The 55,463-nt window shown below is 64.0% G+C and carries 55 protein-coding genes and 3 tRNA genes (1 of these 58 only partly in view); 19 read left to right on the top strand and 39 right to left on the bottom strand.

All coding sequences use genetic code 11. The features are described 5' to 3' along the window. From IE100_RS01955 to phaR, 5 genes are all read right to left on the bottom strand, one after another. Positions 1-940, bottom strand: partial view of an EAL domain-containing protein gene (locus IE100_RS01955; protein ID WP_189372469.1) — the start only. Its footprint begins 1,553 nt before the window's first position; the window shows 940 of its 2,493 coding nt (coding positions 1-940); its start codon is at positions 938-940; its stop codon lies beyond the left edge, outside the window. A 175-nt stretch (positions 941-1,115) separates the two neighbouring features. Further along, positions 1,116-1,979 carry a pirin family protein gene (locus IE100_RS01950; protein WP_189372468.1) on the bottom strand — a complete coding sequence of 288 codons (864 nt, stop codon included), beginning with the start codon at positions 1,977-1,979 and terminating at the stop codon, positions 1,116-1,118. 78 nt (positions 1,980-2,057) lie between these two features. Beyond that, positions 2,058-2,906 (bottom strand): pirin family protein, encoded by an 849-nt coding sequence (locus IE100_RS01945; protein WP_189372467.1) that lies wholly within the window; start codon positions 2,904-2,906, stop codon positions 2,058-2,060. A gap of 160 nt (positions 2,907-3,066) precedes the next feature. Next, positions 3,067-4,386, bottom strand: a complete 1,320-nt coding sequence (gene rimO, locus IE100_RS01940; RefSeq protein WP_189372466.1) for a 30S ribosomal protein S12 methylthiotransferase RimO — start codon at positions 4,384-4,386, stop codon at positions 3,067-3,069. A 99-nt stretch (positions 4,387-4,485) separates the two neighbouring features. After that, the gene (gene phaR / locus IE100_RS01935) at positions 4,486-5,055 is read right to left on the bottom strand and encodes a polyhydroxyalkanoate synthesis repressor PhaR (protein WP_189372465.1); all 570 of its coding nucleotides are present in this window, start codon (positions 5,053-5,055) and stop codon (positions 4,486-4,488) included. Between the two features lie 221 nt (positions 5,056-5,276). On the opposite strand from phaR, the gene IE100_RS01930 reads away from it, so the two are divergent. Together IE100_RS01930 and IE100_RS01925 are read left to right on the top strand one after the other, a co-directional pair. Next, positions 5,277-5,831 carry a phasin family protein gene (locus IE100_RS01930; protein WP_047967433.1) on the top strand — a complete coding sequence of 185 codons (555 nt, stop codon included), beginning with the start codon at positions 5,277-5,279 and terminating at the stop codon, positions 5,829-5,831. Positions 5,832-5,984: 153 nt separating this feature from the next. Continuing rightward, positions 5,985-7,112, top strand: coding sequence for a M14 family metallopeptidase (locus tag IE100_RS01925; protein WP_189372464.1), 1,128 nt, complete (start codon positions 5,985-5,987; stop codon positions 7,110-7,112). A 67-nt stretch (positions 7,113-7,179) separates the two neighbouring features. On the opposite strand, the gene IE100_RS01920 is transcribed toward IE100_RS01925, so the two are convergent. The 3 genes from IE100_RS01920 to ygfZ all read right to left on the bottom strand — a co-directional run bounded on the left by IE100_RS01920 (position 7,180) and on the right by ygfZ (position 10,416). Continuing rightward, on the bottom strand, positions 7,180-8,856 hold the full coding sequence (locus IE100_RS01920) for a cyclic-di-GMP receptor FimW-related protein (protein WP_189372463.1): 1,677 nt from the start codon (positions 8,854-8,856) through the stop codon (positions 7,180-7,182). Between the two features lie 143 nt (positions 8,857-8,999). Next, positions 9,000-9,317 carry an H-NS histone family protein gene (locus IE100_RS01915; RefSeq protein ID WP_047967430.1) on the bottom strand — a complete coding sequence of 106 codons (318 nt, stop codon included), beginning with the start codon at positions 9,315-9,317 and terminating at the stop codon, positions 9,000-9,002. A 91-nt stretch (positions 9,318-9,408) separates the two neighbouring features. After that, complete coding sequence (ygfZ, locus tag IE100_RS01910) at positions 9,409-10,416, bottom strand: CAF17-like 4Fe-4S cluster assembly/insertion protein YgfZ (RefSeq protein ID WP_189372462.1); 1,008 nt, start codon at positions 10,414-10,416, stop codon at positions 9,409-9,411. A 94-nt stretch (positions 10,417-10,510) separates the two neighbouring features. Here ygfZ and IE100_RS01905 point away from each other — a divergent pair, with 94 nt between their 5' ends. Further along, positions 10,511-11,344 carry a DMT family transporter gene (locus IE100_RS01905; protein WP_189372461.1) on the top strand — a complete coding sequence of 278 codons (834 nt, stop codon included), beginning with the start codon at positions 10,511-10,513 and terminating at the stop codon, positions 11,342-11,344. Between the two features lie 140 nt (positions 11,345-11,484). On the opposite strand, the gene IE100_RS01900 is transcribed toward IE100_RS01905, so the two are convergent. Both IE100_RS01900 and IE100_RS01895 read right to left on the bottom strand, forming a co-directional pair. Beyond that, complete coding sequence (locus IE100_RS01900) at positions 11,485-11,961, bottom strand: hypothetical protein (RefSeq protein WP_189372460.1); 477 nt, start codon at positions 11,959-11,961, stop codon at positions 11,485-11,487. 30 nt (positions 11,962-11,991) lie between these two features. Beyond that, entirely contained in the window at positions 11,992-12,888 is an 897-nt protein-coding gene (locus IE100_RS01895; protein WP_189372459.1) for a LysR family transcriptional regulator, read from the bottom strand. A gap of 319 nt (positions 12,889-13,207) precedes the next feature. Between IE100_RS01895 and IE100_RS01890 the strand changes: the two genes are divergently transcribed. From IE100_RS01890 to mnmC, 4 genes are all read left to right on the top strand, one after another. After that, the gene (locus IE100_RS01890; RefSeq protein WP_047967425.1) at positions 13,208-13,516 is read left to right on the top strand and encodes a DUF485 domain-containing protein; all 309 of its coding nucleotides are present in this window, start codon (positions 13,208-13,210) and stop codon (positions 13,514-13,516) included. Between the two features lie 8 nt (positions 13,517-13,524). Next, complete coding sequence (locus tag IE100_RS01885; RefSeq protein ID WP_229800181.1) at positions 13,525-15,192, top strand: cation acetate symporter; 1,668 nt, start codon at positions 13,525-13,527, stop codon at positions 15,190-15,192. 79 nt (positions 15,193-15,271) lie between these two features. Then, positions 15,272-17,242 (top strand): acetate--CoA ligase, encoded by a 1,971-nt coding sequence (gene acs / locus IE100_RS01880; protein ID WP_189372457.1) that lies wholly within the window; start codon positions 15,272-15,274, stop codon positions 17,240-17,242. Positions 17,243-17,447: 205 nt separating this feature from the next. Further along, entirely contained in the window at positions 17,448-19,436 is a 1,989-nt protein-coding gene (gene mnmC / locus IE100_RS01875; RefSeq protein WP_189372456.1) for a bifunctional tRNA (5-methylaminomethyl-2-thiouridine)(34)-methyltransferase MnmC2/FAD-dependent 5-carboxymethylaminomethyl-2-thiouridine(34) oxidoreductase MnmC1, read from the top strand. 1 nt (position 19,437) lies between these two features. On the opposite strand, the gene IE100_RS01870 is transcribed toward mnmC, so the two are convergent. Then, positions 19,438-20,223, bottom strand: a complete 786-nt coding sequence (locus IE100_RS01870) for an alpha/beta fold hydrolase (protein WP_189372455.1) — start codon at positions 20,221-20,223, stop codon at positions 19,438-19,440. Between the two features lie 129 nt (positions 20,224-20,352). Here IE100_RS01870 and dsbD point away from each other — a divergent pair, with 129 nt between their 5' ends. Beyond that, positions 20,353-22,113 carry a protein-disulfide reductase DsbD gene (gene dsbD / locus IE100_RS01865; RefSeq protein WP_189372454.1) on the top strand — a complete coding sequence of 587 codons (1,761 nt, stop codon included), beginning with the start codon at positions 20,353-20,355 and terminating at the stop codon, positions 22,111-22,113. Between the two features lie 125 nt (positions 22,114-22,238). On the opposite strand, the gene rlmD is transcribed toward dsbD, so the two are convergent. After that, positions 22,239-23,777: a 23S rRNA (uracil(1939)-C(5))-methyltransferase RlmD gene (rlmD, locus tag IE100_RS01860; protein WP_189372453.1), complete on the bottom strand. Its 1,539-nt coding sequence runs from the start codon at positions 23,775-23,777 to the stop codon at positions 22,239-22,241. 150 nt (positions 23,778-23,927) lie between these two features. Between rlmD and IE100_RS01855 the strand changes: the two genes are divergently transcribed. From IE100_RS01855 to IE100_RS01840, 4 genes are all read left to right on the top strand, one after another. Further along, complete coding sequence (locus tag IE100_RS01855; protein ID WP_189372452.1) at positions 23,928-24,809, top strand: L,D-transpeptidase; 882 nt, start codon at positions 23,928-23,930, stop codon at positions 24,807-24,809. 67 nt (positions 24,810-24,876) lie between these two features. Next, a tRNA-Ala gene (locus tag IE100_RS01850) sits at positions 24,877-24,952 on the top strand. A 6-nt stretch (positions 24,953-24,958) separates the two neighbouring features. After that, a tRNA-Glu gene (locus IE100_RS01845) sits at positions 24,959-25,034 on the top strand. A gap of 7 nt (positions 25,035-25,041) precedes the next feature. Beyond that, a tRNA-Ala gene (locus tag IE100_RS01840) sits at positions 25,042-25,117 on the top strand. A gap of 69 nt (positions 25,118-25,186) precedes the next feature. On the opposite strand, the gene IE100_RS01835 is transcribed toward IE100_RS01840, so the two are convergent. The 3 genes from IE100_RS01835 to IE100_RS01825 all read right to left on the bottom strand — a co-directional run bounded on the left by IE100_RS01835 (position 25,187) and on the right by IE100_RS01825 (position 27,132). Beyond that, complete coding sequence (locus tag IE100_RS01835) at positions 25,187-25,699, bottom strand: hypothetical protein (RefSeq protein WP_189372451.1); 513 nt, start codon at positions 25,697-25,699, stop codon at positions 25,187-25,189. Positions 25,700-25,763: 64 nt separating this feature from the next. Next, positions 25,764-26,396: a GTP cyclohydrolase II gene (ribA, locus tag IE100_RS01830; protein WP_229800180.1), complete on the bottom strand. Its 633-nt coding sequence runs from the start codon at positions 26,394-26,396 to the stop codon at positions 25,764-25,766. Between the two features lie 31 nt (positions 26,397-26,427). Beyond that, on the bottom strand, positions 26,428-27,132 hold the full coding sequence (locus tag IE100_RS01825) for a GAF domain-containing protein (RefSeq protein ID WP_189372450.1): 705 nt from the start codon (positions 27,130-27,132) through the stop codon (positions 26,428-26,430). Positions 27,133-27,306: 174 nt separating this feature from the next. Here IE100_RS01825 and arfB point away from each other — a divergent pair, with 174 nt between their 5' ends. The 3 genes from arfB (at position 27,307) to IE100_RS01810 (ending at position 29,543) form a co-directional block, all read left to right on the top strand. After that, positions 27,307-27,708 carry an alternative ribosome rescue aminoacyl-tRNA hydrolase ArfB gene (arfB, locus tag IE100_RS01820; protein WP_189372449.1) on the top strand — a complete coding sequence of 134 codons (402 nt, stop codon included), beginning with the start codon at positions 27,307-27,309 and terminating at the stop codon, positions 27,706-27,708. 129 nt (positions 27,709-27,837) lie between these two features. Next, entirely contained in the window at positions 27,838-28,494 is a 657-nt protein-coding gene (locus tag IE100_RS01815; RefSeq protein WP_189372448.1) for an HD domain-containing protein, read from the top strand. Between the two features lie 134 nt (positions 28,495-28,628). Then, positions 28,629-29,543 (top strand): glutaminase, encoded by a 915-nt coding sequence (locus IE100_RS01810; protein WP_189372447.1) that lies wholly within the window; start codon positions 28,629-28,631, stop codon positions 29,541-29,543. A gap of 98 nt (positions 29,544-29,641) precedes the next feature. On the opposite strand, the gene IE100_RS01805 is transcribed toward IE100_RS01810, so the two are convergent. From IE100_RS01805 to uvrB, 19 genes are all read right to left on the bottom strand, one after another. Continuing rightward, complete coding sequence (locus IE100_RS01805; RefSeq protein WP_189372446.1) at positions 29,642-30,367, bottom strand: YebC/PmpR family DNA-binding transcriptional regulator; 726 nt, start codon at positions 30,365-30,367, stop codon at positions 29,642-29,644. Between the two features lie 91 nt (positions 30,368-30,458). After that, positions 30,459-31,235 carry a flagellar biosynthetic protein FliR gene (gene fliR, locus IE100_RS01800; protein ID WP_189372445.1) on the bottom strand — a complete coding sequence of 259 codons (777 nt, stop codon included), beginning with the start codon at positions 31,233-31,235 and terminating at the stop codon, positions 30,459-30,461. 1 nt (position 31,236) lies between these two features. Continuing rightward, entirely contained in the window at positions 31,237-31,506 is a 270-nt protein-coding gene (fliQ, locus tag IE100_RS01795; RefSeq protein ID WP_047967410.1) for a flagellar biosynthesis protein FliQ, read from the bottom strand. A gap of 3 nt (positions 31,507-31,509) precedes the next feature. Beyond that, on the bottom strand, positions 31,510-32,256 hold the full coding sequence (gene fliP, locus IE100_RS01790) for a flagellar type III secretion system pore protein FliP (RefSeq protein ID WP_189372444.1): 747 nt from the start codon (positions 32,254-32,256) through the stop codon (positions 31,510-31,512). Further along, positions 32,253-32,693, bottom strand: a complete 441-nt coding sequence (gene fliO / locus IE100_RS01785; protein ID WP_189372443.1) for a flagellar biosynthetic protein FliO — start codon at positions 32,691-32,693, stop codon at positions 32,253-32,255. Before fliO ends, fliP begins: the two co-directional genes overlap by 4 nt. Next, entirely contained in the window at positions 32,690-33,136 is a 447-nt protein-coding gene (fliN, locus tag IE100_RS01780; RefSeq protein ID WP_189372442.1) for a flagellar motor switch protein FliN, read from the bottom strand. The genes fliO and fliN overlap by 4 nt, the downstream gene beginning before the upstream one ends. Continuing rightward, positions 33,129-34,142 carry a flagellar motor switch protein FliM gene (gene fliM / locus IE100_RS01775; RefSeq protein ID WP_189372441.1) on the bottom strand — a complete coding sequence of 338 codons (1,014 nt, stop codon included), beginning with the start codon at positions 34,140-34,142 and terminating at the stop codon, positions 33,129-33,131. The genes fliN and fliM overlap by 8 nt, the downstream gene beginning before the upstream one ends. A gap of 2 nt (positions 34,143-34,144) precedes the next feature. After that, on the bottom strand, positions 34,145-34,678 hold the full coding sequence (locus tag IE100_RS01770; protein WP_189372440.1) for a flagellar basal body-associated FliL family protein: 534 nt from the start codon (positions 34,676-34,678) through the stop codon (positions 34,145-34,147). A gap of 154 nt (positions 34,679-34,832) precedes the next feature. Continuing rightward, positions 34,833-35,948, bottom strand: a complete 1,116-nt coding sequence (locus tag IE100_RS01765; protein WP_189372439.1) for a flagellar hook-length control protein FliK — start codon at positions 35,946-35,948, stop codon at positions 34,833-34,835. A gap of 64 nt (positions 35,949-36,012) precedes the next feature. Further along, positions 36,013-36,450 carry a flagellar export protein FliJ gene (gene fliJ, locus IE100_RS01760; RefSeq protein WP_189372438.1) on the bottom strand — a complete coding sequence of 146 codons (438 nt, stop codon included), beginning with the start codon at positions 36,448-36,450 and terminating at the stop codon, positions 36,013-36,015. A gap of 9 nt (positions 36,451-36,459) precedes the next feature. Beyond that, positions 36,460-37,854: a flagellar protein export ATPase FliI gene (fliI, locus tag IE100_RS01755; RefSeq protein ID WP_189372437.1), complete on the bottom strand. Its 1,395-nt coding sequence runs from the start codon at positions 37,852-37,854 to the stop codon at positions 36,460-36,462. Further along, positions 37,838-38,638 carry a FliH/SctL family protein gene (locus IE100_RS01750; protein WP_189372436.1) on the bottom strand — a complete coding sequence of 267 codons (801 nt, stop codon included), beginning with the start codon at positions 38,636-38,638 and terminating at the stop codon, positions 37,838-37,840. Before IE100_RS01750 ends, fliI begins: the two co-directional genes overlap by 17 nt. Beyond that, the gene (gene fliG, locus IE100_RS01745) at positions 38,628-39,626 is read right to left on the bottom strand and encodes a flagellar motor switch protein FliG (protein WP_047967401.1); all 999 of its coding nucleotides are present in this window, start codon (positions 39,624-39,626) and stop codon (positions 38,628-38,630) included. The genes IE100_RS01750 and fliG overlap by 11 nt, the downstream gene beginning before the upstream one ends. Then, positions 39,619-41,283 (bottom strand): flagellar basal-body MS-ring/collar protein FliF, encoded by a 1,665-nt coding sequence (gene fliF / locus IE100_RS01740; RefSeq protein ID WP_229800179.1) that lies wholly within the window; start codon positions 41,281-41,283, stop codon positions 39,619-39,621. Before fliF ends, fliG begins: the two co-directional genes overlap by 8 nt. A gap of 114 nt (positions 41,284-41,397) precedes the next feature. After that, positions 41,398-41,718, bottom strand: a complete 321-nt coding sequence (gene fliE / locus IE100_RS01735; RefSeq protein WP_189372434.1) for a flagellar hook-basal body complex protein FliE — start codon at positions 41,716-41,718, stop codon at positions 41,398-41,400. Between the two features lie 29 nt (positions 41,719-41,747). Further along, a complete protein-coding gene (locus IE100_RS01730) occupies positions 41,748-43,076 on the bottom strand; it encodes a sigma-54-dependent transcriptional regulator (protein ID WP_189372433.1) in 1,329 nt (442 codons plus the stop codon). Positions 43,077-43,127: 51 nt separating this feature from the next. Continuing rightward, positions 43,128-43,823, bottom strand: a complete 696-nt coding sequence (locus IE100_RS01725; protein ID WP_189372432.1) for a chemotaxis protein CheB — start codon at positions 43,821-43,823, stop codon at positions 43,128-43,130. A 43-nt stretch (positions 43,824-43,866) separates the two neighbouring features. Further along, the gene (locus IE100_RS01720) at positions 43,867-44,355 is read right to left on the bottom strand and encodes a low molecular weight protein-tyrosine-phosphatase (RefSeq protein WP_189372431.1); all 489 of its coding nucleotides are present in this window, start codon (positions 44,353-44,355) and stop codon (positions 43,867-43,869) included. Between the two features lie 2 nt (positions 44,356-44,357). Beyond that, entirely contained in the window at positions 44,358-46,370 is a 2,013-nt protein-coding gene (gene uvrB, locus IE100_RS01715; RefSeq protein ID WP_189372430.1) for an excinuclease ABC subunit UvrB, read from the bottom strand. A 150-nt stretch (positions 46,371-46,520) separates the two neighbouring features. On the opposite strand from uvrB, the gene IE100_RS01710 reads away from it, so the two are divergent. Beyond that, positions 46,521-47,375, top strand: a complete 855-nt coding sequence (locus IE100_RS01710) for a serine hydrolase (protein ID WP_189372429.1) — start codon at positions 46,521-46,523, stop codon at positions 47,373-47,375. Positions 47,376-47,438: 63 nt separating this feature from the next. Here the strand turns inward: IE100_RS01710 and IE100_RS01705 are convergent, their stop codons facing one another. From IE100_RS01705 to IE100_RS01685, 5 genes are all read right to left on the bottom strand, one after another. Beyond that, positions 47,439-48,482 carry an ABC transporter ATP-binding protein gene (locus IE100_RS01705; protein WP_189372428.1) on the bottom strand — a complete coding sequence of 348 codons (1,044 nt, stop codon included), beginning with the start codon at positions 48,480-48,482 and terminating at the stop codon, positions 47,439-47,441. Further along, positions 48,482-50,092 carry an ABC transporter permease gene (locus tag IE100_RS01700; protein ID WP_189372427.1) on the bottom strand — a complete coding sequence of 537 codons (1,611 nt, stop codon included), beginning with the start codon at positions 50,090-50,092 and terminating at the stop codon, positions 48,482-48,484. Before IE100_RS01700 ends, IE100_RS01705 begins: the two co-directional genes overlap by 1 nt. A gap of 127 nt (positions 50,093-50,219) precedes the next feature. Then, positions 50,220-51,212 (bottom strand): Fe(3+) ABC transporter substrate-binding protein, encoded by a 993-nt coding sequence (locus tag IE100_RS01695; RefSeq protein ID WP_189372425.1) that lies wholly within the window; start codon positions 51,210-51,212, stop codon positions 50,220-50,222. A gap of 198 nt (positions 51,213-51,410) precedes the next feature. Then, positions 51,411-52,697, bottom strand: coding sequence for a flagellar assembly protein T N-terminal domain-containing protein (locus tag IE100_RS01690; protein ID WP_189372424.1), 1,287 nt, complete (start codon positions 52,695-52,697; stop codon positions 51,411-51,413). A gap of 8 nt (positions 52,698-52,705) precedes the next feature. Continuing rightward, positions 52,706-53,404, bottom strand: a complete 699-nt coding sequence (locus IE100_RS01685) for an LPP20 family lipoprotein (RefSeq protein ID WP_189372422.1) — start codon at positions 53,402-53,404, stop codon at positions 52,706-52,708. Positions 53,405-53,569: 165 nt separating this feature from the next. On the opposite strand from IE100_RS01685, the gene IE100_RS01680 reads away from it, so the two are divergent. From IE100_RS01680 to IE100_RS01670, 3 genes are read left to right on the top strand one after another with little or no spacing between them, the layout of a single operon-like run. Further along, the gene (locus tag IE100_RS01680; protein WP_189372420.1) at positions 53,570-54,133 is read left to right on the top strand and encodes a peptidylprolyl isomerase; all 564 of its coding nucleotides are present in this window, start codon (positions 53,570-53,572) and stop codon (positions 54,131-54,133) included. A gap of 18 nt (positions 54,134-54,151) precedes the next feature. Beyond that, entirely contained in the window at positions 54,152-54,652 is a 501-nt protein-coding gene (locus IE100_RS01675; protein WP_189372418.1) for a peptidylprolyl isomerase, read from the top strand. Between the two features lie 58 nt (positions 54,653-54,710). Then, positions 54,711-55,433, top strand: a complete 723-nt coding sequence (locus IE100_RS01670) for a UDP-2,3-diacylglucosamine diphosphatase (protein ID WP_189372417.1) — start codon at positions 54,711-54,713, stop codon at positions 55,431-55,433. The last annotated feature ends 30 nt before the right edge of the window (positions 55,434-55,463 follow it).

The following is a 55,463-nucleotide window of genomic DNA, read 5'->3' as shown; positions in this document are numbered from 1 at the left end:
TGATGCGGGAAAACGCCGGGTTGACCGACTGGATCAGCCCCTTGCTGTCGGTGATGACGATGCCCTCCATCGTCGACTCGAACACCTTGTCCGCCATCAGCAGGCTCTGCCGCGAGCGCAGCAGCGCCTCGTCGCGCTCGCGCAGCGCGTGGTGCAGCTCGGCGAGGAATTCCTGCTCTATGGTGGCGAGGATGTCGGACATGCCGATGATGGTCAGCAGCTGGCCGCTGCCGTCGGTGACGCCGAGATGGCGCAGCTGGTGCTCCAGCAGCACCTTGCGCGCCGCCAGCAGCGTCATGTGCACCGGCACCGTGCGCAGCGGATGGCTGGCTAGATCGGCCACCGTCAGGCCGCCGCGCGGCTGCGCCAGGTGCTGCAGCATGTCGCGCTGGGTGAGAATGCCCCAGCTGCCGTCGGCGTAGGTCACGCCCAGCGCCTCGGCCTTGTGCTCGCGCATCAGCCGGGTGGCCGCCCCGATATCGGCGCTGGCGGCGATGGTGGCCAGCGGCACGTGCACCATCGCGTCCAGTCGTTTCAGGCGCAGGAAGAACTCGGCCTCCTGGTTGATGACGATGTCGGTGGTCGACACCACGCCCATCACGCGGTCGCAGCCCGGCTCGGTCACCACCAGATGGCGCATGCGCTGCTTGTGCAGCAGCGCGGTGACTTCCTGGATGGTGGCATTGGCGGCAATGGTGCGTACCGGCGACGACATCACCGCCGCCACCGGCGTCGCGGCCACGTCAGGCTGCAGCAGGTCCAGTCGCACCGCGTCGCTCTCGGTCCACACCCCGATCGGCTGCCCGCCCTCGTCCATCACGATGATGGCGCCGCAGCGCTCGCGACACATGGCAAAAGCCGCCTCGCTCACCGTGGCGGTGGGCAGGCAGCTCAGCACCTGGCGTGACAGGATGGACTCGACGGATCGGGAAAACGACACGCAATCAGCTCCAGACTTTCGTTAGACGGTGCAGCAGCTGTTTATACTGAACGCCGTCATTTGATAATGATTAATAGTAAATAATCTTACCACAAGCAGGGTTATTCCTTCACGCAAAACCCGCCAGTTCATGACAAAAGCCTGATCCGCCGCTCACCGTCACCACACCCGCCGCTCACGCCGGCAGCGGGATGAACTCGCTCTCGCCCGGCACCATGGCAAAGCGGCCGGCCTGCCAGTCGTCCCGCGCCACCGCCAGCAGGGACTTGTCGCTGGCGACGAAGTTCCAGTCCAGATAGCGCGGCCCGTCCAGCGGCGCGCCGCCGAAGATCACTCCCTGCACGCAGGCGCTGGCGCGCAATTCGCGCGCGCTGTCGGACAATACCACCAGTTCGCCGGCACGGATCACTTCACCGTCGACCAGTACCTCGCCCTCGATCAGGTACAGCGCGCGCTCGGCCACGTCCTGCGGCAGCGACAGCACGCCGCCGCCCTGCAACTGCCAGGCGGCGTACAGCGTCGGGGCAAAGGTTTTCACCGGCGACACCATGCCGAAGGCGGCGCCAATCAGCAGCTGCACGCTGCCGCGCTCGAAGTCGCGCTGCGGCAGCGCGGCGGCCGGATAGTGATAGAACGCCGGCGCGCAGCGCTCCTGCGCCTGCGGCAACGCCAGCCACATCTGCAAGCCCTCCACCGCCACGCCGGCGGCACGGATGTCGGCCGGAATGCGCTCGGAATGGACGATACCGCGTCCGGCCACCATCAGATTGATGGCGCCCGGCTCGATGCGCTGCACCGTGCCCAGGCTGTCGCGGTGCATCATCGCGCCCTGGCTGAGGTAGGTGACGGTGGCAAGTCCGATGTGCGGGTGCGGGCGCACGTCGCCGCTGGTGCCGGCGGCAACGAAATACGCCGGCCCCATGTGGTCGAGAAACACGAACGGTCCGACGCTGCGCATACCGCGCACCGGCAACAGGCGCCGCACGACAAAGCCGATGTCCTGCTGGCGCGGTTCAATACGCTGGCTGATGGCACTCATGGGGAAAACTCCACGTCAATCGAATGGGAAAAGTTGCAAAAGGTTGGCCGCAACGCCTGCGGCCAACCTTGTGCTGCATCAAGCCAGACGGCCCTGCTGGTAGTCGGCAAACGCCTGCTCCAGCTCGGCGCGCGTGTTCATCACGAACGGGCCGTACTGGGCGATCGGCTCCCGCAGCGGCTGTCCGGACAGCACCAGCACGCTGGCACCGTCGTCGCTGTGCAGGCGCACGCCGTCGCCGCTGTTGCCGAGTATCGCCATGCGTTGCTGCGGCACGCTGACGCCCTCGATGCTGACGCTGCCGTGGTAGACGTAGACAAAGGCGTTGTGGCCGGCGGCGATGTCGATGTCGCGCGTGCCGCCCGCCGGCAGTTGCAGGTCGAGGTACAGCGGCTCGGTATCCGGCTGCCGGATCGCGCCCGCCTGCTCACGGTACTGGCCGGCGATCACCTTCACCGCCACGCCGTCCGCCTCCTGCAGCAGCGGAATCTCCGCCGCAGGGATGTCGCGATAGGCGGCCGGGATCATCTTGCGCGCCGCCGGCAGGTTGATCCACAGCTGGAAGCCGTGCATCAGCCCGTCCTCCTGCTCCGGCATCTCGGAGTGGATCACGCCGCGGCCGGCGGTCATCCACTGCACGCCGCCCGGCCCGAGCAGGCCCTCGTTGTTGCCGCTGTCACGGTGGCGCATGCGCCCGGCCAGCATGTAGGTCACCGTCTCGAAACCGCGGTGCGGATGCGACGGGAAGCCGGCGATGTAGTCGCCCGGATTGTCCGAGCGGAACTCGTCCAGCATCAGGAACGGGTCCAGCCGCCGCTGCAGGTTTTGCGTCAGTACGCGCGTCAGCTTGACGCCGGCACCGTCCGAAGTCGGCATGCCGACCACTTGCTGTTCGACGGTTCGTGATTGCCATTGCAGTTCGGTCATGGAGAGGCTCCTGGTCAGGGGTTGATGGAAACACTATACAAACCGGCCATTCGATAAAAAAGCACAAAAATCTGCAGCCCATGTTCAAAAAAACTGAGCAGGCATGAAAAACGGCGCAAGGTCTGCACCTTGCGCCGCGTTGGCTTCCATCGGGTGGCGTTTACACGCGCTCGCCCCACAGGTCGTGCTCGCTGGCATCGACGATCTCGACCTCGACGAAATCACCGACCGCCAGGCCGGCCGCGTCCTCAACGAACACCAGGCCGTCGATCTCCGGCGCATCGGCGTAGCTGCGGCACACCGCGGTGCCCTCCTCGTCGATCTCGTCGACCAGTACCTGCAGGTGCTGGCCGATGCGTGCGGCCAACCTTGCGGCGCTGATCTCGGCCTGTACCGCCATGAAGCGCTCCTTGCGCGCCTCCTTCACCTCGTCCGGCACCGGGTCCGGCAGCTCGTTGGCGGCCGCGCCCTCTACCGGCGAGTAGGTGAAACAGCCGACGCGATCCAGCTGCGCCTCGCGGATGAAGGCCAGCAGCTCCTCGAAGTCTTCTTCGGTCTCGCCGGGGAAGCCGACGATGAAGGTGGAACGGATCACCAGCTGCGGGCAGATCTCGCGCCACTTCTTGATGCGGCCGAGCACGTTGTCGCTGTTGGCCGGACGCTTCATCAGCTTCAGGATTTTCTGGCTGGCGTGCTGGAACGGGATGTCCAGGTAGGGCAGGATCTTGCCGTCGCGCATCAGCGGAATCACTTCGTCGACGTGCGGGTACGGGTAGACGTAGTGCAGGCGCACCCAGATGCCGTGCTTGCCCAGTTCCTCGCACAGCTCGGTCATCCGCGTCTTCACCGGACGGCCGTTGTGGAAGCCCAGCTTGTACTTGACGTCCACGCCGTAGGCGGAGGTGTCCTGCGAGATGATCAGCAGCTCCTTGACACCGGCCTTCGCCAGGTTCTCGGCTTCCGCCAGCACGTTCTGGATCGGGCGGCTGTCGAGGTCGCCGCGCATCGACGGGATGATGCAGAAGGTGCAGCGATGGTTGCAGCCTTCGGAAATCTTCAGGTAGGCGTAGTGTTTCGGCGTCAGGCGCACGCCGATGTCCGGCACCAGGTCGACGAACGGGTCGTGCGGCTTCGGCAGGTGATTGTGCACGTGCCCCATCACCTCGTCGGTGGCGTGCGGGCCGGTGACGGCCAGCACCGACGGGTGGTTGTCGCGGATCACGTCGCCCTTGGCGCCGAGACAGCCGGTGACGATCACCTTGCCGTTTTCGGTCAGCGCCTCGCCGATGGCATCCAGCGATTCCTGCACCGCCGCGTCGATGAAGCCACAGGTGTTGACCACCACCAGGTCGGCACCGTCATAGGTACCGGAGATCTCGTAACCTTCGGCGCGCAGGCGGGTGAGGATCTGCTCGGAATCGCTGGCCGCCTTCGGACAGCCCAGACTGATAAACCCTACTTTTGGTGCAACGTGCGACATGGGACACAACCTTGAAGAAATTCAATACAGAAAGCCGGACGTTGCATCAACGTCCGGCTGTGAACTGCACATTATAGAAAAAACCGCGCGGGAAAAAAACTACTTCGGCGGGTTCTTGTCGTCGTCGCGGCTGGGCGGGTAGGCCGGGAAGCCGAAACCGCTGAACATGGTGCGCGCCTGCTCCTGCATGCGGTTCTGCATGTCGAGGAACATATTGGTGCTCTGGTCCAGGTAGCTGGTCATCATGTTCTGCATCGCCGGGCCCTGGAAGTTCAGGAAGTCTCCCCACATCTTGGCGTTCACCATCGGGTTGTCGCCGTAGATGGTCTTGGCCTGCTCCTGCATGCGCGACTGCAGCTGGGTGAACAGCTGCAGGTTTTTCTCCAGGAACGGCCCCATCATGCCCTGCATCGCCTGACCGTAGAAACGGATGAACTGGGTCAGCACTTCGTAGCTGAACATCGGCGAGCCGCCACTCTCCTCTTCCAGGATGATCTGCAACAGCACGCCGCGCGTGATGTCGTCGTGACTCTTGGCGTCAACAACCTGGATATCCACATTGTCCAGCACCAGCTGCTTCACATCGCCCAGTGTGATGTAGGAACTGGTGGCGGTATCGTACAAACGGCGATTGGGGTACTTCTTGATGACCCGCTTTTCAACACTCATGTAACACTCCCAGCCTATTTTATCTGTTGTGTGGCGCCACATTATCATAAATGCAACACGGTAGAGCAAAACTTCTAGGCGCCGATTTCGAAGTTACGCTACCATCGTGTTGTCATTGTGCAGCGCAACAGGCCGGTATGATGCGACAAAAAAAGTACAACAACAATGACAACACACCGGACCAAACCGAGTTACATCAACAGCGAGTGAGGGTATCCCAAATGATCAATCCAACCGAACAACTGAGCAAACTGTCCCTGAATGGTTTCGAGGCACTGTTCCGCGCCGCACAAATCTCCCTGGACAGCACCGAACGCCTGGTCAAGCTCAATTTCGAGCTGTCCAAGCAGTCGCTGGAAGAAAACGTCAAGCTGACCCGCGAACTGAGCAGCCTGAAAACCCCACAGGAAGCCCTGACCCGCCTGAACAAGCTGGCCACCCAGAATCTGGAACAGGCTGTCGCCAACTCGCGCAGCGTGTACGACATCGTGTCCGAAACCCAGGCCGAACTGGGCAAGATTGCGGAAAGCAACTTCAACGAGCTGAACAAGTCGGTGATCAGCAACATCGACCTGCTGAGCAAGAACGCACCAGCCGGCTCCGAAACCGCCGTCAACGCGCTGAAATCCGGCATCGCCGCCGGTGCCGCCGCCATCAACTCGATGACCAAGGCCGCGCAGCAAGTGGCCGAGTTCGCCGACTCCAGCGTCAAGGCCGCCAACAGCGCCACCGTGGACGCCGTGAAAACTGCCGCCAAGCGCTCGTCCGCAGCCTGATATACGCCATTGCGACGCAATGGCCAGCACAACCTGCCACCGCTAGCCCGTGGCAGGTTTTTTTATGGTGCAGCACGGCCGCGGCAAGCGTGCCGCCGGCAGCACAACACGCTACAATAAGCGGCTAACAGTAACAGACGGACATACCGCAGCATGAAAATCAGCAGCAATTTCGACGCCGGCAGTATCGAGGTTATCGCGCTCAATAGCTTTGAAGACATCCAGCTTCGCATCCGCAAAGATAATGCCTCCGATTTTGCCCAATGGTTTTACTTCCGGCTGCAGGGCGCCGCCTACGAGCCGTGCAAGCTGCGCTTCCTCAACATCAAGGACACCGCCTACCCCAAGGGTTGGGAAGACTACCAGGCGGTGGCGTCCTACGATCGCGTCAACTGGTTCCGCGTGCCGACCTACCTGGACGGCGACGAGCTGGTGATCGAGCACGTGCCGCTGGCCGGCAGCATCTACTACGCCTACTTCGAGCCGTACTCGCACGAGCAGCACCTGAACCTGATCGGCATGGCGCAAAGCTCCGGCCTGAGCCAGGTGTCCGACCTCGGTTCGACGGTGCAGCAGCGCGACATCAACCTGCTGACCATCGGCCACGAGGTCGAGTCCGACCTCAAGATCTGGGTCATCGCCCGCCAGCACCCCGGCGAAACGATGGCGGAATGGTTTGTCGAAGGCCTGCTCACCCGCCTGCTCGACACCCAGGATCCGACTTCGCGCGCGCTGCTGGACCGGGCCACCTTCTACGTGGTGCCGAACATGAATCCGGACGGCGCCATTCTCGGCAACCTGCGCACCAACGCCGCCGGCGCCAACCTGAACCGCGAGTGGCTGAACCCGAGCCCGGAAACCAGCCCGGAAGTGTTTCATGTCCGCAACAAGATGCTGGAAACCGGCGTCGACCTGTTCCTCGACATCCACGGCGACGAGGCGATTCCGTACGTGTTTGTCGCCGGCACCGAAGGCGTGCCCAATTACAACGAGCGCATCGCGGCGCTGGAAACCGCGTTCAAGCAGCAGCTGCGCGTGGCATCGCCCGACTTCCAGGACGAGCACGGCTACGACAAGGACGCCCCGGGTGCGGCCAACCTTGCGATGGCAACCGCCTGGGTCGGCAACCAGTTCAACTGCCTGGCCTACACCCTGGAAATGCCGTTCAAGGACAACGACAACCTGCCGGACGACGACTTCGGTTGGAACGGTCAGCGCAGCCTGCGTCTGGGCGAAGCCAGCCTGAGCGCCATCTATGGCGTGCTTAAGGACCTGCGCTGAAACGGCACGATCCAGAATGAAAAAAGCCACGATCCGCATCGTGGCTTTTTTTACGTGGCGGCGACCGCTACAGCTGCCGGACCAGCTCGATCTCCACCTGGCACCAGTCGGCGCCCTTTTCCAGCACCCGTCCCAGCGACACCAGGAAGCCCTTGTTTTTGGCAAACATCTGCAGCTTCTTGCCGTGCGCGTAGCTGAACAGCGGGATCAGCAGCGTGTTGCACTTCACGCCGCCCTTCATCGCCGAGGCAAACAGCGCGATCTCGCCCTGATTCCACACCATGCCGGCCGGCAGGGTCGGGTCGGCATTGCGGCCGTTCTCCGCCTTGGTGTACGCTGCCACCGGCCGCGAGCTCAGCAGCTGCAAACCGAGGTATATGCGCTCCTGGTCGTCGCGCTTGATGCGGCGCACGATGCTCAGGTTCCACGCCAGCTGCCCGGCCTCCCGCGTCGCCAGCAGCGCCCCCAGCGACAGCCACTCCGCGCCCGCCGCCCGCAAGGACACCCCCAGACCGCTATCGCTCCGGTTCTCGATATCCCACAGCTGCAGCTCGGTGCCGGTGGCGATCTTGACCACCTCGTCCTGGGCCACGCTTTTTTCACGACGGCGACCGGTCAGGAAACCGTAGATGCGGATTTCGGCCACCGCCTCGACGCTGACCGGCTGACTTTCCTGACGATCGCCCTGCGCCAGGAATTCCTCGTACTCGCGTACCAGCCGGTGCACCCCGCTCAGCGTGCGGCCAACCTCCAGCTGCTTGCTGACCACCGGCACCCGCTCCGCGCGCTCGAAGCGGAACGGCTTGACCGCCCACTCCCGCACCAGGAAGCGCAGCAGGCCCGGATCAACGCCCCGACTGAACCGCTCGCGCAACGCCTGCGGCGTGCTGCCGCCGTCATACACCGCCAGCCAGGCATTGATCTGGTCCACCAGCTCCGTGGTGGACCAGACGCGTATGCCCTGCAGTTGCGGCACATTGTGCGCACGGCTAGGCGGCGCCGCATGCTGGATATTGACGATAAAACTGCTCTCCCCGGACAGGTCGCGGGACAGCGTCATGCGGTTGGACAGCATCAGCGCCAGTTGATAGGCGAGGTGGATCTGGCGGGAAGTCAGGTTGCCGCTGTTCAGCAGCGAGGTCATCAGGAATGCCAGATACAGGTCATGAATGGTCGTGCTTGCCTCGCCGGGAAACAGCTGCAACGGTACCGCATCGATGGCCTGCTCTTCGGCATAACGGAACAGCTGGTTGACGTTGCTCCACATCACCTCGTCCAGCGAGGCGTGGCGGTAGTAATGCCAGAGCGCATTCTCGGTGAGGTAGAACAGCATCTTGCCGATCACCAGCGGCAACAGCAAGCGGATCTGCGGTGCTTCCTCGCCCTCGGGATCGAAGCTCATGAAGCGCTGGAAGGCGGCCACCAACTGACGGCCATAGGACAGGATCTGCGCCCGCCGCTGCGACTCGATGGCCGGCAGCAATTTGGAACTCAGATACTGTGCACACAATTGCTGGTGCGGGATGTGCCCCAGCCGGTCCAGCTCGATGATGGCCTCCAGCGTGGAAACAGTCGGGCTGTCGATATCCTGATTGAACTGCGACAACAGCGTGGTGATCTGGTCATGACTGCCGGCAGCAGACTCGCGCAGGGTCTTGGCGTACCACTCGGTTACCGACTTGACGTCATCAAGGGGATGGGATTTGCGTTTGTCGCCGAACGAAAAAAAATCCAGTTTTGCCATGACCTAAGCCGAAGTTAAGCACTCACACAATCAAGCAGACTCTCATTACCAGCGCATTCTATAATGAATCGTGAATGTTCCGCTGCAAAAGAAAACGCCGTGTTTGCACACGGCGTTTTGCCATTCACAAGCGGTCAGCTCATTTACACGCGCAGGCTATCCAGATCAATACCGGAATCCAGCAGTGCAACAACCCACAACGGCTTGCGACCGCGACCGGTCCAGGTCAGCGATTCATCGTTAGGATGACGGTATTTGACTTCTACCGGTTTGCGGCCACTGGCCGTTGGTGCCACTTTGCCGCCGAGCACATCTTCAACGCTGAAACCATAAGCCTTGGCAATCTCAAGAATCTGCTTCTTGGCTTTGGCTTTTTCTTCCACTTCGCGACGGCGAACTTCAACATCAACGTCATTTTTCAGCTGCAGCAATTCGGCAAAATCGAGTGTGCTCAAATCCATTTAAAACCCCCTTCAATAAACAAAGCCAGCCAGAATATACCGAAAATAGATTACCAGCCGCCCTGCGTCAAGCACTATATTAAATTCGGAATTAACCCTCCTGCAAATCAGGGATTAAATATGGCGTATCCAGCCGCGACAATCGCGAGTTCGGCAGCGCGGCAAGATAAGGCTGCCCTTCCCAGGCCGAGATTTGCATCACCACCAGTGCCAGATATTTTCCTGCCGCCAATGGCACACTTAACATCACCTTGCCGATAGCCTGCTCACCAGTCGCCACAACCTGCACATCCATACCGGCAACGCAATGGTCGGCGTTTACTTCCACCACGAACATGCGGCGTTTTACTTTGCCGAGATACTGGGTGCGCGCCACAATTTCCTGTCCCGGATAACACCCTTTGCGGAAACTGATACCGCCGATCAGATCCAGATTCGCCATCTGCGGCACGAAGGCCTCATAGGTTGCCTGCGACACCCAGGGAATGCCGGCACGGATAAAGAAGGCGTCAAACAGGCGACTGGCCAGCAACTTGCCGGCAAATACCGGCAGCGTGGCCACTTCTTCCGCCCCCAGACAGTTAATACGGATCTGCTCGCCGATCGACACCACCATCCGTTCGGCCGTCCCCGACAGGGCCGGCTCAAAAGCCGGGCGCCCCGTTTCCGCTGCGGCCAGGTATTCACCGACAATCACGCTGTCGGCCACTTCGACCTTCACCTTGGCCCGCAGGACAAACATGGAAAGTCGGCGGCGGAAAGCTTCGGCAATATCTTTTCGCACCAGCAGGAAGAATGCCTGTTCAATACGCCACAACAGGAAACTGGCCTGCATTCGCCCCTTGGCATTGGAATAACTGCTCCATTGCGCCACGCTACCATCCAGCAGTTTTACATCGGAAGAAAACTGCCCCTGCAGGAACGATTCAGCATCGTCGCCATGAACTTTCAACAAAACAAACTGGGTGAGCACGGCATGCGCATCCTGCTCGAATGACAGCACTTGCTGGTTCTCGCCACCGGCCAATACCACATCACCATCGGCATCGAGCATGGCACCATGCTGACTCAAATAAGCCAATACCTGCGACTGGTTCATTAACTGTTCCTTTCTGAATTACGGGCATCGTCACACCCCGTAAATGCCCGTCGGCCGGCTATTCATTCCACGCCGGCCACGTTATGATTTGCGGATGAAAAAATTCACTTTACTGCCAGCATTACTCGCTATTTTACTGTGGTCTTCCCTGGCCGCGTTAGGTGCATTTACCCAGCGCCTGCCGCCATTCCTGGTTACTGGCGTGGCACTTTTCATCGGCAGCCTGCTCGCCATTCACCGCATCCGCGATTGGAAAGTGGCACCGCGCACCCTGCTGATCGGCGTCGCCGGCATTTTCGGCTACCACTGCCTGCTGTTTACCGCTTTTCGCAATGCCCCGGCTCTGGAGGCCAATCTGCTGAATTACTTATGGCCGTTGCTGATAGTCGTGCTGAGCCCGTTGTTCGGATTGGGCAAATTGACCGGCCGCCACATTCTGGCAGCAGTGGTCGGTTTTTGCGGCGCGGTATTGATCGTCAGCAAGGGTCAGTTCGACTTTGCCGACCACCTGCCGATCGGCTACCTGTTCGCGATCGCCGCAGCCTTCACCTGGTCCAGCTACAGTCTGGCGACACGCAAGCTGCCGCCGTTTCCCAACGCGGCGGTCGGCGGCTTCTGCCTGCTGTCCAGCCTGCTTGCCGCACTCTGCCACTGGCTGTTCGAGCCGGCAATCGTTCCCAACGACGAGGAATGGCTGGCGCTGCTGCTGATGGGAGTCGGGCCGCTGGGCGCATCGTTCTTCCTGTGGGACAAGGCGATGAAGGAAGGCGACCCGAAACAGATCGGCGCGCTGTCCTACCTCACCCCCTTGCTCTCCACCCTGATCCTGGCGGTCAGCGGACTGGGAGAACTGAATACCATCACCTGGATTGCCGGCGCCCTGATCCTGATCGGCGCCACCATCGGCTCGCTCAGTCGCGGACGCTGACACTGAGGCCAAGCGACCGCACCATCACGCGGCACCTTTACAGGCTGGGAACGACAGACCGGGAAAGCCGACTCGGGCGAGAGCGGATGCGGCCAACGTCAACGGCACACCGGAAGGACGGGTGGCGACCGCCCCCCATTCTAGAGGGTTGGCCGCGGATAAAACACCGAGGGGGTAACAGGGTTATTGCGGCACTTGCGATACGCATGATGGGCGCCGCGTACCGCGGACAGCGTGGCATAGGAAAAACGGGTGGATGCAAAATGCTGGATCTGGCGGCTGGCGCGCGAGGCAATCAGATAGCCGGAGAAACCGAGATCCAGCGGCAGCGCACAGGGCGCAATCGATAGCAGCGGCGACTGCCGCAACCAGGTTTTCTGCTGCTGGCCAAACCAGCGCTCCAGTACCAGCAGCAGGTCATGCTGCGCGTCGGCAGAGGCCTGCAACACCGAGGCACTCGACATCATCGGCGCATCCAGCTCCCCTATCAGCCCCGGCGCACCGGTGGCCGGCAGAGAAACCTGGCACCAGCTGCGCCAGCAATCGGCCTGTGCGGCCAACATGCGCTGCTGATTGGTCTGCACCGCGTCGAGATACTGCTGGAAAACCGTTGCCATGGCATGCCTCCGGATAAGGTAAGTCGATACTCAGACAGCAGCGTTGCTGCCCAGGCCCCACACCGGCTGCAAGCCGGCAATCAGCGTCCGCAGAATCGGGTCATCGGCACGGTCGGCCGGATAGACGAACTGCAGCTCCGCCATCTTCACGATCTCCGGCACCAGGTCGACCACACCGCGCTCGGCGGCGAGAAGCGCCTCCTCCTCACGCAGCAAGGCAAGGCCGACACCGGCTTGCACCAGCTCGGCAGCGGTGAACAGGTTGTCGCACTCCGACACCTTTTTCGGGGCGATGTTCAGCTCCCGCCACAACTCGGACACGATCTTCGACAGGCTGGAAAACTGGGAAATGCCAACCCACGGCAAGCGCCCCAGCTCCTTGGGGTTGGCCACGTTGATCCGCGCCAGCCAGCCCTTGGGCATCACGATGCGCAGACGCAGCTGCGTCAACAGCAGGGTGTGCACGTTGACGTAGGGGTTTTTGCCGAGATAAAAGCCGGCGTCCAGCTCTTTCTTGCGCACCGCATTGAGCACGTCGCCGGTGACGCCCTGGTGCAGGCACACCTCCAGCAAGGGAAAGCGCTCGACCAGCCCGGCCACCCAGGGGCCGACCCGCAGCACGTCCGGCGTCAGCGCGATGCCGATCTGCACCTTGCCGGTCAACGGCCCCTTCAGGCTGCGGGCATGATCAAGCAGCTGCCGCGCCGACATCAGGATGTCCTGCGCGCGCGGCAGCAGCTCCTGCCCTGCCAGCGTCAGCACCACGCCACCCGCCGTGCGCTCGAACAAGGACATGCCGACTTCTTCTTCAATGGCCTTGATCTGCGCCGTCACCGCCGGCTGCGACAAGTGAAGCAGCTCGGCGGCCTGAGTCAGGTGGCCCTGCTGAGCCACCGTAACAAAGGTGCGCAGTTGGTAGATTTCCATGCTGGACAACTCTCCTGATCGGGTAGGCGCGCGCTACTTTTGCATCGCATAGACGGGGGTGCCGGCCATTTTGTACAAGTTCCCCGCCCGCCCACAAGACATGCACACAAAAAGCTGGATAACGATTGCTGATCCATGCCATCAATAAAGCAAATGCTCGACTGCAAGTCACTAATAAAAAAGAAGAAAAACAAAAACAAACGGTGAAGTTAATTCCTGATATCAGAAAAAACGATTAGCCACATCGACAAGTCGACTTTTAGATTGCAAGCACACGCCAACCGCACTTGCGGCCGGCGAGAAATGGGAGGAGACAACGATGAATGAAGATATCCTTACACGGGTACAAAGCAACCCCAAATTCAAAGAGCTTGTTCACAAGCGGACCCGCCTTGGCTGGCAGCTGAGTATCCTGATGCTGGCTATCTACTACGGCTTTATCCTGGTGCTGGCCTTCGCACCCAATGTGCTTGGTGCATCGCTGTCGGGCGGAACCACTACGGTCGGCATTCCGGTTGGCATTTTCATCATCATCTCGGCATTCGTCCTGACCGGCATCTACGTCCGCAAGGCCAATACCGAGTTTGACCAACTGAACCAACAAATCGTCGAGGATGCCAAACAATGAAAAGCTGGATGAAAACCCTCTGCGCCACCGCGCTGACCGGCCTGCCGGCCCTGGCGCTGGCCGCCGGCGCCTTTGAAGGCGACGTCACCAAGCAGGCGACCAACTGGCACGCCATCATCATGTTCTTCCTGTTTGTTGCGTTCACCATGGGTATTACCTACTGGGCATCGCGACGCACCCGCTCCGCCAGTGACTTCTACACTGCCGGCGGCGGCATTACCGGTTTCCAGAACGGCCTGGCGATTGCCGGCGACTACATGTCTGCCGCCTCCTTCCTCGGTATCTCGGCAATGGTGTTCGACAAGGGCTACGATGGCCTGATCTACTCCATCGGCTTCCTGGTCGGCTGGCCGGTGATCCTGTTCCTGGTGGCAGAACGCCTGCGCAACCTCGGCAAGTTCACCTTTGCCGACGTGGCCTCCTACCGCCTGCAACAGACGCCGGTGCGCACCTTTGCCGCAACCGGCACCCTGGTGGTGGTGGCGCTGTACCTGATCGCGCAGATGGTTGGTGCCGGCAAGCTGATCCAGCTGCTGTTCGGCATGAGCTACTCCTCCGCGGTGATCCTGGTCGGCGTGCTGATGGTGATGTACGTGACCTTCGGCGGCATGCTGGCCACCACCTGGGTACAGATCATCAAGGCCATCATCCTGCTTGGCGGCGCCAGCTTCATGGCCTTCATGGTACTGGCCACCGTTGGCTTCAGCCCGGAAATGATGTTCCAGAAAGCGGTCGCCATCCACGCCAAGGGCGCTGAAATCATGGCTCCGGGCAAGGCAGATCCGATCGACTCGATCTCGCTGGGCCTGGCACTGATGTTCGGTACCGCCGGTCTGCCACACATCCTGATGCGCTTCTTCACCGTGTCCGACGCCAAGGAAGCCCGCAAATCGGTGTTCTACGCGACCGGCTTCATCGGCTACTTCTACATCCTGACCTTCATCATCGGTTTCGGCGCGATCATGCTGCTGCTGGAACAGCCATCGATGATGGAAACCGTGGTCAAGAACGGCAAGGAAGTGACCCAGCTGATCGGTGGCAGCAACATGGCGGCGATCCATCTGGCCAACGCGGTTGGTGGTGACCTGTTCCTCGGCTTCATCTCGGCGGTGGCCTTCGCCACCATCCTGGCGGTGGTTGCCGGTCTGGCCCTGTCGGGTGCCTCGGCGGTATCGCACGACCTGTACGCCTCCGTGATCAAGAAGGGCAAGGCCAACGAAGCCGACGAAATCCGCGTTTCGAAAATCACCACTGTCGTGCTGGGTGTGGTTGCGATCCTGCTGGGCCTGCTGTTCGAAAAGCAGAACATCGCCTTCATGGTCGGCCTGGCCTTCTCGATCGCCGCTTCCGCCAACTTCCCGGTCCTGTTCCTGTCCATGTTCTGGAAAGGGCTGACCACCCGCGGCGCGGTAGTCGGCGGCTTCATCGGCCTGATCTCCGCGGTTGCCCTGATCGTGATGGGCCCGGCGGTATGGGTGGACGTGCTGAAAAACGAAACCGCACTGTTCCCGTACAAGAACCCGGCGATCTTCTCGATCACCCTGGCCTTCGTCTTCACCTGGCTGATCTCGGTTCTGGACAAGTCCAAGTCCGCGGTTGAAGAAAAAGCCAAGTTCGAAGCACAGTTCGTACGCTCGATGACCGGTATTGGTGCCGCAGGTGCCTCCAAACACTAAGCGAGTCGTGTAAAAATGGCCGCACCCGAACGGGTGCGGCCAGTTGCTGTCCGCGAATCATGTTTGCAAGGAACGCTTTATGTCTACTCTTGACTCCATCCTGCGCGAAACCCGCAGCTTTGACCCGGCAGAAGACTTCCGCCGCAAGGCCACGGTTTCCGGGCCGGACGCCTACTACGCGCTGTGCGAACAGGCCGACGATCACTACCTGTCCTTCTGGGGGGATCTGGCGCGAGAGCTGATCAGCTGGAAAAAGCCGTTCTCGCGCGTGCTGGACGACAGCAAAGCGCCGTTCTTCAAATGGTTCGACGATGGCGTGCTCAACGTTTCCTACAACTGCCTGGACCGTCATCTGGCCGTCAACGCCAACAAGATTGCCCTCATTTTCGAAGCGGATGACGGCGACGTCACCCGCGTCACCTATTCCGAACTGCACCGCCGCGTCTGCCAGTTCGCCAACGGCCTGAAGTCGCTGGGCGTCGGCAAAGGCGACCGCGTGGTGATCTACATGCCGATGGTGATCGAGGCCATCGTCGCGATGCAGGCCTGCGCCCGTATCGGCGCCATCCACTCGGTGGTCTTCGGCGGCTTCTCCGCCGGCGCGGTACACGACCGCATCCAGGATGCCGGCGCCAAAGTCGTCATCACCGCCAACGAAGGCCTGCGCGGCGGCAAGATCGTGCCGCTGAAGGCGATGGTCGACGAGGCACTGGCGATGCCCGGCTGCGAGACGGTAACCGCCACCGTGGTCTACCAGCGTACCAATAGCGGCGCCAGCACCTGGCACGACGGCCGCGACATCTGGTGGCACAAGCTGATCGACGGCCAGCCGGAATCCTGCGAACCGGAATGGATGCAGGCCGACGACCCGCTGTTCATCCTGTACACCTCCGGTTCCACCGGGCGCCCGAAAGGCATCCAGCACAGCAGCGCCGGCTACCTGCTCGGCGCCCTCAACAGTTTCCGCTGGGTATTCGACTACAAGCCCAGCGACGTGTTCTGGTGCACCGCCGACGTCGGCTGGATCACCGGTCACTCCTACGTCTGCTACGGCCCGCTGGGCATGGGCGCCACCCAGGTCATTTTCGAAGGCGTGCCGACCTACCCGGACGCCGGCCGCTTCTGGCGCATGATCGAACAGCACAAGGTCACCACCTTCTACACCGCGCCGACCGCGATCCGCACCCTGATTAAGCTCGGCGCCGAACTGCCCAAGCAGTACGACCTGTCCAGCCTGCGCCTGCTCGGCACCGTCGGCGAGCCGATCAACCCCGAGGCGTGGATGTGGTACTACGAGATGGTCGGCGACGAGCGCTGCCCGATCGTCGACACCTGGTGGCAGACCGAAACCGGCTCCGCGATGATCGCGCCGCTGCCCGGCGCCATCGCCACCAAGCCCGGCTCCTGCACCCTGCCGCTGCCCGGCATCATGGCCGACATCGTCGACGAGTCCGGCGCCCCGGTCGAGCCGGGCAAGGGCGGTTTCCTGGTCATCAAGCGGCCGTTCCCGTCGCTGGTGCGCACCATCTGGAACGACCCGGAACGCTTCAAGAGCACCTACTTCCCGGAAGAATTCAACGGCCAGTACTACCTCGCCGGCGACTCCGCCAACCGCGACGAAAGCGGCTACTTCTGGATCATGGGCCGCATCGACGACGTGCTGAACGTGTCCGGCCATCGCCTCGGCACCATGGAGATCGAGTCGGCACTGGTAGCCAACCCGCTGGTGGCAGAAGCCGCGGTGGTCGGCAAGCCGCACGAGGTCAAGGGTGAGGCCGTGGTCGCCTTCGTAGTGCTGAAAGGCCCGCGCCCGACCGGCGAGGAGGCCAAGCGCCTGACCGCGGAGCTGAAGAACTGGGTGGCGCACGAGATCGGCAAGCTGGCACAACCGGACGACATCCGCTTCGGCGACAACCTGCCGAAGACCCGCTCCGGCAAGATCATGCGCCGCCTGTTGCGCTCCATCGCCCGCGGCGAGGAAATCGCCCAGGACGTGTCGACGCTGGAAAATCCGCAGATCCTCAGCCAATTGCAGGAGAGCGCCAGCTGAGCGCCCCTCCCCCGAGCTGTCCTTGTAAACCGCACGCGTGCTGCCATCACCGTGCGGTTCTTTTTGTTTGCGGCAACACAAGGTTGGCCGCAATCCGCCTGCGGCCAACCTTGCGGCGTCCGCCCGGCTGCCGGACAATAGCGCCCAGCCATTTACAGACCCAGCCCGGTTGCACACCGGCCACTCGCGAAGTCAGCACCCCATCATGAGCCAAGCTTTTCCGCCCGCCCGTCTCGACTGGAGCTCCGGTCAACCCGTTTCCGCCGATTACGGCGACGTCTACTTTTCCCGGGAAAGCGGCCTTGATGAAACGCGTCACGTGTTTATCGAGCACAACCAGCTGCCGCAGCGCTTCGCGGCGCTGGCACCGGAGCAGCTGTTCAGCATCGGCGAGACCGGCTTCGGCACCGGCCTGAACTTCCTGGTCGCCTGGCAGTGCTTCCTGCAGCACGCGCCCGCCAGCGCGCGCCTGTCTTTTGTCAGCACCGAGAAACACCCGCTCACCGCCGCCGACCTCGTACAGGCGCAGGCGATGTGGCCGGAGCTGGCCGCCCAGGCCGCAGCGCTGCAACAGCAATACGACGCGATGGCGCCGGGCTGGCACCGCTTCGTGCTGGAAAACGGCCGCGTGATCCTGACGCTGCTGATCGGCGACGTGCTGGAAACCCTGCCGCAGCTGGAGGCGCGCATCGACGCCTGGTTCCTCGACGGCTTCGCCCCGGCTAAGAATCCGGAGATGTGGCAGCCGGCGCTGTTCCAGCAGCTGGCGCGGCTGTCGCACCGCGGCACCACGCTGGCCACCTTCACCAGCGCCGGCATCGTGCGTCGCGGGCTGGAGGAGGCCGGCTTCGGCATCGAGAAGGTCGCCGGCCACGGCAAGAAGCGGGACATGACGCGCGGCCAGCTGCAACAGCCGCCGCACACCGCGTGGCGCGCGCCTTGGTACGCACTCCCGCAACAAACCGTCGGCGAACGCAGCGCGGTGGTGATCGGCGCCGGTATCGCCGGGGCCAGCGTCGCGCGCAGCCTGGCCAGCCGCGGCTGGCAGGTCACCGTACTCGACCGCCACCCGCTGGCGGCGCAGGAAGCGTCCGGCAACCCGCAGGGCGTGCTGTACACCAAGCTGTCGCCGCACTTCACCCCGCTGACCCAGCTGGTGCTGTCCGGCTACGGCTACACCCTGCGCACCTTAAGCCAGCTGCTGCCGGAAGACGGCGTGCAATGGCGGCGCTGTGGCGTGCTGCAACTGGCCGGCGACGCCGCCGAAGAGAAACGCCAGCAAGGCCTGGCCACCGCCGGGCTGTCGCCGCACATCCTGCGCCGCGTCGATGCCGCCGAAGCCTCCGCCCTCGCCGGCGTCGAGCTCGCGCAAGGCGGCCTCTATTTCGAGCAGGGAGGCTGGCTGAACCCGCCCAGCCTGGTCAACACGCTGCTGGATCACCCCAACATCACGCTGCGCCTGGGCGACGCAGTCACCGAGCTCGCGCAAAACCCGGCAGACGGCGGCTGGGTGGCGATGGGCAGCGGCGGCCCGCTGGCGATCGGCAGCATTGCCGTGGTCGCCACTGCCAACGACACCATGCAGTTCGACCCGACCTACTACCTGCCGGTGAAGCGCATCCGCGGCCAGGTCACCGAGCTGGCCGCCACCGCCGACAGCAAGGCACTGCAGACCGTGCTGTGCGGCGAGGGTTATATCGCCCCGGCGCGCCAGGGCCGGCACTGCCTCGGCGCCACCTTCAAGTTCGAATACGAGGATCTGGCGGCCAACGACGCCGAGCACGCCGAAAACCTGGCAATGCTGGCCGACATGGCGCCACGGCTGTACCAGGCGCTGGGGGGCGACGACATCGGCCCGGCACAGTGCCAGGGCCGCGCCGCACTGCGCTGTACCAGCCCGGACTACCTGCCCATGGTCGGCGCCGTCGTCGACCGCGACGCCTTCCTCGACTGCTACCAGCCGCTGGCGCGCGACGCCTCGCTAAAGCTGAGCGCCGAGGCACCGCTGATCAAGGGACTGTACGTCAGCACCGCCCACGGCTCGCGCGGCATGGTCACCGCGCCGCTGGCCGGCGAGATCATTGCCAGCCTGCTGAACGGCGAGCCGGCACCGCTGCCGAGCAGCATCATGGATGCCGTCAACCCCAGCCGCTTCCTGGTGCGCGACCTGATCCGCCAGAAACACCGCGATTGAGTCAGCCGGCCAGTTGCGCCATGATCAGTTCGGCCGTGGCCTGCGGCTGCTCCAGCGGAAACAGGTGCGAACCTTTTTGCACCACGATGTTCACAGCGAAGTGCTTGCGCATATAGGCCAGGTCCGCCGGCGTCAGCACGTCGCTGCTCTCGCCGGCGACAAACACCGTCGGCACCCGCAGCTTTCCCCTGTAGCGCGGCACCGAATGCGGCAGCGTGTTGTAGATCGCGTTTTCGATCGCCGGCCGGAATTTCAGCCGGCGGCCACCGTCCGCCGTCGCCACCGTGCCGAGCTCGGCGTAGTCGTGCAGGCAGTCGGGATCGAAGCGGGCAAACATCGGCTTGCGCGCGAAATAGTCGTACACCGATTCGACGCTGGCCCAGTTGTCGCGCCGCTTCAGGGTATTGCCGCCTGGCGTCACACGGTCGATGAAGCCCAGCTTTTTCGCCAGCCAGATGCCGCGCGAGCGCAGCGGCCCCATCAGCGGCGAATCGAGGATGATCAGCTTGCTGAACAGCTCCGGGTGGCGGATCGCGGCAAAGAACAGGATGAAACCGCCCAGCGAATGCCCGACGCCGACCACCGGCCGGTCATAGTGCTGGCGCAGGTAGGCAACGGTTTCCTCGACCAGATGCGGCCAACAGTCGGTCACCGGATAGCGCGGATCGTGGCCGATGCAGTCAAGGTAGCCGACCTGGCAACCCTGCTCGCGCAGCGACTGGTGCAACTTGCGGTACACCGACGCCGGAAAGCTATTGGCGTGGGAAAAATGAATGATGGGGGTCATGGCGGGCGCTCCTCGTGACCCCACATTATATCAAGCGTTTGCTTGACAGAATAAGGACAGTGCGTTTGGCTTCCGACGCACGACCGCAACAACTTATCAAGGCACCGCCGTTTTGGCGGTCACGAGCTCATGAACAAGCGCATTTTTTCTCTCTTCACCCCTTGCCTGCTGTGGCTGAGCCTGCTGCTGGCCCCCTTTGCCCACGCGCTGGACCAGGACGACCTGCTGCCGCCGGAACAGGCCTTTGCCGTCACCGCCGAGCGCCAGGGGCAACAGTTGCGGCTGACGGTGACCGTCGCCGACGGCTACTACCTGTACCGCGACCGCAGCCGCTTCGAGACGATACCGGCGGCGCTGATCGAGCAGCAGGACCTGCCCGCCGGCAAGCCCAAGGACGACCCCTACTTCGGCAAGCAGGCCACCTATCCGCCGGGGCCGACCGTGATGCAGCTGACGCTGCGCCCGGACGCGCCGCAGCAGTTCACGCTCAAGGCCACGGTGCAGGGCTGTGCCGATGCCGGCCTGTGCTACCCGCCCTACACCCACACCCTCGCCGTCGGCGGCGACAGCAAGGCGCTGTCGCCGTGGCTGCAACCGGCCGGCGCAGAGGGCGGCAGCAGCCCGTCCCAGCCGCGCGAAGGCCTGGCCGCCACGCTGGCGGCCTTCTTCGTGGCCGGTCTGGGCATGGCGTTCACCGCCTGCATGTACCCGCTGCTGCCCATCGTGTCCTCGCTGATTGCCGGCCAGGGCCAGCACCTCACCCGCGGTCGCGGCTGCCTGCTGGCGCTGACTTACGTGCAGGGTCTGGCGGTCAGCTACACCGCCATCGGCATCGTCGCCGGCCTGACCGGCAGCCTGCTCAGCGTTTGGCTGCAGCAGCCGGCGGTGATCCTCGGTGCCAGCCTGCTGATGGTGGTGTTTGCACTGGGCATGTTCGATATCGTGTCCATCCAGCTGCCGTCCAGCTGGCAGACCCGCCTCGCCGCCTCCAGCAACCGCCTGTCCGGCGGCCACATCGTGACCGTGTTCGGCATGGGCGTGCTGTCGGCGCTGCTGATCGGTCCCTGCGTCGGCCCGCCGCTGGCGCTGGCGCTGGGCTACATCGGCCAGACCGGCGACGCCTGGCTGGGCGGTGTCGCCCTCTACGCGATGGCGATGGGGCTGGGCCTGCCACTGGTCATTATCGGCACCTTTGGCGGCCACGTCCTGCCCAAGGCCGGCATGTGGATGAAGACGGTCAAGGCGGTGTTCGGCGTGGTGATGCTGGCGGTAGCCATCTGGCTGGCAACGCCGTTCCTGCCCGCCATCGTGGTGATGCTGCTGTGGGCGGCGCTGGCGCTGGCCAGCGCGGTATTCCTGAAAGCGTTCGATCCGCTGCCGCCGAACGCGTCGTCCGTGCTCAAGCTGGGCAAGGCGCTGGGCCTGCTGCTGGCGCTGGTCGCCACCCTGCAACTGATAGGCGTGTTCAGCGGTGCCAAATCGGCCCGCTATCCGCTGGCGGCGCTCGGCGCCACCGCCGGTGACAGCACCAAGCCGCCGTTCCGCACGATCGGCAGCGTGGCCGAGCTGGACGCCGCCCTCGCTGCCGCCCGCGGCCAGCCAGTGTTGCTGGACTTCTATGCCGACTGGTGCGTGTCCTGCATCGAGATGGAAGAGACCACCTTCCGCGACCCGGCGGTGCGCCAAGCCATGAGCAAGGCGGTGCTGCTGAAGGCCGACGTCACCGCCAACCAGCCGGCGCACCAGGCGCTGCTGCAACGCTTCGGCCTGTACGGCCCGCCGGGCATGATCTTCTTCGACCGCCAAGGCAAGGAGCAGCAACGCCTCATCGGCTACAGCCCGGCCGACGAATTCCTGCCGCTGTTGCAACGCCAGCAAAACGGCGGCTGAGTCCTTGCGGCCAACGTTGGCCGCAATGCGAGCACGCCACGCCGACACCTCATCGCACGCAAAAAAACAGGCCGCCGGTTCGCCCCGGCGGCCTGTGTTGTCACTGCGGTACGCAGTGTCGTGTTTTACTGCCCCTGTTTGCCGGCGACGCTGGCCAGATAGGCGGCGCGACGCGCTTCTTTCGCTGCCACCTTCTCTGCCACTTCCAGCGCCTTCTCGGCGGCGGCCAGCGCCTCGCGCTCCTGGCGTGCCGCCATCGACGCGGCACGGGCCGCATCGCGCACCGCTTCTTCTTCCGCCTCCATCGCCTCGACTTCGGCGCGGGTCTTGCACGGGCCGGTCTTCTCGAACCAGGCCACCGACTCGACGTGGCCGGTGTGCGGGAACATGTTGATGATGCCCGCCGTTTTCAGCGTGTAGCCCTTGGTATTCACCAGCAGACCGGCATCGCGCGCCAGCGTCGCCGGATTGCACGACACGTAGACGATGCGCTGCGGCGCGGTGTCCTCGGTGATCGCCTTCAGCAGCTGCATCGCGCCGTCGCGCGGCGGGTCGACCAGCATCTTGTCGAACTTGCCCAGCGCCGCGAACGATTCCTCGGTCACCTCGAACAGGTTGGCCATCTCGTAGCTGACCTTGTGCTGCAAGCCGTTGTGGGTGGCGTTTTCCACCGCCCGCTTCACCAGCGCCTCGCTGCCTTCCATGCCGTGCACGGTGGCGCCGCTGCGCGCGATCGGCAGCGTGAAGTTGCCGATGCCGCAGAACATGTCGGCAATGCGCTCGCCGGCCTGCGGGTCCAGCAGGCGCAGGGCGCGGCTGACCATCACGTTGTTGATTTCCGGATTGACCTGGGTGAATTCGGTCGGATAGTACGGCATCTCGACGTCGAAATCGCGCAGGCGGTAGGTCAGCTTCGGCGCATCCAGCGGGTAGATCGGATAACAGGTGTCCGGCCCCTTCGGCTGCAGCCAGATCTGCACCGTGCGCTGTGGCGTGGAGTGGGTGTCGGAGAACGCGCGCAGCAGGGCGAAATCGGCCTCGGTGATGTCGTCCATATTGCGGAACACCAGCACGTCCAGCTCGGCACCGACCGCGATTTCCACCTGCGGCATGCGGTTGTAGATCGACAGCTTGGCGATCAGCTCGCGCAGCGGCACGATCAGCGCCGAGATGTGCGGCGGCAGGATGCGGCACTCGCTCATGTCGGCGATGAAGCTGGAGCGCTTCTCGTGGAAGCCGACCAGCACGCCGTCCTTCTTCGCGACATAGCGCGCCGACAGGCGGGCTCGGTGGCGGTAGCCCCAGGCCGCACCGGCGATCGGCGGCATCACCACCTCGGCCTTGACCCTGCCGATATGGCGCAGGTCGTCTTCCAGCACGCGCTGCTTGATGGCAACCTGCGCCGAGAACTCGACGTGCTGCATCGAGCAGCCGCCACACACGCCAAAGTGCGGACAGGACGGCTCGGTGCGCAGGAAGCTCTCCTGCAGCACATCCACCACGTCCGCATTCTCGTAACTCTTCTTGACGCGATAACTTTGATAAGTCACTGTTTCGTAGGGCAAGGCGCCATCGATGAAGATGGCCTTGCCATCGACACGGGCAATGCCGCGACCTTCGTGGTCCAGCGACTCGATATGGGCAACTACAGACGCTTGAGTCATTGTTTCAGCACGTAAAAAGGCAAAAGACAAAGTCTGGAATTGTCGCAGAAAGCGCCATAAAAAGCACGGTGCACCGCCACATTTGGCGGATGTTGCCATCCGGCGTATCTGCTAACATCGGAGTATCCGCTTATCCTGAATCACCAGAGAATGAAATTTTCGTCCCTGCTTGTTGCGGCCGGCACCCTGGCCGCCGCCGTCTCCAGCCACGCCATGACGCCGGAGCCGGATGTGCTGGTCAGCAGCACCGGCCAGCACCTGGTCGTCAACCTGCCGCAAACCCGTGTCTTCCTGTACCAGGACGGTACGCTGGTGAACAGTTACCCGGTGGCGGTCGGCAAGATGGTCACCAACACCCCGACCGGCAACTACGCCATCACCGGCATCTACCGCAATCCGGTCTGGCACGTCCCGAAATCGATCCAGGAAGAAATGGCGCGCGCCGGCAAACCGGTACAGACCACCGTCGCCGCCGGGCCGGACAATCCGCTTGGACCGGTATTCATCCGCTTTGGCGAGAGCAAGCTCGGCCTCGGCTTTCACGGCACCAACCAGCCCGCCAGCGTGCCGGGCTTCCGCAGCCACGGCTGCGTGCGCCTGCGCAGTGAGAATGCGCTGGCACTGGCCGACTGGGTGGACATCGGTGCCGCGGTCACCATCAGCTACCAGACCACGCTGCTGAGCGAGGACAGCGCCGGCGAACTGTGGCTGCACGCCTACCGCGACAGCTACAAGAAGGACGACCTCGTGCCGCAGCTGCTGGCGGAAACCCTGCTCAACTGGCAGCAGGAGAACCAGCGCCCGATCCACGGCAAGCGCGTCGACCAGGCCTTCCGCGAGCGCAACGGCAAGCCGGTGTGCCTCAGCTGCAGCAGCACGCAAAACAACCGCATCACCGGCACGCTCAACGTCGTGCGCTGGTTGAGTCCACCACAGGAAATCATCGAAGAGCAGCTCGATGAACTGCCGCAGCTGGACAGCAACAGCGCCCGTGCGCCACGCAGCGCGCAATTCAAGCAGAAAAGCGCTTGACGCCACAAAAGCCTCGGGCTATAGTGCGCACCTCGCTGACGAATCGACCGATTCTTCAGCGTCCCGTGGGGGTATAGCTCAGCTGGGAGAGCGCTTGCATGGCATGCAAGAGGTCAGCGGTTCGATCCCGCTTATCTCCACCACAATTTGTCCCTATCGTCTAGAGGCCTAGGACGTCGCCCTTTCACGGCGATAACCGGGGTTCGAATCCCCGTGGGGACGCCAGCATTTTGGGGGTATAGCTCAGCTGGGAGAGCGCTTGCATGGCATGCAAGAGGTCAGCGGTTCGATCCCGCTTATCTCCACCAAACAAACAGAAAACCGGCCCACGAGCCGGTTTTCTGCTTTTCCGGCACCCGCTCCCCGATTGACCAGCGCTAGCGCAATGCCTGCTCGCTCTGCTGCAGAGACTGCTGCAAGTCCTGCACCTCGCTGCGCTCGCCGGCCCGCACGACCACCCGCGACACGAAGTGACAGATATTGAATATTCCCGCCAGTCGCGGCGCCACCGCTTCGCGCCACGCTGGTCGCGTGCAGCGCGGCCATAGCGGCACCAGCCGCTGCAACACCTGGCTCACCTGCTGCAACTCCTGCAGCAGGCCGTAGGAAGGATGGCCGCCGCCGAGCAAGGCGCGCTCGCGCATGCTGTACAGCCGCTCTTCCAGCAGCTGCAGCAGGTGCGCCAGCTCCGCCTCCAGCTGCGGCAGATCCAGCGCCGCCGCCGGATGTTCGTCCGGATCCAGCTGCTGCGCATGCTGCGCCAGCAGGCTGAGCTGGAAGGCATCCTGCGGCACCGCCGGCCCGGCGCCCGCCACATGGCGCAGCTCCGGCGTGCGCGGCAACTGCTCACTGACCGGCAACGCCGGATTCACTGCCGTTACCTTGACCATGGCACACGCCCTTTCCTGTCATGCCCGACACTGACCTTATCGGCCAGCTTGCCGGATCATGAAGTCAAAGACCGAACAAATGACCCAGCTTGGCCTTCTTGGTGTCGAGATAGTGGTCGTTGTAGGCGTTGCGGCCAACCTGCAGCGCCACGCGCTCGGCCACGTCGATGCCGGCCTGTTGCAGGGTGGCGATCTTGCGCGGATTGTTGGTCATGATGCGCACTGCCGTCACGCCCAGATGCGCCAGCATCTCACGCGCGACGCGGAAGTCGCGCATGTCGGCGGGGAAGCCCAGCTTCTCGTTGGCCTCGACAGTGTCCGCGCCCTCGTCCTGCAGCTTGTAGGCGCGGATCTTGTTGATCAGGCCGATGCCGCGCCCCTCCTGCCGCAGATACACCAGCACGCCGCGACCTTCGGCGGCGATCGCCTCCAGCGCGGCTTCCAGCTGGAAGCCGCAGTCGCAACGCAGCGAGAACAGCGCGTCGCCGGTCAGGCATTCGGAGTGGATCCGCGTCAGCGGCGCCCCGTCGCTCACCTCGCCCAGGGTCAGCACCACGTGCTCGCGCCCTCCGACCTCTTCAAAGCCGTGCATGTCGAAAACACCCCACTGCGTGGGTAACTGGCAGGTTGCGACATAATCGACGCGCACCGGAGAATCAGGCTGAGTCACGTTGGCTTCCACTTGTTGTGCATTCATCCGGAAGATAATGGGGGCAAAAGCCTGCGGTTTAAAGAGCCGGCGCCGCCGATTTAGCCAGCGCCCGCAGGCCGACGAAGTGTGCCGACAGCGCGCAAGCCAGCGCCGCCAGCATGGCCTGGTGTCCGGCATGGAAAAACCCCGGCTGCGCCGACTCGGCATCGAGAATGCCGATCACCTCGCCGGCCGCGTCGAACACCGGCAGGCACACCTCGCTGCGCACCCTGGGGTCGCACTCGTAATAGGCGCCGCCCTCGCTCTGCCATTGCCGCACATCGTCGATCACCACGCCGCGACCGCTGCGGCCAACCTTGCTGTTGTTGCTGGCGGCGGCAAACGCCTCGCTCAGCGGGAATTCGGCGCGGCTGGGCAGGCCGCGGTAGGCGAGCTTCAGCAGCACGTCGGCCCCCGGCCGCGGTAGCCGGCAGTACACGCCCAGCCAGTCGGCCGGCACCTGTGCCAGCACCGCATCCAGCAAGGCCTGCAGCGCCAGCAGCTGTTGTGCCAGCGCTGGCGACTCACCACCGAATTGCGGCGCGATGTCCCACGGCTCGGCCTCCAGCTCGTCGATCAGCGAGCAACTGCCGCCCTCGCCCAGCTTCGGCACCGGGTAACGGTACAAGTCCGGATAGCCCGTACCCGGCGTTGCCGCCAGCGCCACCGCCAGTGCCTGCTGTGCGGCGGCCAGTTGTGCCGCCGACAAGGCCAGCCCGGCCTGCTGCAGATAGTCAGCCATCAATCCTCCCCTTCGTACACGATCATCGCAAAGGCGCTAGAATTCGCTTATCCCGCACCCTGCGGCATCGCCGCATTATGCCCAATCCCCGCGCAAAGCCGAAATCATGACTGCTGCTATCGATATCACCCCCGCGCCCGCCGCAGGTCCGGCGCGCGACAACAGGTTGGCCGCATGAGCAAGTATCCGGTCTCGCCGCAGGAGGTCGACATCAGCGCCGTGCGTGCGCAGGGCGCAGGCGGCCAGAACGTCAACAAGGTGTCCTCCGCCATCCACCTGCGCTTCGTGATCCGCGATTCGAGCCTGCCGGAGCACATCAAGGAACGCCTGCTGGCGCTGCAGGACCAGCGCCTGAGCAAGGACGGCGTGCTGATCATCAAGGCGCAGCAATACCGCACCCAGGAGCAGAACCGGCAGGATGCACTGCAACGGCTGCAGCAGCTGGTCGACAGCGTCAGCCACGAGCAGAAAGCCCGCCGCGCCAGCAAGCCGAGCTACGGCGCGCGGCAGCGGCGCATGGACAGCAAGAGCCTGCGCGGCAAGATCAAGTCGCTGCGCGGCCCGGTGCGCGACTGAAGTGCGATACGCCGCCGCCGGCACCGTTGCGGCCAACCTTGACGCACCCCCACCGCACATGCTGCAACGCGCATTGACAAGCCCGCCCGCCGCGCCCTCTAATACCGCCCCCGCTGCAAGGAATCGACGATGCAAGACCTGCACCACTGGCAAGCCTTCTGCCTCGCGCTGGCACGCGAACAGGCCGGCGACGACGGCGCCCACGACCTAAACCACCTCGGCCGCGTCTGGCATGCGGCGCGGCAGCTGCTGACCAGCTACCCGCAGGCCGACGCGCTGGTGGTGATGGTGGCCTGCTACCTGCACGACCTGGTCAACCTGCCGAAGAACCACCCCGACCGCCACCTCGCCTCGCGCCAGGCCGCGGCACTGGCCAGCGCCCGACTGGCCGCCGCCGGCTTCGACGCGGCACGGCTGCCAGCGGTGGCGCACGCCATCGAGGCGCACAGCTTTTCCGCCAATATCGCGCCGCAGACGCTGGAAGCGCAGATCGTGCAGGACGCCGACCGCCTGGACGCGCTCGGCGCCGTCGGCCTGGCGCGGCTGTTCTACACCGCCGGTCGCATGAACAGCGCACTGGCCGCCAGCGACGACGTGCTGGCCGTGCAGCGCCCACTGGACGACCACGCCTACGCGCTGGACCACATCGCGGTGAAGCTGGCGACACTGCCCGCCACCATGCAGACCGCCGCCGGCCGCGAACTGGCCGAGGCGCGGCTGCAATGGCTGTACCAGTTCCGTGACGTGTTTGTCGCGGAATGGGCGCCCGAGGCGCTACCGTCCTGAACGGCAACCACTCCACAACGGATCCGGCCGGTAGCCAGCGGCTGCCGGCGGAAATGACTGGCCAGTACGAGGCGGCACAGACCACCCGGCTGGCCAGGGTAGTACCAACAACAACACCTGACCGATAGCAAACCATGAACATCCAACAACTGATCGACGACATCGCCGCCGATGTCCGCCCCTACCTCGCACAGGCCGCGCCCGCCGACTACATCCCGGCCTTGGCCGGCGAGGACCCGCAACAATTCGCGATGGCGGTGGCGACGCTGGACGGCCAGCTGTACGCCACCGGCCACAGCGACAAGCGCTTTTCCATCCAGAGCATCTCCAAGGCCTTCATGCTGGCGCGGGTGCTGGCCGTGTACGGTGACGCGCTATGGCAGCGCGTCGGCAAGGAGCCGTCCGGCAACCCGTTCAACTCGCTGGTGCAGCTGGAGTACGAACAGGGCGTGCCGCGCAACCCGTTCATCAACGCCGGCGCGCTGGTGGTCACCGACATCGCGCTGAGCCAGATCGGCGACTCCAGCAGCGCGCTGCGCGACTTCCTGCGCGAGGAAAGCGCGCAGCCGGCGCTGGACTTCGACTACGTGATCGCGGCGTCGGAGTCGGAGCACGGCCACCGCAACGCGGCACTGGCGCACTTCATGAAGAGCTGCGGCAACCTGCACAACAATGTCGACCAGGTGCTGGCGCACTACTTCCGCGCCTGCAGCCTGCGCATGAGCGTGTCCGAGCTGGCGCGCGCCGGCCTGTTCCTCGCCAACCACGGCACCTCGCCGGTCAGCGGCGTGCAGCGCCTGACGCGCAGCCAGGCCAAGCAGATCAACGCCATCATGCTGACCTGCGGCACCTACGACGCCGCCGGCGAGTTCGCCTACCGCGTCGGCCTGCCGTGCAAGAGCGGCGTCGGCGGCGGCATCCTGGCGGTGCTGCCGGGCAAGATGAGCATCGCGGTGTGGAGCCCGGGACTGGATGCGCGCGGCAACTCGCTGGCCTCCCTGGAGGCGCTGGACCGCTTCACCACCCGCAGCGGCGAGTCGGTGTTCTGAGCCGTAAGGTTGGCCGCAAGCCTTGCGGCCAACCTTGCCGGGCGGCGCGCATAAAAAAGACCTGCCACGCGGCAGGTCTTTTTCAATGAAACACGGGATTACTCATCCATCACCGCGGAGGTGTAGACGTCCTGCACGTCGTCGAGGTCTTCCAGCGCGTCGAGCAGCTTCTGCATGCGCACCGCATCGTCGCCACTCAGCTCGGTCTCGTTCTGTGGACGCATAGTCACTTCACCCATTTCCGACTTGTAGCCCGCCTTCTCCAGAGCCGCCTTGATGGCGCTGAATTCGTAAGGGCCGGTGATCACTTCCAGCGAACCGTCGTCGTTGGTGATCACGTCGTTGGCGCCGGCTTCCAGCGCCGCTTCCATCAGGCCGTCTTCGTCCACGCCCGGCGCAAACACCAGGTAGCCGCAATGGGTGAACTGGAAGGCCACGCAGCCGTCGGTACCCATATTGCCACCGTACTTGGAGAAGGCATGGCGCACGTCGGCCACGGTGCGGGTCTTGTTGTCGGTCAGGCAGTCCACCATCACCGCCGCGCCACCGATGCCGTAGCCCTCGTAGCGGCACTCGATGTAGTCGACGCCTTCCAGGGTGCCGGCGCCACGGTCAATCGCGCGCTGCACGTTGTCCTTCGGCATGTTGGCATCCCAGGCCTTGTCCACCGCCAGGCGCAGGCGCGGGTTGGAGTCGAGGTCAGGGCCGCCCATTCTGGCCGCTACCGTGATCTCCTTGATCAGGCGGGTAAAAATTTTGCCGCGCTTGGCGTCAGCGCGTTCTTTCTTGTGCTTGATGTTCGCCCATTTGCTGTGACCAGCCATAGCAGCCTCAATCGAGTAAAAAGTCGGCGACGTACCGCGTGCACGCCGCAAAATGAATCGGATAACGCAGGATGCCGATTTTAGCAAAAAGCTAGGGCGCGATCAGCAGCTTGCTGATAAAGCCGAAACCGTCACGGTAAATCTGCGCGATCGCCGGCTCCAGCAAGGGCAGCACCAGATACAGCGCGATGAAGCCGATGGCCAGCGTCAGCGGAAAGCCGAAGGAAAACACGTTGAACTGCGGCGCCGCGCGCGTCATCACGCCGATGGCGAGGTTGGTCACCAGCAGGCTGCCGACCACCGGCAAGGACAGCCACAGCCCCCACAGGAACAGGTGGCCGCCCCACTCCGCCAGCTGCCGCAGCGACAGCGCCGGCACGCTGACGCCGATCGGCATCTTGTCGAAACTGTCCATCAGCGCGGTGAGCAGGATGTGGTGGCCATCGAAGGCCAGAAACAGCAGCGTGGTGAGGATAGTCAGCACCCGCGATACCGCCGGCACCTGCGCCGCGTGTTGCGGATCGAAGAACATCGCGAAACCCAAGCCCATCTGCGTCGCCATGATGAAGCCGGCCAGCTCCACCGCGGTGATCACGATGCGCATCACGAAGCCGATGATGATGCCGATCAGCAGCTGCTGCAGCACGATCACCAGACCGGCCGCCGACACCAGCGGCACGGTCGGCAGCGGCGGCAGCAGCGGCGCCACCAGCAGCGTCAGCAGCAGCGCGAAACCGGCCTTGAAGCGACGCGGGATGCTGCGCGAGGCGAACAGCGGATCGGCCAGCAGCACGCCGAGAATACGCGAGAACGGCCACACGAAGTAGGCAACCAGCAGGTTGATCTGGGCGTCGCTGATGGCAAACATGTCAGCCGATGGCCAGCGGTATGCTCTGGAACAGCCGCGTGGTGTAGTCCATCAGCGTGGTCAGCATCCACGGCCCGGCCAGCACCAGCACCAGGAACATGGCGATCAGCTTGGGAATGAAGGTCAGCGTCATCTCGTTGATCTGGGTCGCCGCCTGCAGGATGCTGACCAGCAGGCCGACCAGCAGCGACACCGCCAGCGGCGGCGCGGCGACGATGATCAGGATGAACAGCGCATTCTGGATCAGGGTGATGACCGATTCTGGCGTCATGAGCTACCTCCCGCCGAAGCTCTGCACCAGCGAGCCGAGCAGCAGCGTCCACCCGTCGACCAGCACAAACAGCATGATCTTGAACGGCAGGGAAATGATCACCGGCGACACCATCATCATCCCCATCGCCATCAGGATGCTGGCCACCACCAGGTCGATGATCAGGAACGGGATGAAGATCATGAAGCCGATCTGGAACGCGGTTTTCAGCTCGCTGATCACGAAGGCCGGAATCAGCGTCTTCAGCGACACCTCGGCCGGGGTCGCCGGCGCCGGCGAGCGCGAGATCTCGATGAAGAAGGCCAGATCCTTCTCCCGCGTCTGCGTCAGCATGAACGCCTTCATCGGCTTGGCCGCCTCGCCGGCGGCCTGCTCGAACGACATCTTGTTCTCCGACAGCGGCAGCCAGGCATTGGCGTACACCTGGTCCAGCGTCGGCGACATGATGAAGATGGTGAGGAACAGGCTGAGCCCGATCAGCACCTGGTTCGGCGGCGACTGCATGGTGCCCATCGCCTGGCGCAGCAGCGACAGCACGATGATGATGCGCGTGAACGAGGTCATCATCAGCACCATCGCCGGGATGAAGGTCAGCGAGGTCATGAACAGCAGCATCTGCAGGCTCAGCGAATAGCTTTGCCCGCCGGCCGCATCCGGCGCGCTGGTCATCATCGGCAGGCCGGCGGCATGGCTGCCCAGCGGCAGCATCAGCAGCAGCACCGGCACGCCCAATCGTTGGAATTGGCTCATGGCGTATCGTTGGAGGAGGGTCGGCGGTGTTTGGCCAGCGCTGCGGCCAACCATTCGGCAAAGGGCGGCGTGTTTGCCGGCGCGCTAGCGGCACTGGCGGCACCTTCCGGCCGGGCCATGCTGGTCAGCAGGTTGACCTGCTTCGCCGTCACGCCCAGGACCAGCCACTGCCCTTCCAGTTCGACGATCACCACCCGCTCGTGCGGGCCGACCATCACGCCACTGACCACCTTGGCCGGCTGCCAGCGTCCGAGCATGCCGCCCATGCTGACGCGGCGGAACAGCCACGCGGCTCCGACGATCACCGCCAGCACCAGGCCCAGCGCCAGCATCACCTGCACCAGCCCCCACAAAGGCGACGTGCCCGCATCGGCGGCGGGCACGGCAGCGCTGACGGACAGCGGCAGCAACAGCAATACAATCAGCAATCGGTTCATTTCTGTAGTCGGCGGATACGTTCGGCAGGCGTAATGATGTCGGTCAGGCGGATACCGAAACGGTCGTTGACCACCACCACCTCGCCCTGCGCGATCAGGCAGCCGTTGACCAGCACGTCCATCGGCTCGCCGGCCAGGCCGTCCAGCTCCACCACCGAACCCTGCGCCAGCTGCAGCAGGTTGCGGATCGCGATCTTGGTCCGTCCCAGTTCCACGGTCAGCTGTACCGGGATGTCCAGAATCATGTCCAGATTCTGCGGCACCGCCTGGCTCTGGCTGCTACCGGACAGGTCCTGGAACAGGTTGGTCGCCGGTTTCACCTCGGCGGCGGCCGTTTCCGCCACCTCCTGTTCCGCCATGGCGGCAGCCCAGTCGTCCATGGACACTTCTTCGTCAACGGCTCCGGCGACCGAATCCGGATCAAAGCCCTGCTCTTCACTCATCTTCTTGCTCCCCACTCGGCGGCGGCTCAAACAGTTCCTGCGCCCCGGACAGTATCGTTTCCACTTTCAATGCGTAATTGCCGGACACCGTGCCGTAGCTGCACTCCAGCACCGGGATGCCCGACACGTCGGCCACCACCTTCTCCGCCACGTCCACCATCACCACATCGCCAACCTTGAGATTGAGGATGTCGCCCAGCGACACCTTGGTCTGCGCCAGGGTAGCAACCAGTTCCACCTCGGCCGCCTGCACCTGGTACTGCATCAGGTTGACCCAGCGGTTGTCGACCTCGGTACGGTCGGCCTGCATGCTGCTGGCCAGCAGGTCGCGCAGCGGCTCGATCATCGAGTACGGCAGGCAGACGTGGAAGTCGCCGCCGCCGGCGCCCAGCTCGATATGGAAGGTCGCGGCTACCACCACCTCGGTCGGGGTGGCGATGTTGGCAAACTGGGTATTCATCTCCGAGCGCAGATAGACAAACTCGATCGGGTACACCGGCTCCCACGCCTTCTGGTACTCGGCGAACACCACCTCCAGCATCTTGCGGATGATGCGCTGCTCGGTCGGAGTAAAGTCGCGCCCCTCCACCCGCACGTGGAAGCGGCCATCGCTGCCGAACAGGTTATCGACCACCAGGAATACCAGGTCCGGGTCGAAAATCAGCAGCCCGGTGCCGCGCAAGGGCTTGACGTGTACCAGGTTGAGGTTGGTCGGCACCACCAGATTACGGATGAACTCGCTGTACTTCAGCACCCGCACCGGCCCGACCGAGATTTCGGCATTGCGGCGCAGGAAGTTGAAAAAACCGATACGCAGGTTGCGCGCGAAACGCTCGTTGATGATCTCGAGCGTCGGCATCCGGCCGCGGACGATGCGTTCCTGGCGGCCGATGTCATAGGCCCGTACGCCACCGTTGTCGCTGTCCGCGCCGTCGTTGTCCTCTTCCCCGGTCACGCCGCGTAATAGCGCGTCGACCTCTTCCTGGGACAGGATTTCATCAGCCATGATTACTGCAACTGAATGATGAAGGATGTGAAGAGCACGTTTTCAACCGGTTCGTCTTCGCCGGCATCCATCGACTCGTTGATGATTTTCTTGATCTGCGCCTTCAGCTTGATCTTGCCGTCCGCCGACTGCAGCTCTTCTTCGGTCTTGGCCGACAGCAACAGGATCAGCGCGCTGCGGATTTTCGGCAGGTAGGCCTTCATATTGTTTTTGGCGGCTTCGTCATACAGCTCGGCCTGCAGCTCGATCTGCAGCATCGACGAGCCACCGCTCAGGTTGACGACAAACGGTTCCAGCTTCTCGAACACCGGCGGGCCTTCTTTTTTCTCTTTCTTTTCCGGCGCGTGCTCGGCGGAGGCGTGGCTGGCATCGGCTCCGGCGGCCGACTTGTTGCTCAGGAACACATAGGCGGCCAGACCGCCCACCGCGGCCAGTACCAACACCAGCAACACGATGACAACCAAGAGGAGCTTGTTATTGCCGCCTGCCGCGGGCTTGGCTTCTTTAACGTCTTCTTTTTTATCTTTTTCGGCCATGACAATACCTGCTCTCGTTTAAAAGAAATGCTTAACCTCTATTTTCTCCATTTCTTGTCGAGTTGAACAGCCATTTAGTAGATTTCCGGGGAAACAGCAAGTCGCTTTCCGCTTGCGGCCAACCTTGTTTTTAGCCCGCGGCACAACAGGCCAATCAGGCGGTCACGCTCAAGCCGGAGGATACGGCTGCCGCCGGTGCGGCGGACTCCAGCTCAGCCAGCGGCAACGGCGCCTCGGGCTGGGCACGGCCACGCTGCTGCTGCGCCTGCTGGCCGTGCTGTTGCTGGCCCTGCTGCTGCGAGGAGACCTGGGCATCGGCCAGCTGCAGGCCAGCCTGCTCCATCATCCGCGACAGCGCCGGCAGGTGGCTCTCGACGATGTCCTTGGCCATCAGGTTGGAGGTGGTCACCACGATCTGCGCCTGCTCCTTGTTCATGGAGATCTGGACTTCGATCGGCCCCAGCTTCTCCGGGGTGACATGGAAGCGCGCGGAGTCCAGCTGCCGCTCGACTGCTTTCACCACCTGCTGGCCGAAGGCTTCGCCCCACTGCTTGCTGCGATCCATGGTGCCGCCCAGCAGCACTTCCTTCAGCTCCTTGCCGACGCCGCCGGCAGACAGGTCAGTCGGCAATTCCTGCCGCCCGGCGGCAAGTGCCGGCGGCAAGGTTTTCACTTCGGAACCGGCCTCGGCCGCCTCCGCCTCGCGCATGGCCAGTCGCACCGCCACCGCGGCGGACAGGCCGTCGTCCTTCAACGCGCGCAGCGCCCGCTTGTCGCTGCTGGCGGCGGCCAGCAGTCCCGGCAGTGCCGGCGCTTCGTCAGCGGCGGCATCGCCGGTCAGTGCAGCCAGCTCCGACAGCGCGCCGGCAGCCTCGCCGCCCTTGGCGGGCTTGGTTTTGGCACCAGCCAGTGCGGCCAGCTCTTCCGCCGCCAGCGCTTCGCCAAGCGCCGCAGGGTCGGTCAGGGTGGAGATTGCCGCGGCATCCTTGCCGGCGGTGGTCAGCGGGTTGGCCGCGGCATGGCCGGGCATGAACAGCCCCCCCAGCAGCGAGGCTGTGTCTTGCGTTGCAGCGGCAGCCTGCGGAAGCTGACCGATGTCCGGCAGCGTGCGGTCGTCGGCGGGCGCCACGCCCGGCTGACCGAGGGCAAACGCCTGCAGCTGGTTGGCAAAGAACATGGCAAACGGGGAGTCCGGCGTGCTGACGTAGCCCTGGCTCGGGGTCGCCGTGTTGTCGCTCAGGTTTAAAACGGACAGGACGGTAATGGCCATTTAGACATGCTCCTTGTTGTCATCGCCTGACAAAAGCATGAATTGTGCCAATCAAGCGGCCACCTTATTCGTCCTTGCCACGGGCGCCGATGCGGGCGGCAAATTCGTCCATCTGTTTCTGCTCGGCCTTGCGCTGGCGCACGTTCAGGCGCTCCGCCTCGCGCTCCTGCAGCACCTGGTAGGACTTCAGCTGCTTGCGCAGGCCAAGCCAGGCCTGCTTCTCCAGCAGGAAGCGCTGCACGCAACGATCCAGCTCGTGCTGCTGCTGCTGCCGCGCCTCTTCCAGCTTGAGCAGAAACAGGCGCGCATCACGCCACTGCCCGACACCGAGGCCACGCTGTGCCATGTGCAGCACCCGCTGCTGGTAGTCGGCCAGAAAGGCATCCACCTGCCGCAGCGTCGCCTCCGCCTGCGCTTGCGCCTGCTGCGCCTGCTTCATGCGCTTGGCAGCCTCGTCCAGCTTGTCCTGGGCCAGCCGGATCAACAGGTCGAATTTGCTCATGGCCTAGCCTTAGCCGGTCAGTACTTGCTCAAGCTGCGTCAGGCAGGAGGCAAAGTCGTGGTATTCGTTCATCGGCTGGGTCAGGAAGCCGACCAGCTGCAGATGGCGGCGCATCGCCTCGTCCAGCAAGGGGTCGGAGCCGGGCACATAGGCGCCGACGTTGATCAGGTCGCGGCTGCGCTGGTAACGCGAGAACAGCTGCTTGAAGCGGCGCGCCAGGTTGACGTGGTGCGGGGTGGTGACGTCGACCATCACCCGAGAAATGGACTGCTCGATGTCGATTGCCGGGTAGTGGCCGGACTCGGCCAGCTCGCGGGTCAGCACGAAGTGGCCATCGAGAATGGCGCGCGCCGAATCGGCAACCGGGTCCTGCTGGTCATCCCCCTCGGACAGCACGGTATAGAACGCGGTAATGGAACCGGCGCCGGCTTCGGCATTGCCGGCGCGCTCGATCAGCTGTGGCAGCTTGGCGAACACCGACGGCGGGTAGCCCTTGCTGACCGGCGGCTCGCCGATGGCGAGGGCGATCTCGCGCTGCGCCATCGCATAACGGGTGACCGAGTCCATCAGCAGCAGCACGTCCAGGCCCTGGTCGCGGTAGTACTCGGCCAGCGCGGTCGCGTAGGCGGCGCCGTGCAGACGCATCAGCGGCGGCGAGTCCGCCGGTGCCGCCACCACCACCGAGCGCGCGAGGCCTTCCGCGCCGAGGATGTGCTCGATGAAGTCCTTCACCTCGCGCCCCCGCTCGCCGATCAGGCCGACCACCACCACATCGGCGCGGGTAAAACGCGCCATCATGCCCAACAGCACCGACTTGCCGACACCGGAGCCGGCAAACAGGCCCAAACGTTGGCCGCGCCCCACCGTCAGCAGTCCGTTGATCGCACGCACGCCGACATCCAGCACATCGCGCACCGGCGAGCGCCGCAGCGGATTCAGCGGCTGGCTGTACAGCGGGTACAGCGCCTCGGCCAGCGGCTCGGCACCGCCGTCCAGCGGCCGGCCCAGCGAATCCACCACCCGCCCCAGCAGCGACATGCCCACCGGCACCTTGCGCCCCAGCATGCGCACCGTGCCGCCGCTATCGGCCGGCTCTTCGTACAGTGGCGGCCGGATCTCTGGCACCGCGCACACGGCAAGCCCCGGCTGCAGGCCGTGCACGTTGCTGAGCGGCATCAGGTACAGGCGGTCACCGGCAAAACCGACCACTTCGGCCTCGGCCTGATAATCAGCCGACACCATGATCTGGCAGGCGCTACCGACCGGCAAGCGCAGGCCGACCGCCTCCATCACCAGTCCGGTTACCCGCGTCAGGCGCCCCTCAGCCTGCCACACCGGCAGCGGCCGCAGCGCCTGTTCGCAACGTCGCAAGAAGTCGCGCTGCCGCTCAATCAGCATGCTCATCCGCCAGCCCCAGCCCCTTGCGCAGCAGCTGCAAGCGGCTTTCCAGCGTCAGGTCGATGGACGCGGACGGTGTCTCGATGCGGCAACCGCCGCGCGTGAGCGTGGCATCGGCCTGCCACTGCATGCGCCACTGTGGATACTGCTCGCCCAGAAAGGCCTGCAAGGTCGCCAGCTCGTCCGGGTGCGCCTGCACTTTCACCTGCGCCACGCTGTCGGCCAGCGTATCCAGCGCCTCGGTCAGCAGCGAGCGCAGCACCGCCGGGTCGTGCCGCACCACTTCGCCTATCACCTTCTCGGCAAAGCTGACCGCCAGCGACAACACCTCCTGCGACAGGTGCGCGCCCAGCTGCGACAGCTCCTGCTCGAACGACTGCTGCAACTCGGACAGCGGCTGCCAGTACTGCTGAAACTGCTGCTGCGCCTCGAACAGCGCCCGCTCGGCGCCTTCGGCACGGCCACGCTCTTCCCCGGCCTGCATGCCAGCCTGCGTACCGGCCTGCAAGCCGGCGTCGTAGCCAGCCTGCCACGCCTCCTGATGAATCGCCTCCAGCTCGGCCGCGGTCGGGTAGGCGGCGGCCACGGCATCGAGCGGCTCGGCCTCCTGCGACGCCTCCGCCATAATGAGCGAAGCCCCCTCGACAGGGGGCTCCTCCGGCTGCGGCGCGGCTACCACCGGCTCGGGCGGCGCGGTCTCCGGCGCCGCGGCGGCGGCGCCCAGCTCGCCCATGGTCCAGCTGCGCCACTGCCCCAGCGACTCGGCAGGAATGACGTTGTTATTCGACAAGGCCTTCGTCTCCACCTTTGCTTGCAATCACGATCTGACCTTCGTCGGCCAGCTTGCGCACGATCTTGAGGATTTCCTTCTGCTCGGCCTCGACCTCGGACAGCTTGACCGGGCCTTTCGACTCCAGGTCGTCCCGCAGCATCTCGGCCGCACGCGACGACATATTGCGGAAGATCTTGTCTTTCAGTTCCTGGCTGGTGCCTTTCAGCGCCACCACCAGCGAGTTGGACTGCACTTCGCGCAGGATGGTCTGGATCGAGCGGTCGTCGATTTCCAGGATGTTCTCGAACACGAACATCTTGTCCTGGATACGCTGCGCCAGCTCCGGATCGTACTCGCGGATGTAGGACAATGCCGAGGCCTCGACGTTGGAGCCGAGGAAGTTGAGGATTTCGGCCGTCATGCCGACACCGCCGGCCGCGCTCTTCTTGACGCGATCGGCGCCGGACAGCAGCTGCGTCAGCACGTCGTTCAACTCGCGCAATGCCTGCGGCTGCACGCCTTCCAGCGTCGCGGTACGGATCAGCACCTCGTTGCGCACCCGCTCCGGGAAGTAGGCCAGGATGGCACTGGACAGGTCGGGGTCCAGATGCACCATGATGGTGGCGATGATCTGCGGGTGTTCGTTGCGGATCAGGTCGGCGGCGGAGGACGGGTCCATCCACTTCAGGCTTTCGATGCCGCTGTGGTCGTTGCCCTGCAGGATCTTGTCGAGCAGGTTGGCCGCCTTGTCCGGGCCCAGTGCCTCGACCAGCACGTTGCGCAGGTACTCGTCGGTCGCGCCGAAGTTGGCGCGGGCCGCGCACTCCTCCTGGAATTGCGACACCACCTTCTCCACTTCCTCGTGGCTCAGGTTGTTGAGCCCGGCCATGGCCAGGCTGAGCTTCTGCACTTCCTTGGGGCCGAGGTACTTGAAGACCTCGATCGCTTCCGACTGGCCGAGACTGAACAGCAGTACGGAACTGCGGCGAACACCGACGTCACTCATCAGAGCTGATCCATTCCTTGATAATCTGCGCGGCCATGCGAGGGTCGGACTTCACCAGCTCGCGAACATTTTGCATATTAGCCTCGAACGCACGGCGCTGGAGCTCTTTCGGAGACGGATTATCGCTGTCCTCCTCCGACTCGCCCTCTTCGCCCTCCTCACCCGCCACCGCCAGCAGACGACCACTGCTGGCAGCGGTTTCAAGCTCATCCGCCGGCGGCGGCGGTGGCGGACTCACCACGTCACGCATGATCGGCCGCACCACCCCGAACAGCAGATAAAGAATGGCCAGCAGCAACAGGCCATACTTCAGCAAATCGGAGGCATTGTTGCTGGCAAAGTCCAGCACCTTGTCCTGCACCGTCAGCACCGGCACCGCATCGGCAAAGCTGGCGTTGACCACGTTGACCGAATCGCCGCGCTCGGCGTTAAAGCCGACCGCCTCCTTGACCAGATTATTGATCTGGCCGAATTCCTTTTCCGTCAGCGGCGTCGCCTTCAGCACCCCCTGATTGTCGGGCACCATCTTGTAGTTCACCACTACCGCCGCGGTCAGGCGCTTGATGACACCCTTCTGCGACTTGGTGTGCTGGATGGTCTTGTCGACTTCGTAGTTGGTGGTGATTTCGCGGCTCAGCGAACCGGAGGCGGCGCCCATCGGCAAGCCCGACAGGGTGGCCGTGCCGGGCGCGGCGCCCGGCGGCAGCGTCAGCGGTGCCGACGCCGGCGACGGCGGCTGGTTGGTCAACGCCCCGGGCACGCCGGACGGCAGGGCTGCGTCGCGCCCCAGCGTCTCGCTGATTTGCTGGCTGCGGGTAGCGGAAGGATTGGGCGTCGAATTGGGGCGGAAGCTCTCCGAGGTCTGCTCCGACTCGGAAAAATCCACGTTCGCCGTCACCTGGGCGCGGGCGTTTCCCTTGCCGAAAATCGGTTCGAGGATGGTTTCGACACGCTTGGTGTAGTCGGCCTCGATCTGGCGCACATAGTCCAGCTGACGGCGATCGAGCGAGCCATTGTTCTGGTCCGGCACCGTGGACAGCAGATTGCCGTCCTGATCGACGATAGACACATTGCGCAGCGGCAGGTTGGGCACGGAGCTGGATACCAGGTGCATGATACCGGCAATCTGCCCGCCATCCAGAATCCGCCCCGGGCGCAGGGTCAGCATCACCGACGCCGTCGGTTGCTGCTGGTCGCGCACGAACACCGTCTGCTTCGGCATCGCCAGATGCACACGTGCACTGTCGACCACGGCAACCGCTTCGATGGTGCGCGCCAGTTCGCCCTCGATCGAGCGCTGGTAGTTGACCTGTTCGGCAAACTGGCTGATGCCGAATTTCTGCTTGTCCATCAGCTCGAAACCGACGCCGCCGGCCTTGGGCAGGCCTTGCGTCGCCAGCTTCAGGCGGGTTTCGTAGACGCGCTCGCTCGGCACCGAGATCACGCCACCGTCACCGATCTGGTACGGCACGTTCATCTGCTGCAGCGCGGCGGTGACCTGACCACCGTCGCTGTCGGCCAGACCGGTAAACAGTACTTTATAGGGAGGCTCGCGATTGAACACCAGCAAGGCAAACGCGATGGACAACACTGCGGCGATGGCAGTGAAGAACAGGATTTTTTTGTTATTGGGAAGGGCGTTGAAACGTGTCAACACTTCGTTGGCACGCCCCTTCCAGGCAGGCGCAGTATTATCGACCAATTCAGCCATACAGTGGTTATTTCATTATTGATCTTACCGCCGCAGGCCCGAAGCTCGAAACAGACGGCGCTACACTTGCGTATTCATGATTTCCTGATAGGCCGAAACCAGCTTGTTGCGGGCCTGAACCATGGTCTGGAAGCTCAGACTTGCTTTTTGCATCGACACCATGACGTCCTGGATGTTAACGCCTTCCTCACCCAGTTCAAACTGCTTTTGCAGCTCAAGCGAAGTGCTCTGCACCTGGTTGACCTGCTCCAGCGTGCTCTTGAGTACATCAGAAAAATCGACTTCGGGAGCGGTCTTGTCTACCGCAGGCGCCTGACCCGCGGCCAGCGACGACATGGCGCGCAGTTCACCCAATAGCTGATTGATACCCTGCGTGGACATAGTAACCTCTTGCACTGAGGCCGGCGGCGTCAGGCCGAACCGGCGTCTTCTTCACGATAACGTTGCAACTTGTAGCGCAACGTCCTTTCGCTAATGCCAAGGCGTTCTGCAGCCAGTTTCTTGACGCCGCCGCACGCTTGCAGCGCATCAAGGATGTGACGCTTTTCCACCGCCTTCATGCCCAGATCTGACTCTTCGGCGGCGCTGTCCGTTGCCACCGGCAGCACCGCCGTCGATGGCGACAGCATCAGATCGACGGCAGAAACTTCCGGTCCGGCGGCAAGAATTGCCGCCCGCTGCATCACATTATCCAGCTCGCGGATGTTACCTTCCCAACTATAGGCCGTCAATTCACGCTCCGCGTCCTTGCCCAGGGTCAGACGCGACTTGGAAACGGCATTAGCGTGCTTATCCAGCAATTTTCGCGCCAGCGGCAAAATATCCTCGGTGCGTTCGCCCAGCGCCGGCACCGCCAGCGGGAACACGTTGAGGCGGAAAAACAGGTCTTCGCGGAAGCGGCCGGCCGCGACTTCTTCCTGCACCTCGCGGTTGCTGGTGGCCAGCACGCGAATGTCCAGCTTGATGGTACGCGTGCCGCCGACGCGCTCCACCTCGCGCTCCTGCAGCACACGCAACAGCTTGGCCTGCAGAGGCAGCGGCATTTCGGTGATTTCGTCGAGCAGGATGGTGCCGCCCTGCGCCTGTTCGAACTTGCCGGGCAGCACGTTGGCCGCACCGGTGAAGGCGCCCTTCTCGTGGCCGAACAGGGTCGACTCCAGCAGGTTATCGGGAATCGCCGCACAGTTGACGGCGACAAACGGCGCCGCGCTGCGCCGCGAGTGACGGTGGATGAAGCGGGCCAGCACCTCCTTGCCGGCGCCACTGGGACCGCTGATCAGCACGCTGGCGTCGCTGGGCGCCACCTGCCGCGCGATGGCCAGCAAGCGTTTCATCGGCGCGGAATAGGCCAGCAGCTCCTCGTCGCCTTCCGGCTCCGGCAGCAGGTATTTTTCCACCTCGGCAATCAGCTGCTGCGGCTCGAACGGTTTCAGCAGGTAATGGCTGGCGCCGGCGCGCAGCAGGTCGATCGCGCGCTCGATCACGCCGTAGGCGGTCATCAGCACGAAGGGCAAGGCCGGATAGGCGGCCTTGACCTGCTGGAACAGGGTGTAGCCGTCCATTGGCTGCATCTGGGCATCCGACACCACCAGGCCGACCGCATTGTCGCGCAACACCTGCAGGGCCGACTGACCATCCGCCGCCTCCAGCACCGCGTAACCGGACAGCACCAAGGTATCGACCAGCGCTTCGCGCAGGTCGGCATCATCTTCCACAACCAGGACAGGCAAATATTTCATGGGTAACCGATGTAGTTCATGACAGGACAGGGCCAGCCACCGGACAACAGCTCAGTCCTGATGCTGGCGCTGGCCGCACAGCGCGACCAGGCGCGCGGCAATATTGTTGAGTGGCAACACTTCATGGGCGGCACCGAGGGCAATGGCCTCCTTGGGCATGCCGAACACCACGCAGGACGCCTCGTCCTGCGCGATATTGTGGGCGCCCGCCTCTTTCAGCTCGCCCATGCCGGAGGCGCCATCGCGCCCCATGCCGGTCAGGATCACGCCGATGGCATTGCGACCGATAACGTTGGCCGCAGCGCGGAACATCACGTCCACCGACGGCTTGTGACGGTTGACCGGCGGCCCCTGGTGCAGGCCGATCGCGTAACCGATGGTGCTGGCCGGCCTGATCAGCAGGTGGGAATGGCCCGGCGCGATATAGACCACGCCCGGCTGCAGGCGCTCGCCGTCTTCCGCCTCCTTGACCCGCAGCCTGCACAGCGAATCCAGCCGCGCGGCGAAGGACTTGGTGAACATCTCCGGCATGTGCTGGGTGATGATGATCGGCGGCATCTGCTCCGGCAGCGCGGTCAGCAACACCCGCAGCGCTTCGGTGCCCCCGGTGGACGAACCGATGGCGATGACCGTCTGGCGCCCCAGTGCCAGCCGGCCAGGCTGGCGAGGCAGGATGGCGTCGGCACTGTGACTGGGTGCGACTTCCAGCGGCTTGAAATCCAGCCCTTCCCTACGCGGCATGACCATGTTTTTTCCTTCTGGCGGCGCCCAAGCGCGGCGTCAGGTTTTGTTATATCGCAGACAACTGCGCCCTGGCCTTGTCCAGCCAGCCGCGCGACGCCTGCTCCAGCAAGGCGAATACCGCTTCGAAACCGGCCTCCCCGCCGTAGTAGGGATCCGGCACCTCGGCTTCCGCCAGCATCAATACCAGCTCGCCGGGCCAATCCGCCGGCATCTGCCGCCGCAATTGTGCCAAATGATCGTAACCGGCAACCAGGATCAGATCAAACTGCTGCCAGTCTTGCGGCCGGAACGGCCGCGCCCGCAAGGCGCTCATGTCGACGCCGTGGCGCAGCGCCGCCGCCACCGTGCGCGGGTCCGCCGTTTCGCCGGCGTGCCAGGCCGAGATGCCGGCGGAATCGACCACGACCCGCGCCGCCAGACCGGCACGGCCAACGTCACGCGCGAAGATGGCGTGCGCGGTCGGCGAGCGGCAGATGTTGCCGGTACACACGAACAGCACCCGGAAACGGGCGGACGACAGGGACTTGTTTTTCATGATTACAGCGGATTGATCCAGGCTTGTTCTTTCAACACTTTCAACTGGTCACGCAGGCTGGCGGCTTTTTCGAATTCGAGATTGCGCGCCGCTTCCAGCATTTCCTTTTCGATGCGCTTGATTTCCTTGGCCAGCGCTTTTTCATCGAGTATCACCGTGGACAGCGCGCTCTTGCGTTTCGCGATACCGGCATTATCGCCGTAAACGCCGTCGATCAGGTCGCGCACTTTCTTGTTGATACCCTGCGGCACAATACCGTTGGCCGCATTAAATGCCAATTGTTTATTTCGACGGCGCTCGGTTTCATCAATGGCGCGTTTCATGCTATTGGTAATTTTATCAGCATAAAGAATGGCGCGACCCTGCAAATTACGCGCCGCTCGGCCGATGGTTTGAATCAGGCTGCGTTCGCTGCGCAAAAAACCTTCCTTGTCGGCATCCAGGATCGCCACCAGCGACACCTCCGGAATATCCAGCCCCTCGCGCAGCAGGTTGATGCCGATCAGCACGTCGAACATGCCCAAGCGCAGGTCGCGGATGATCTCCACCCGCTCCACGGTATCGATATCGGAGTGCAGGTAGCGCACCTTCAGCCCGTGCTCGGTGTAGTAGTCGGCCAGCTGCTCCGCCATGCGCTTGGTCAGCGTGGTCACCAGCACCCGCTCGTCGCGCTCCATGCGCAGGCGGATCTCCGACAGCAGATCGTCGACCTGCGTCGCCACCGGGCGGATCTCGATCTCCGGGTCCACCAGGCCGGTTGGCCGCACCACCTGCTCCACCACCTGGCCGGCATGCGTAGTCTCGTAGTCGGCCGGGGTGGCGGACACGAAGATGGTCTGCGGCAGCAGGCGTTCGAACTCGTGGAACTTCAGCGGCCGGTTGTCCGCCGCCGACGGCAGGCGGAAGCCGTACTCAATCAGGTTCTGCTTGCGCGCGGCGTCGCCCTTGTACATCGCGCCGACCTGCGACACGGTAACGTGGCTCTCGTCGATGAACATCAGCGCGTTCTTCGGCAGGTAGTCGATCAGCGTCGGCGGCGCATCACCCGGCGCGCGGCCGGAAAAATGCCGCGAGTAGTTCTCGATGCCCTTGCAGAAGCCCATCTCGTACAGCATTTCCAGGTCGAAACGGGTGCGCTGCTCGATGCGCTGCGCCTCCACCAGCTTGCCTTCCTTCTGGTACCACTCGATGCGCTCGCGCAGCTCCAGCTTGATCTGCTCGCAAGCGCGCAGCACGGTGTCGCGCGGCGTCACGTAGTGGCTGCCGGGATAGACGGTAAAGCGGCCGACGCGCTGCTTGGTGGCGCCGGTCAGCGGGTCGAACAGGGTCAGCGTTTCGATCTCGTCGTCGAACATGCTGACGCGCAGCGCCAGCTCGGCGCTTTCCGCCGGGAAGATGTCGATCACGTCGCCGCGCACGCGGAAGCCGCCGCGCGAGAAATCGACGTCGGCACGGTCGTACTGCATGGTCACCAGCCGCGCGATGATGTCGCGCTGCGCGATGGTCTCGCCCTCCTTCAGGTGCAGGATCATCTGGTGGTATTCGGACGGATCGCCGATACCGTAGATCGCCGACACGGTGGCGACGATGATGCAGTCCGGCCGCTCGAGGATGGACTTGGTCGCCGACAGCCGCATCTGCTCGATGTGCTCGTTGATGCTGGAATCCTTCTCGATGAACAGGTCGCGGCTCGGCACATAGGCTTCCGGCTGGTAGTAGTCGTAGTAGGACACGAAATACTCGACCGCATTTTCCGGGAAGAACTCGCGCATTTCCGCGTACAGCTGTGCGGCCAACGTTTTGTTGTGAGCCATGATGATGGCCGGACGGCCGGTGCGGGCGATGACATTGGCCATGGTGAAGGTCTTGCCGGAACCCGTCACCCCCAGCAGGGTCTGGAATGACAGGCCGTCATCCAGCCCCTCCACCAGCGACGCGATCGCCGTCGGCTGGTCACCGGCCGGCGGAAACGGCTGGTGCAAATGGAACGGACTCTCCGGAAAAACAATATTCATCGACATTCACCCATTCGTCACGCCAGGGATAGCTGGTCCAATTGTTTTTCATGGCACAAATAGAAAATCAATCCGGACAAATCCATTCTGGCGATTTAAAATAAAATCTGTTTTATTGCGTCACTCACCACGCATCGGAGCCACAAAAAGATGCTAAAGAATTTATTTGTTGCTTGCGTGCTGGCGCTTGGCAGCGGTGCCATTATGGCCGCCCAGCCGACAAGCTATCATCCGTCGGAAGCCACCCAGCCGCAATTAAGCTCGCACTCGGTCGCCATCGTCGACGGCCGCACCGGGCAGATGGTATTCGAAAAGAATGCCCGGCAAAAGTTGCCGATCGCCTCCATCACCAAGCTGATGACCGCGATGGTGGTGCTGGACGCCGGCCTGCCGCTGGATACGCCGATGACCATCGGCGAGGAGGAAATCGACCGCCTGAAGAACACCGGCTCGCGCCTGGCCGTCGGTTCCACGCTGACGCGTCGCGAGATGCTGCTGCTGGCGCTGATGTCGTCGGAAAACCGCGCCGCGGCGGTGCTGTCGCGCTACTACCCCGGTGGCCGCCCCGCCTTCATCGAGCGCATGAACCAGAAGGCGCGTGCCATCGGCATGCAGAACGCCAGCTTCTACGACTCGACCGGGCTGGACGTGCGCAACAGCGCCACGGCGATGGATCTGGTGCGCATGGTCAAGGCCGCCAACCAGTATCCGCTGATCCGCCAGTTCACCACCATGACCGAGTACACGGCACAACCGACCGCCACCCGCACGCTGCACTACAAGAACAGCAATGCGCTGGTGCGCGAGGGCCAGTGGGCGATCGAGCTGTCCAAGACCGGCTTCATCAACGAAGCCGGCGGCTGCCTGGTGATGGAAGCCGAAGTCGGCAGCCAGAAGCTGGTCTTCGTGCTGCTGGCCGCCAACAGCACGGCGGCACGGGTGCGTGACGCCCGCTCGATCAAGACCTGGCTGGAGTCCATTCCGCACACCTGGCTCGCGGGCTGAACCACGCCAAGGTTGGCCGCAAGCAAAAACCCGGTGCCAGGCACCGGGTTTTTTCATGGCCGCTCAGCGCGCAAAGGCAATCAGGTGGTCCAGCTCCAGGCGGATGCCGATCGCCTCGCCGATGGCGTGGTTGTGATGACTAGGCACCTGCGCCAGCACCTGCTGCCCGGACGGCAGCTGCAGCGTGTACATGAACTCGGAGCCCATGAACACCTTGCCCTTGACGGTGGCGGTCAGCGCGCTGTGGTCGTCGTGCACCACGTCGTCCGGACGCAGCAGCACGTCCACCTGCGCGCCGACCGGGTAGGCCAGCGGCGTCAGGCTGCAGTACTCGCCCACCTCCAGCGTCACGCACTGCGGCCCGCTGATCACTGCCGGCACGAAGGCGCCCTGGCCGATGAAATCGGCGACGTAGCGGCTGGCCGGCTCGTGGTACAGCTGGTACGGCGACGCCCACTGCTGCAGGTGGCCGTGGTGCATCACGCCGACCTTGTCGGCCATCGCGAACGCCTCCTGCTGGTCGTGGGTGACCATGATCGCGGTCATGCCCTGCTCCTTCAGGATGCCGCGCACCTCGTGCGACAGGCGCTGGCGCAGGTCGACGTCGAGGTTGGAAAACGGCTCGTCCAGCAGCAAGAGCCGCGGCCGCGGCGCCAGCGCGCGCGCCAGCGCCACCCGCTGCTGCTGGCCGCCGGACAGTTCGTGCGGATAGGCGCCGGCCAGCGCCGACAGGCCGACCACTTCCAGCATCAGCCCGACGCGCGCCTTGCGCTCGGCGTCGGCCAGGCCACGCAGGCCGAAGCCAACGTTGGCCGCAACGTCCAGGTGCGGGAACAGCGCATAGTCCTGGAACACCATCCCCACCGCGCGCAGATGCGCCGGCTTGTTGTAGCCGGGGGCCGCAATGCGCTCGCCGTTGAGGCGGATGTCGCCACCGCGCAGCGCCTCGAAACCGGCGATGCAGCGCAGCACCGTGGTCTTGCCGCAGCCGGAGCTGCCCAGCAGGCAGGCGATCTCGCCCTCCGCCAGCTGGAACGACATGTTATCGATCACCGGCTTGCCGGCGTAGGCCTGGCTGACCGCATTCAACTGAAGCAAAGCATCCATCAAGCAACATCCTTTTGACGTGACAGCAGCAAGGTGGGAATCAGACCGACCAGCACCAGCACCACCGCCGGCAACGCCGCCTGGTCAAACACCCCTTCCGACGTCAAACCGTAAATCCTGACCGCCAGCGTGTCCCAGCCGAACGGGCGCGTCATCATGGTGATCGGCATCTCTTTCATCACGTCGACAAACACCATCAGCACCCCGGTCAGCAGGCCGCCCTGCAGCAGCGGCAGGTGCACGTGGCGCAGCAGCGCAAAGCCGGAATAGCCGAGGTTGCGCGCCGCTTCTTCCTGGCTGCGCGTGATGCGGTTCATCGCCGCGTCCACCGCCGAATAACCGACGGCGAGAAAGCGCGACACGTAGGCCAGCAGCATCACCGCCAGCGTCCCCTTCAGCACCGCTGTGACGTCCTGACCGGCAAAGAAGCGCTCGATCAGCACATTGTCCAGCCAGGCAACCGGCACGAAGATGCCGACCGCCAGCACGGTGCCCGGCACCGCGTAGCCCAGCGTCGCCACCCGCGCCAGCAGCCGCACCAGCGCGCCACCGTCACGGCGGCGGGCATAGGACAGCAGCAAGGCGATGCAGACGATCATCAGCGCCGCCATCATCGACAGCGTCACCGAGCGCAACGCGTAACCGAACAGCGCCTCGTTCCACTCCTGCTCCAGCGCCCCCCACGACCACACCAGCAGCTGGCCGAACGGCAGCACGAAGGCCAAGACCAGCACCAGGAGCGCGTAGCCGCTGGCCAGCCAGGCACGCGCGCCGGCCAGCCGCAGGCGCGGCAGCGGTGCCGCGCGACCGGCCTGCACATAGGCGCGACGGCCGCGCGCATACTGCTCCAGCGCCACCATCACGAAGATCAGCGCCACCAGCAGCGACGCCAGCTGCTTGGCGGTATCCAGCGAGAACAGCGAGAACCACGCCTTGTAGATGGCGGTGGTGAAGGCATCGAAGTTGAAGATCGACACGGTGCCGAAATCGGCCAGCGTTTCCATCAGTGCCAGGATCAGGCCGCCCATGATCCACGGCCGCGCCATCGGCAGCGCGATGCGCCAGAAGCCGGCGCTGCGTGACAGGCCCAGCGTCTGCCCCACCTCCAGCGCGCGGCGACCCATGGTGGAGAAGGCATTGCGCGCCAGCAGGTAGACGTAGGGATAGAACGCGAGGCTCATCACCAGCACCAGGCCGCCGGTGGAGCGGATCGGCGGAAACCAGCGCGTATTGTCGAAATGCGCGCGCAGCAGGGTTTGCACCGGGCCGGAAAAGTCGAACAGCCCGACCTGGGTGAACGCCATCACGTAGGCCGGCATCGCCAGCGGCAGCATCAGCGCCCAGTTGAAGTGCTTGCGCCCCGGAAAATCGTACACCGCCACCAGCCAGGCCAGCGGCACGCCCAGCAGCAGCACGCCGGCGGCCACGCCCAGCACCAGCCACAGTGTGTTGTTCAGCAGTTCCGGCAACGCGTAGTCGAGCAGGTGCTGCCAGATCACCGGGTCCGGCGTCAGCGACGACAACACGATCACGGCGAGGGGGATCAGCGTCAGCAGGCTGATCAGCAAGGCGACAAGCGGCCAGCGCCAGCGTCGGAAAACGGATGGCATAGAAAAATGAAGGCGAAAATCAAAAGGCGGATTATCCGCCTTTAGCCCTTGCGGCTCAAACGACATTCACGGGCCTCGCAAAGAAAAAAGGGCGCCACGGCGCCCTCGGGTCGATACCACTGCGGGATTACTTGTAGCCGACGCGGTCCATCAGCATCACAGCTTCGGCCTGTTTCGAGCCGGCCACTTTGACGTTGATCAGGTTGTGCTTGAAGTTGCCCCACGACGCCACCAGCGCATCGGCCTTCACTTTCGGGTTGGCCGGGTACTCGAAGTTGACGTCGGCGAACATGTTCTGCGCCTTGTCGGACGACAGCCACTCCAGCAGTTTCACCGCGCCCTTCACGTTCTTGGCGTAGCGCACGATGCCGGCGCCGGACACGTTGACGTGGGTACCCTTGCCAGCCTGGTTGGCCCAGAACGGGCTGACCGGGAAGCCCGGGTTCTTGGCCACGATGCGGCCGTAGTAGTAGGTGTTGGCCAAGCCAACATCACACTGGCCGGCGGCAATCGCCTCCAGCACCGCGGTGTCGTTGCCGAACGGCGCGGTTGCCAGGTTGTTGACCCAGCCCTTGACCATGCGCTCGGTGGCCACCGGGCCGATATCGGCGATCATGGTGGCAACCAGCGACTGGTTGTAGACGTTCTTCGAGCTACGCAGGCACAGCTTGCCCTTCCACTTCGGGCTGGCCAGGTCTTCGTAGGAAGCCAGCTGTGCCGGCTTGACGGTGTTCTTGTTGTAGAAAATGGTACGGGCGCGGACCGACAGGCCGAACCAGTTGTTGTCCGGGTCGCGCAGGTTGGCCGGAATGTTGCCGTTCAGTACGGCCGACTTGACCGGCTGGAACAGACCCATGTCTTCGGCCTTCCACAGGTTGCCGGCGTCCACGGTCAGGAAGATGTCGGCAGGGGAATTGCTGCCTTCTGCCTTCAGGCGCTCCATCAGCGGGCCTTCCTTGTCGGAAATGACCTTGATCGCAACACCGGTTTCCTTGCTGTACGCATCGAACAGCGGCTTGATCAGCTGTTCGGCACGGGAGCTGTACACCACGATTTCTTCCGCAGCAGCGGATCCTGCGAAGACAGCCAGCAGCGAGGCAAGCAATACCTTTTTGTTCACAGTCACACTCCTTTAAAGCCCGTTGTCAGGCATGGCATCAATGGCAGCGATTGTAATAAAGACAAGAATCGTTATCAACATCAATTTGCAACAAAACTGATCTACATCAGTTCCGGCCGCGCATGAAACCGCATCACATAAAGCAAAGGTTGGCCGCAAACGGCGTTTGCGGCCAACCTTTCAGGCATGCCAATCGTCTCAGCGTCGAACCGGGAAACGCACCCAATCGCCGACATCCACCTTGCCACGGGCATTGCGCAGCATCGCCACCGCCAGCCGCGGCTGCACCTGCAGCAGCTCGACATCGCCGATCACCCGCTCCGGCAACCCCAACACCACGCCGTCGCCACGGCGAATCTCGGTCTGCGGTTGCTGCTTGTAGACGATGAGGCGATCGGCACTGGCCAGGCCGTCCAGCGTACCGGCGCCCAGGTAGACGCGATCACCGTCCACCCGCACCACCCGCGCCGCGAACGGCAGGCAGTGCATGGTGTTCGCCAGCTTGCCGGCAACGCCATCCAGCAGCGTCGCCACGCTGCGGCCATAGTCGTTTTGCTGGAAGCGACTCAGTTCGAAGACACGCAGCGAGCTGTCGTGTACCGCGCCGCGCGCGGTCGTTGCCACCGTGGCCGTGGCCAGCACGCCACCGGTCAGCGCGTCGTACAGCCAGTATTCGACGGCGAAGCGACGCTCCACCGGCACCACCCGTGCCGAGGCACCGAACAGGCCGGCCAGCGGCCCGGTGTAATACAGCCCGGCCTCGCTGCCGCTGGCGCCGCCAAACGCGCCCAGCCGCGGCTCCTTGCGGGTGACGCCGGTGTTCAGCACCCGCCCGGCGAGCACGAACTGCACCTCCTCGCGGCGGCCGATGTCGCGCACGGCATCGCTGGCCTGCCACGGCTCCTGTACCTTGCCGCCGGGAAACAGCGACACATTGCCGGCATCCAGCGCGCGCACGTCGCGCAGCGCATTCAGCCGCCGCGACAGCTCGGACGGCAACCAGGTCGCCAGATTGCCAAGATCGCCGGCATCCTGCGGTTGCGACACCTCGAAATAGGTGCTGACCAGCCGCCGGGTCAGGAAACGCCCCGCCGGTGTCGCCGGACGGGCGCAAGCCTGACTGGCCGCAGCAGTGGCCGGTTCCGCGGCGGACACCGGCTCGGCGGTATCGACCTCCACCGTGACAAACAGCAGCCCGTCACGCTGGCTTTCCTGCAGCACGCGCGGCGTGCCGGGCAGCGTCAGCGGACCGGTCATGCTCGATTCGCTCAGCTCGCCGTTATCGAGCCGCGACGTGGCCTGCAGCGTACCGGCGTGGGTCATCGCCATCTGCCGCACCGCGTCCTCGATCGCCTGCTGCCGCGCCGCGACGCGGCCGGACTCCAGCGAGGCCACACCTTCGGCACGATACACCTCGGCTGCGGCCGGCCCCGCCAACAAAAACGCCGCCCACAGGGCGGCGTACCAGAATGGTTTAGTCTTCATCTGCGCCGTCATTGCGAAACATAGTAGTCGCCACCGTAGACACAACCGCTGTCGGTACATCCCAGCTTGCTGCCGTCGGCGGCAGGCAGCACCCGCGCCGCGGTCGCCACGTTGCCGGTGGTCACCAGCGCGCTACGATAAGCCTTGAAGAAGCCTTCGTCCAATACCACCTCGCCGATGGTCTCGCTGCTGCCGTCGGCCTTGAACTCGGTGGACAGCAGCCGCACGCCGCGCAGGTAGGCATCGACGAACACGCGGTAGCTGTCGTTGGCCGCGATCATGTTGCCGACGGTACTGTTACCGGACAGCTTGAAGCCCTGCACCTGCTCCGCCATCGCACGGTAGGCATCCAGCTGCGAGGCGCGCATCGCCAGCAGGCGGCGCTGCACCGGCGACAGGGTACGGCTGGCCGGTGGCGCGCCGTAGCCGACCACGCGGATGCGCAGCGCGTTGTACTTTTCCGCTTCCTTGGCCGGCGGCTCGGACAGCGGGCCGACGTAGCCGCCGCCCATCATCACGCCGCCCTGGGTCATCACCGGCTGCCGGGAGATGCCCGGCTGCTCATGGCTACCCGCCACGGCAGGCGCATCGGCAACCACCATCCAGCCTTCGCCGCCCGCGCCCTGCGCCACCGGGGCTGCGGACGAGGCGCAGGCGGTCAGGGACACCAGTGCCAGTAGCGTTGCTGCCAAAACCGTTTTTTTCATTGCGTTCTCCGCCTACTGATTACATTGCATGTCGTGTTATTGCGTCATCGGTTTATCGGCCGCTGCCGCACAATCTTTAACGGACGGCCGCAGTCCGCGCCGGCTGGCACATCGCCGCCGGCCTCATGGTAAACTGCGCGCCTCAACTCTCCGGAAACCATGGCCATGAAGAAGATTGCCGCCCTCGCCTTGCTGTTGCTGCCCCTGCTGGCCAGCGCCGCGCCCAAAGTGGAGCTGCAGACCAACAAGGGTCTGATCACCGTCGAGCTGGCGCCGCAAAGCGCGCCCAAGACCGTCGACAACTTCACCCGCTACGTCAAGGCCGGCCATTACGACAACACGGTGTTCCACCGCGTGATCGACGGCTTCATGATCCAGGGTGGCGGTTTTACCATCGACGGCGGTGCGCTGTCACAAAAACCGACACGCGCGCCGATCGCCAACGAGGCGGACAACGGCCTGAAGAACGTGATCGGCAGCATCGCCATGGCGCGCACCAACGATCCGCACTCGGCGACCTCGCAATTCTTCATCAACCTGGTCAACAACGATTTTCTGGACTTCCGCAGCAAGACGCCGCCAGGCTGGGGCTACACCGTGTTCGGCAAGGTGACGGCCGGCATGGACGTCGTCAACCGCATTGCCAAATCGCGCACCGGCTACATCGGCGGCATGCAAGACGTGCCGATGGACCCCATCGTGATCCAGAAAGCCACTTACAAACCCTGATCCCCAAGGACCACCATCATGATCAAACTGACTACCAACTTCGGCGACATCACGCTGGAACTGTTTGCCGACAAGGCCCCGAAAACCGTCGCCAACTTTGAACAGTACGTGCTGGACGGCCACTACGACGGCACCATCTTCCACCGCGTGATCAACGGCTTCATGATCCAGGGCGGCGGTTTCACTGCCGACATGAAGCAGAAGGACACCCGAGACACCATCGAGAACGAAGCCAACAACGGCCTGTCGAACAAGACCTACACCATCGCCATGGCGCGCACCCCGGATCCGCACTCCGCCAGCGCCCAGTTCTTCATCAACGTGTCGGACAACGACTTCCTGGACTTCCGCAGCGAAACCATGCAGGGCTGGGGCTACGCCGTGTTCGGCCAGGTGGTGGCCGGCCAGGACGTGGTTGACCGCATCAAGGGCGTGAAGACCGGCCGTGCCGGTGGTCACCAGGACGTGCCGGTCGAGCCGGTGATCGTCGAAAAAGCCGAGATCGTGGCCGCCGCCTGATCCCGTTCACGCAAGACCCGGGGCCGCTGCGTGCGGCCCTTATTCATGGTGCCGCACGATGGCCATACACCTGATCTCCGACCTGCACCTCCACGCCGACGCGCCGTGGCTGGGCGAGCTGTTCCGGCGCACGCTGCGGCAGTGGGCCGGCCACATCGACGCGCTGTACATCCTGGGCGACCTGTTCGAGTACTGGGTCGGCGACGACGACGATGACGCCTTCGCGCGCAGCATGGTCGCGGCGATGCGCGACTTCAGCCGCCACACGCCGCTGTACGTGATGCACGGCAACCGCGACTTCCTGCTCGGCGCCGGCTTTGCCGCCGCCAGCGGTGCCACGCTGCTGCCCGATCCGCACCCGCTGCAGGCCTACGGCCACCGCTACCTGCTCAGCCATGGCGACGCGCTGTGCGGCGACGACACCGCCTACCAGCAGTTCCGCGCCATGGTGCGGCAGCCGGCCTGGCAGCAGGCCTTCCTGCTCAAGCCGCTGGCGGAACGCCACGTCATCGCCCGCCACATCCGCGAGCAGAGCGAATCGCGCAAGCAGCAGGACGGGCCGAGCGAAATCAGCGACGTGAGCGAAGACGCCGTCGTCGCCCTGCTTGCGGCCAACCCTGGCCGCACGCTGATTCACGGCCACACCCACCGCCCGGCCGTACACTGCCACACGCTGGCCGACGGCGAGCACACACGCTGGGTGATCCAGGACTGGCACGACGGCAGCGCCGGCTACCTGCGCCTGGACGAGGGCGGCGTCTCCGCCCACCCGCTGCCGTAAGCCCCCGCCCGTCACAAGGTTGGCCGCAAC

The sequence above is a fragment of the Vogesella alkaliphila genome (assembly GCF_014652475.1).
Classification (GTDB): domain Bacteria; phylum Pseudomonadota; class Gammaproteobacteria; order Burkholderiales; family Chromobacteriaceae; genus Vogesella; species Vogesella alkaliphila.
Note: the sequence above shows the minus strand (reverse complement) of the source record. Positions and strands in the feature narration are given on the sequence as shown.

What these genes read in the sequence shown, in the direction of transcription:
- fliO (WP_189372443.1), bottom strand. Translation starts at nt 32,693, where the DNA reads ATGAACCGATTGCTGATTGTATTGCTGTTGCTGCCGCTGTCCGTCAGC.
- IE100_RS01690 (WP_189372424.1), bottom strand. Translation starts at nt 52,697, where the DNA reads ATGAAGACTAAACCATTCTGGTACGCCGCCCTGTGGGCGGCGTTTTTG.
- fliP (WP_189372444.1), bottom strand. Translation starts at nt 32,256, where the DNA reads ATGAGCCAATTCCAACGATTGGGCGTGCCGGTGCTGCTGCTGATGCTG.
- acs (WP_189372457.1), top strand. Translation starts at nt 15,272, where the DNA reads ATGTCTACTCTTGACTCCATCCTGCGCGAAACCCGCAGCTTTGACCCG.
- IE100_RS01855 (WP_189372452.1), top strand. Translation starts at nt 23,928, where the DNA reads ATGAAATTTTCGTCCCTGCTTGTTGCGGCCGGCACCCTGGCCGCCGCC.
- IE100_RS01885 (WP_229800181.1), top strand. Translation starts at nt 13,525, where the DNA reads ATGAAAACCCTCTGCGCCACCGCGCTGACCGGCCTGCCGGCCCTGGCG.
- IE100_RS01945 (WP_189372467.1), bottom strand. Translation starts at nt 2,906, where the DNA reads ATGACCGAACTGCAATGGCAATCACGAACCGTCGAACAGCAAGTGGTC.
- IE100_RS01905 (WP_189372461.1), top strand. Translation starts at nt 10,511, where the DNA reads ATGAAAAAATTCACTTTACTGCCAGCATTACTCGCTATTTTACTGTGG.
- IE100_RS01900 (WP_189372460.1), bottom strand. Translation starts at nt 11,961, where the DNA reads ATGGCAACGGTTTTCCAGCAGTATCTCGACGCGGTGCAGACCAATCAG.
- IE100_RS01805 (WP_189372446.1), bottom strand. Translation starts at nt 30,367, where the DNA reads ATGGCTGGTCACAGCAAATGGGCGAACATCAAGCACAAGAAAGAACGC.
- ygfZ (WP_189372462.1), bottom strand. Translation starts at nt 10,416, where the DNA reads ATGAACCAGTCGCAGGTATTGGCTTATTTGAGTCAGCATGGTGCCATG.
- IE100_RS01680 (WP_189372420.1), top strand. Translation starts at nt 53,570, where the DNA reads ATGAAGAAGATTGCCGCCCTCGCCTTGCTGTTGCTGCCCCTGCTGGCC.
- IE100_RS01825 (WP_189372450.1), bottom strand. Translation starts at nt 27,132, where the DNA reads ATGGCTGACTATCTGCAGCAGGCCGGGCTGGCCTTGTCGGCGGCACAA.
- fliJ (WP_189372438.1), bottom strand. Translation starts at nt 36,450, where the DNA reads ATGAGCAAATTCGACCTGTTGATCCGGCTGGCCCAGGACAAGCTGGAC.
- IE100_RS01725 (WP_189372432.1), bottom strand. Translation starts at nt 43,823, where the DNA reads ATGGTCATGCCGCGTAGGGAAGGGCTGGATTTCAAGCCGCTGGAAGTC.
- IE100_RS01720 (WP_189372431.1), bottom strand. Translation starts at nt 44,355, where the DNA reads ATGAAAAACAAGTCCCTGTCGTCCGCCCGTTTCCGGGTGCTGTTCGTG.
- IE100_RS01670 (WP_189372417.1), top strand. Translation starts at nt 54,711, where the DNA reads ATGGCCATACACCTGATCTCCGACCTGCACCTCCACGCCGACGCGCCG.
- IE100_RS01890 (WP_047967425.1), top strand. Translation starts at nt 13,208, where the DNA reads ATGAATGAAGATATCCTTACACGGGTACAAAGCAACCCCAAATTCAAA.
- IE100_RS01810 (WP_189372447.1), top strand. Translation starts at nt 28,629, where the DNA reads ATGAACATCCAACAACTGATCGACGACATCGCCGCCGATGTCCGCCCC.
- IE100_RS01710 (WP_189372429.1), top strand. Translation starts at nt 46,521, where the DNA reads ATGCTAAAGAATTTATTTGTTGCTTGCGTGCTGGCGCTTGGCAGCGGT.
- IE100_RS01915 (WP_047967430.1), bottom strand. Translation starts at nt 9,317, where the DNA reads ATGGATTTGAGCACACTCGATTTTGCCGAATTGCTGCAGCTGAAAAAT.
- uvrB (WP_189372430.1), bottom strand. Translation starts at nt 46,370, where the DNA reads ATGAATATTGTTTTTCCGGAGAGTCCGTTCCATTTGCACCAGCCGTTT.
- IE100_RS01765 (WP_189372439.1), bottom strand. Translation starts at nt 35,948, where the DNA reads ATGGCCATTACCGTCCTGTCCGTTTTAAACCTGAGCGACAACACGGCG.
- fliI (WP_189372437.1), bottom strand. Translation starts at nt 37,854, where the DNA reads ATGAGCATGCTGATTGAGCGGCAGCGCGACTTCTTGCGACGTTGCGAA.
- fliR (WP_189372445.1), bottom strand. Translation starts at nt 31,235, where the DNA reads ATGTTTGCCATCAGCGACGCCCAGATCAACCTGCTGGTTGCCTACTTC.
- IE100_RS01815 (WP_189372448.1), top strand. Translation starts at nt 27,838, where the DNA reads ATGCAAGACCTGCACCACTGGCAAGCCTTCTGCCTCGCGCTGGCACGC.
- fliM (WP_189372441.1), bottom strand. Translation starts at nt 34,142, where the DNA reads ATGGCTGATGAAATCCTGTCCCAGGAAGAGGTCGACGCGCTATTACGC.
- ribA (WP_229800180.1), bottom strand. Translation starts at nt 26,396, where the DNA reads ATGAATGCACAACAAGTGGAAGCCAACGTGACTCAGCCTGATTCTCCG.
- fliE (WP_189372434.1), bottom strand. Translation starts at nt 41,718, where the DNA reads ATGTCCACGCAGGGTATCAATCAGCTATTGGGTGAACTGCGCGCCATG.
- IE100_RS01950 (WP_189372468.1), bottom strand. Translation starts at nt 1,979, where the DNA reads ATGAGTGCCATCAGCCAGCGTATTGAACCGCGCCAGCAGGACATCGGC.
- fliN (WP_189372442.1), bottom strand. Translation starts at nt 33,136, where the DNA reads ATGAGTGAAGAGCAGGGCTTTGATCCGGATTCGGTCGCCGGAGCCGTT.
- IE100_RS01925 (WP_189372464.1), top strand. Translation starts at nt 5,985, where the DNA reads ATGAAAATCAGCAGCAATTTCGACGCCGGCAGTATCGAGGTTATCGCG.
- IE100_RS01920 (WP_189372463.1), bottom strand. Translation starts at nt 8,856, where the DNA reads ATGGCAAAACTGGATTTTTTTTCGTTCGGCGACAAACGCAAATCCCAT.
- mnmC (WP_189372456.1), top strand. Translation starts at nt 17,448, where the DNA reads ATGAGCCAAGCTTTTCCGCCCGCCCGTCTCGACTGGAGCTCCGGTCAA.
- IE100_RS01895 (WP_189372459.1), bottom strand. Translation starts at nt 12,888, where the DNA reads ATGGAAATCTACCAACTGCGCACCTTTGTTACGGTGGCTCAGCAGGGC.
- IE100_RS01835 (WP_189372451.1), bottom strand. Translation starts at nt 25,699, where the DNA reads ATGGTCAAGGTAACGGCAGTGAATCCGGCGTTGCCGGTCAGTGAGCAG.
- rlmD (WP_189372453.1), bottom strand. Translation starts at nt 23,777, where the DNA reads ATGACTCAAGCGTCTGTAGTTGCCCATATCGAGTCGCTGGACCACGAA.
- IE100_RS01705 (WP_189372428.1), bottom strand. Translation starts at nt 48,482, where the DNA reads ATGGATGCTTTGCTTCAGTTGAATGCGGTCAGCCAGGCCTACGCCGGC.
- fliQ (WP_047967410.1), bottom strand. Translation starts at nt 31,506, where the DNA reads ATGACGCCAGAATCGGTCATCACCCTGATCCAGAATGCGCTGTTCATC.
- IE100_RS01685 (WP_189372422.1), bottom strand. Translation starts at nt 53,404, where the DNA reads ATGAAAAAAACGGTTTTGGCAGCAACGCTACTGGCACTGGTGTCCCTG.
- IE100_RS01770 (WP_189372440.1), bottom strand. Translation starts at nt 34,678, where the DNA reads ATGGCCGAAAAAGATAAAAAAGAAGACGTTAAAGAAGCCAAGCCCGCG.
- IE100_RS01930 (WP_047967433.1), top strand. Translation starts at nt 5,277, where the DNA reads ATGATCAATCCAACCGAACAACTGAGCAAACTGTCCCTGAATGGTTTC.
- IE100_RS01870 (WP_189372455.1), bottom strand. Translation starts at nt 20,223, where the DNA reads ATGACCCCCATCATTCATTTTTCCCACGCCAATAGCTTTCCGGCGTCG.
- IE100_RS01700 (WP_189372427.1), bottom strand. Translation starts at nt 50,092, where the DNA reads ATGCCATCCGTTTTCCGACGCTGGCGCTGGCCGCTTGTCGCCTTGCTG.
- phaR (WP_189372465.1), bottom strand. Translation starts at nt 5,055, where the DNA reads ATGAGTGTTGAAAAGCGGGTCATCAAGAAGTACCCCAATCGCCGTTTG.
- rimO (WP_189372466.1), bottom strand. Translation starts at nt 4,386, where the DNA reads ATGTCGCACGTTGCACCAAAAGTAGGGTTTATCAGTCTGGGCTGTCCG.
- dsbD (WP_189372454.1), top strand. Translation starts at nt 20,353, where the DNA reads ATGAACAAGCGCATTTTTTCTCTCTTCACCCCTTGCCTGCTGTGGCTG.
- IE100_RS01730 (WP_189372433.1), bottom strand. Translation starts at nt 43,076, where the DNA reads ATGAAATATTTGCCTGTCCTGGTTGTGGAAGATGATGCCGACCTGCGC.
- fliG (WP_047967401.1), bottom strand. Translation starts at nt 39,626, where the DNA reads ATGAGTGACGTCGGTGTTCGCCGCAGTTCCGTACTGCTGTTCAGTCTC.
- arfB (WP_189372449.1), top strand. Translation starts at nt 27,307, where the DNA reads ATGAGCAAGTATCCGGTCTCGCCGCAGGAGGTCGACATCAGCGCCGTG.
- IE100_RS01675 (WP_189372418.1), top strand. Translation starts at nt 54,152, where the DNA reads ATGATCAAACTGACTACCAACTTCGGCGACATCACGCTGGAACTGTTT.